41 protein-coding genes (1 of these 41 cut by a window edge) are annotated in these 41,373 nt (G+C 41.0%); 11 read left to right on the forward strand and 30 right to left on the reverse strand.

Features of this window, described 5'->3' with window-relative positions:
• The 4 genes from EG2_RS06215 to EG2_RS06230 form a co-directional block, all read right to left on the reverse strand.
• Positions 1–1,205 carry the 5' portion of an alpha-galactosidase gene (locus EG2_RS06215; protein WP_060813985.1) on the reverse strand. 1,024 nt of this gene lie to the left of the window's left edge, so 1,205 of the gene's 2,229 nt are visible here — the first part of the coding sequence; the start codon lies at positions 1,203–1,205; its stop codon lies beyond the left edge, outside the window.
• Positions 1,202–1,684, reverse strand: a complete 483-nt coding sequence (locus EG2_RS06220; RefSeq protein WP_060813986.1) for a hypothetical protein — start codon at positions 1,682–1,684, stop codon at positions 1,202–1,204. The genes EG2_RS06215 and EG2_RS06220 overlap by 4 nt, the downstream gene beginning before the upstream one ends.
• Before the next feature lie 52 nt (positions 1,685–1,736).
• On the reverse strand, positions 1,737–3,074 hold the full coding sequence (locus tag EG2_RS06225) for a PTS sugar transporter subunit IIC (RefSeq protein ID WP_060813987.1): 1,338 nt from the start codon (positions 3,072–3,074) through the stop codon (positions 1,737–1,739).
• Between the two features lie 97 nt (positions 3,075–3,171).
• Entirely contained in the window at positions 3,172–4,209 is a 1,038-nt protein-coding gene (locus EG2_RS06230; RefSeq protein ID WP_060813988.1) for a LacI family DNA-binding transcriptional regulator, read from the reverse strand.
• A gap of 164 nt (positions 4,210–4,373) precedes the next feature.
• On the opposite strand from EG2_RS06230, the gene EG2_RS06235 reads away from it, so the two are divergent.
• Entirely contained in the window at positions 4,374–5,558 is a 1,185-nt protein-coding gene (locus tag EG2_RS06235; protein ID WP_060813989.1) for an amidohydrolase, read from the forward strand.
• A 104-nt stretch (positions 5,559–5,662) separates the two neighbouring features.
• Here EG2_RS06235 and EG2_RS06240 read toward each other — a convergent pair whose 3' ends face one another.
• From EG2_RS06240 to EG2_RS06255, 4 genes are all read right to left on the reverse strand, one after another.
• Positions 5,663–6,286: a YesL family protein gene (locus EG2_RS06240; protein WP_060813990.1), complete on the reverse strand. Its 624-nt coding sequence runs from the start codon at positions 6,284–6,286 to the stop codon at positions 5,663–5,665.
• Complete coding sequence (locus EG2_RS06245; RefSeq protein WP_021150133.1) at positions 6,283–7,140, reverse strand: carbohydrate ABC transporter permease; 858 nt, start codon at positions 7,138–7,140, stop codon at positions 6,283–6,285. Before EG2_RS06245 ends, EG2_RS06240 begins: the two co-directional genes overlap by 4 nt.
• Positions 7,141–7,180: 40 nt before the next feature.
• Positions 7,181–8,092: a carbohydrate ABC transporter permease gene (locus tag EG2_RS06250; RefSeq protein WP_060813991.1), complete on the reverse strand. Its 912-nt coding sequence runs from the start codon at positions 8,090–8,092 to the stop codon at positions 7,181–7,183.
• Positions 8,093–8,214: 122 nt separating this feature from the next.
• Complete coding sequence (locus tag EG2_RS06255) at positions 8,215–9,540, reverse strand: ABC transporter substrate-binding protein (RefSeq protein WP_060813992.1); 1,326 nt, start codon at positions 9,538–9,540, stop codon at positions 8,215–8,217.
• 294 nt (positions 9,541–9,834) lie between these two features.
• On the opposite strand from EG2_RS06255, the gene EG2_RS06260 reads away from it, so the two are divergent.
• Entirely contained in the window at positions 9,835–10,344 is a 510-nt protein-coding gene (locus EG2_RS06260) for a cysteine hydrolase family protein (RefSeq protein WP_060813993.1), read from the forward strand.
• A gap of 32 nt (positions 10,345–10,376) precedes the next feature.
• Here the strand turns inward: EG2_RS06260 and EG2_RS06265 are convergent, their stop codons facing one another.
• Positions 10,377–10,649, reverse strand: a complete 273-nt coding sequence (locus EG2_RS06265) for a hypothetical protein (RefSeq protein WP_060813994.1) — start codon at positions 10,647–10,649, stop codon at positions 10,377–10,379.
• Between the two features lie 315 nt (positions 10,650–10,964).
• Here EG2_RS06265 and EG2_RS06275 point away from each other — a divergent pair, with 315 nt between their 5' ends.
• The 4 genes from EG2_RS06275 (at position 10,965) to EG2_RS06290 (ending at position 13,812) form a co-directional block, all read left to right on the forward strand.
• Positions 10,965–12,098: an alcohol dehydrogenase catalytic domain-containing protein gene (locus EG2_RS06275; RefSeq protein ID WP_060813996.1), complete on the forward strand. Its 1,134-nt coding sequence runs from the start codon at positions 10,965–10,967 to the stop codon at positions 12,096–12,098.
• 25 nt (positions 12,099–12,123) lie between these two features.
• Complete coding sequence (locus tag EG2_RS06280) at positions 12,124–12,459, forward strand: YrhK family protein (protein ID WP_060813997.1); 336 nt, start codon at positions 12,124–12,126, stop codon at positions 12,457–12,459.
• A 90-nt stretch (positions 12,460–12,549) separates the two neighbouring features.
• Positions 12,550–12,765 (forward strand): DUF378 domain-containing protein, encoded by a 216-nt coding sequence (locus tag EG2_RS06285; protein ID WP_003125912.1) that lies wholly within the window; start codon positions 12,550–12,552, stop codon positions 12,763–12,765.
• Positions 12,766–12,978: 213 nt separating this feature from the next.
• Complete coding sequence (locus EG2_RS06290; protein WP_060813998.1) at positions 12,979–13,812, forward strand: hypothetical protein; 834 nt, start codon at positions 12,979–12,981, stop codon at positions 13,810–13,812.
• Positions 13,813–13,976: 164 nt separating this feature from the next.
• Here EG2_RS06290 and EG2_RS06295 read toward each other — a convergent pair whose 3' ends face one another.
• The 10 genes from EG2_RS06295 to EG2_RS06340 form a co-directional block, all read right to left on the reverse strand.
• Complete coding sequence (locus EG2_RS06295; protein ID WP_060813999.1) at positions 13,977–14,831, reverse strand: formylglycine-generating enzyme family protein; 855 nt, start codon at positions 14,829–14,831, stop codon at positions 13,977–13,979.
• A gap of 16 nt (positions 14,832–14,847) precedes the next feature.
• Positions 14,848–15,624: a sulfite exporter TauE/SafE family protein gene (locus EG2_RS06300; RefSeq protein WP_060814000.1), complete on the reverse strand. Its 777-nt coding sequence runs from the start codon at positions 15,622–15,624 to the stop codon at positions 14,848–14,850.
• The gene (locus tag EG2_RS06305) at positions 15,621–16,730 is read right to left on the reverse strand and encodes a radical SAM/SPASM domain-containing protein (protein WP_060814001.1); all 1,110 of its coding nucleotides are present in this window, start codon (positions 16,728–16,730) and stop codon (positions 15,621–15,623) included. The genes EG2_RS06300 and EG2_RS06305 overlap by 4 nt, the downstream gene beginning before the upstream one ends.
• Before the next feature lie 34 nt (positions 16,731–16,764).
• Positions 16,765–18,252 (reverse strand): sulfatase-like hydrolase/transferase, encoded by a 1,488-nt coding sequence (locus EG2_RS06310; RefSeq protein WP_071870190.1) that lies wholly within the window; start codon positions 18,250–18,252, stop codon positions 16,765–16,767.
• A 13-nt stretch (positions 18,253–18,265) separates the two neighbouring features.
• Positions 18,266–20,185 carry a beta-glucoside-specific PTS transporter subunit IIABC gene (locus tag EG2_RS06315; RefSeq protein ID WP_060814002.1) on the reverse strand — a complete coding sequence of 640 codons (1,920 nt, stop codon included), beginning with the start codon at positions 20,183–20,185 and terminating at the stop codon, positions 18,266–18,268.
• A gap of 103 nt (positions 20,186–20,288) precedes the next feature.
• Positions 20,289–21,113, reverse strand: a complete 825-nt coding sequence (locus EG2_RS06320) for a PRD domain-containing protein (protein WP_034704189.1) — start codon at positions 21,111–21,113, stop codon at positions 20,289–20,291.
• 202 nt (positions 21,114–21,315) lie between these two features.
• Positions 21,316–22,626 carry a DUF438 domain-containing protein gene (locus EG2_RS06325; protein WP_060814003.1) on the reverse strand — a complete coding sequence of 437 codons (1,311 nt, stop codon included), beginning with the start codon at positions 22,624–22,626 and terminating at the stop codon, positions 21,316–21,318.
• Positions 22,623–22,856 (reverse strand): DUF1858 domain-containing protein, encoded by a 234-nt coding sequence (locus EG2_RS06330; RefSeq protein ID WP_060814004.1) that lies wholly within the window; start codon positions 22,854–22,856, stop codon positions 22,623–22,625. Before EG2_RS06330 ends, EG2_RS06325 begins: the two co-directional genes overlap by 4 nt.
• A 197-nt stretch (positions 22,857–23,053) precedes the next feature.
• Positions 23,054–23,782: an ABC transporter permease gene (locus EG2_RS06335; RefSeq protein WP_060814005.1), complete on the reverse strand. Its 729-nt coding sequence runs from the start codon at positions 23,780–23,782 to the stop codon at positions 23,054–23,056.
• Positions 23,779–24,498 carry an ATP-binding cassette domain-containing protein gene (locus tag EG2_RS06340; protein WP_060814006.1) on the reverse strand — a complete coding sequence of 240 codons (720 nt, stop codon included), beginning with the start codon at positions 24,496–24,498 and terminating at the stop codon, positions 23,779–23,781. The genes EG2_RS06335 and EG2_RS06340 overlap by 4 nt, the downstream gene beginning before the upstream one ends.
• 95 nt (positions 24,499–24,593) lie before the next feature.
• On the opposite strand from EG2_RS06340, the gene EG2_RS06345 reads away from it, so the two are divergent.
• The 4 genes from EG2_RS06345 (at position 24,594) to EG2_RS06360 (ending at position 27,558) form a co-directional block, all read left to right on the forward strand.
• Positions 24,594–25,337, forward strand: coding sequence for a polysaccharide deacetylase family protein (locus EG2_RS06345; RefSeq protein ID WP_060814007.1), 744 nt, complete (start codon positions 24,594–24,596; stop codon positions 25,335–25,337).
• Between the two features lie 41 nt (positions 25,338–25,378).
• Complete coding sequence (locus EG2_RS06350) at positions 25,379–26,356, forward strand: ABC transporter substrate-binding protein (RefSeq protein WP_060814008.1); 978 nt, start codon at positions 25,379–25,381, stop codon at positions 26,354–26,356.
• Between the two features lie 194 nt (positions 26,357–26,550).
• Positions 26,551–26,871, forward strand: a complete 321-nt coding sequence (locus tag EG2_RS06355) for an arsenic metallochaperone ArsD family protein (protein ID WP_060814009.1) — start codon at positions 26,551–26,553, stop codon at positions 26,869–26,871.
• A 147-nt stretch (positions 26,872–27,018) separates the two neighbouring features.
• Positions 27,019–27,558 carry a serine acetyltransferase gene (locus EG2_RS06360; RefSeq protein ID WP_060814010.1) on the forward strand — a complete coding sequence of 180 codons (540 nt, stop codon included), beginning with the start codon at positions 27,019–27,021 and terminating at the stop codon, positions 27,556–27,558.
• Between the two features lie 67 nt (positions 27,559–27,625).
• On the opposite strand, the gene EG2_RS06365 is transcribed toward EG2_RS06360, so the two are convergent.
• The gene (locus EG2_RS06365) at positions 27,626–28,240 is read right to left on the reverse strand and encodes a CPBP family intramembrane glutamic endopeptidase (protein ID WP_060814011.1); all 615 of its coding nucleotides are present in this window, start codon (positions 28,238–28,240) and stop codon (positions 27,626–27,628) included.
• Between the two features lie 220 nt (positions 28,241–28,460).
• Complete coding sequence (locus EG2_RS06370; RefSeq protein WP_060814012.1) at positions 28,461–29,123, reverse strand: YczE/YyaS/YitT family protein; 663 nt, start codon at positions 29,121–29,123, stop codon at positions 28,461–28,463.
• 87 nt (positions 29,124–29,210) lie between these two features.
• Between EG2_RS06370 and EG2_RS06375 the strand changes: the two genes are divergently transcribed.
• On the forward strand, positions 29,211–29,870 hold the full coding sequence (locus EG2_RS06375) for a cyclic nucleotide-binding domain-containing protein (RefSeq protein WP_060814013.1): 660 nt from the start codon (positions 29,211–29,213) through the stop codon (positions 29,868–29,870).
• A gap of 52 nt (positions 29,871–29,922) precedes the next feature.
• Here the strand turns inward: EG2_RS06375 and EG2_RS06380 are convergent, their stop codons facing one another.
• From EG2_RS06380 to EG2_RS06420, 9 genes are all read right to left on the reverse strand, one after another.
• The gene (locus EG2_RS06380) at positions 29,923–31,365 is read right to left on the reverse strand and encodes a glycoside hydrolase family 32 protein (RefSeq protein WP_060814014.1); all 1,443 of its coding nucleotides are present in this window, start codon (positions 31,363–31,365) and stop codon (positions 29,923–29,925) included.
• A gap of 29 nt (positions 31,366–31,394) precedes the next feature.
• A complete protein-coding gene (locus EG2_RS06385; protein ID WP_060814015.1) occupies positions 31,395–32,816 on the reverse strand; it encodes a PTS transporter subunit EIIC in 1,422 nt (473 codons plus the stop codon).
• 495 nt (positions 32,817–33,311) lie between these two features.
• Positions 33,312–34,310 (reverse strand): LacI family DNA-binding transcriptional regulator, encoded by a 999-nt coding sequence (locus EG2_RS06390; RefSeq protein WP_060814016.1) that lies wholly within the window; start codon positions 34,308–34,310, stop codon positions 33,312–33,314.
• Between the two features lie 164 nt (positions 34,311–34,474).
• Positions 34,475–35,785, reverse strand: coding sequence for an NCS2 family permease (locus EG2_RS06395; protein WP_060814017.1), 1,311 nt, complete (start codon positions 35,783–35,785; stop codon positions 34,475–34,477).
• Positions 35,786–36,155: 370 nt separating this feature from the next.
• Positions 36,156–36,755, reverse strand: coding sequence for an NUDIX hydrolase N-terminal domain-containing protein (locus tag EG2_RS06400; RefSeq protein WP_060814018.1), 600 nt, complete (start codon positions 36,753–36,755; stop codon positions 36,156–36,158).
• A 115-nt stretch (positions 36,756–36,870) separates the two neighbouring features.
• Positions 36,871–37,917, reverse strand: coding sequence for an FUSC family protein (locus EG2_RS06405; protein WP_060814019.1), 1,047 nt, complete (start codon positions 37,915–37,917; stop codon positions 36,871–36,873).
• A gap of 448 nt (positions 37,918–38,365) precedes the next feature.
• Positions 38,366–39,622 (reverse strand): NAD(P)H-dependent oxidoreductase, encoded by a 1,257-nt coding sequence (locus EG2_RS06410; protein WP_060814020.1) that lies wholly within the window; start codon positions 39,620–39,622, stop codon positions 38,366–38,368.
• A gap of 21 nt (positions 39,623–39,643) precedes the next feature.
• Positions 39,644–40,249 (reverse strand): NADPH-dependent FMN reductase, encoded by a 606-nt coding sequence (locus EG2_RS06415; protein WP_021150173.1) that lies wholly within the window; start codon positions 40,247–40,249, stop codon positions 39,644–39,646.
• Between the two features lie 3 nt (positions 40,250–40,252).
• On the reverse strand, positions 40,253–41,209 hold the full coding sequence (locus EG2_RS06420) for an FAD:protein FMN transferase (protein ID WP_060814021.1): 957 nt from the start codon (positions 41,207–41,209) through the stop codon (positions 40,253–40,255).
• Between the last annotated feature and the right edge of the window lie 164 nt (positions 41,210–41,373).

A 41,373-nucleotide genomic window follows, 5' to 3' on the forward strand; every position in this document is an offset into this window, starting at 1 on the left:
ATTTGTTTTGCAAAATGACCGATGCCATTAGGAAATTTCGCTGGATCTGGTACCCAATCCCCTAAAGAACTGCGATCGTTGTCTCTTTTGCCAAACCAGCCATCATCAAGGACAAAGCATTCCATTCCTAATGCCTGACTTTCTGCTGCTAATGCTACTAATTTCTCTTGGTCAAAATCAAAATAAGTTGCTTCCCAATTATTGAAGACAATCGGTCGTGGCCGTTTTTGCCAATAAGGGGCAATCACGTGCTTTTCAATAAACGCAGCAGACTCTTGCCCTAACCCATTCAACCCTTCATCGGTAAATGTGAAGATACATTCTGGGGCTTCAAAGACCGCACCTTGCTGCAATGTCCAAGAAAACTGTTCGGGATGAATTCCCAACATCAAGCGGACATTGTCCCACTCATCCATCTCGACTTGAGCGAGAAAATTCCCTGAATAAATCAGATTTGCTCCATAGACACGTCCCTGATCATTGGTGGCATTGGCAGCCTTCAGTGCCACGAACGGATTGTGCTGATGCCCAGAGGCCCCTTTTAAAGACCCCACTCGAAAGGTTCCTTGCGTCAATGGTGTGGCTTTGATTTGGCGTTCCTTTAGCCAAGCACCAGAAAGGTGAACAAATTCAAATTGCTGATTTCTTAATTCCAGTACCCCGCTCATCAACGAAGAAAGTTGCTTTTTCTCAGCGCTAAGATTGGTGATCCGCTGATTGCGCGCAATCGTGCCTAAACCAACAAAAATAGTGTAGGTGATTTCCATTTTCAATTGCCGCTGCTTATCGATCAACGTTATTCGCAGGCTTTGGCTTTCTGCTTTTTCGGCAAAACTTGCCGGTTTGACCAGCTCTCGTTCCTTTCCTGCGAAAGTCTCGACTTCTGCAACTTTAAAATCCACATACAAAGGAACGTCTTCTGCAAAAATAGTAAAAGCTCCTTCTCGAAAGTCAGAAGAACCATAGGTTGGCAACTCTTGAAAGCGATCTGCTAACGTAAACAGACCATCATTTTCAAAAAATTTGACCGTGCCGGCAGATTTATTTTCTTTTTTGGTTAAATAGTCCATGTCATTGGCACTCAAATGCCCCAAAGACGGCCCAAAGTACAGATGACCTAATTGTCGATTTGGTAAAACATGCATCACATAACTAATCTTTTCATTGTGTAAATGAAAAATCGTATCACTTATTATCTCAATCATTTTTTTCCTCTAATTTCAACTTTATTCTCGTCTATTTCATTATGTTTCTGGCATGCAGTTTCCAAATACTGCATGCGCTTTTTGACCCCTTTGTTAAAAAAGAACTTATAAAATAGTGCTGCCAGCATGAAACCATACGTATTGCGGGAACGATCAAAAGAATTCTGTTCCGAATACGTAACCTCAATCTTTTCTGCTCCACTAGGAACAAAGCGATACCTTTGACAGATTTTCCCTTGTTCATAGGCTGTTATCAAAGCAATCTCATCTTGCGCGATTTTTTTGACTTTCATCACCGCTGGCACCAGCGTGGCCGCTGATTTTGTGCGAATCATCAAATCAATTTGACTGTTCTCGCCGAAAGGTTCTTCTGCTCCTTTTGAGCGAAAAAATGCCGCTTGATGCGCGATCATCACTTGATAGAATCGTTCCGGCGTTGTACGCATCTGATAAGTATACGTCAATGTATCTGTTCGCATCTTCGATCCTCCATTTTTTCAGTTGCCATGCTGACAGAACGGAATGCTAAGCTTAGCTTTCTTTGATTCTTTCGTCGATGGCAGGGCCAGTTTGTGCGAGCGCTTCTTTGGCTAGCTCTTCTTTTTCTTCTTTCAAATAACCACGGTCCATCACGATTAGGAATGGCACCCAAATCAATGTCATCACAGCAACAGTTACCAATTGTAGAATGGCACCTGCTACAGAGCCAGTTCCCAGCCAGCCAGATAAGAAGACCGGTGTCGTCCAGACTACCGTTGCTCCGATTGGGCGAGGCACAAGACCAGCAGCGATTGCAAAATAAGAAATCGTCGTACTAGCAAGCGGGGCCAAAATCCACGGAACAAAAGCAATCGGGTTCAATACGATCGGCAACCCAAATGTCATTGGCTCTGACACATTGAAAACAGATGGTGCAATGACTGTCTTCATCAGCTTCTTCATCCGAATCGAACGAGCAATAAAAAATGCCATCGTAATCGAGATCCCTAATTGCATTCCTTGGTTTACAAAAACGCCCATGAAGGTTGTATTGATGATATGAGGCAGTTGTTCTGCACCTGCTTTATAGGCTTCGTAGTTCTCAATCGCCAATGCATTCATGATCGGATCAATCACGGCGTTGACAACCAGTGTGCCATGGATCCCAAACCACCAGAAGAATTGGGTGAATAAAACGGCAATTAAGACTGCAGGCAACGTGCCTCCCAAGCCCATTAATGGTTTCTGTAAGATTTCGTAGACAAAGTCAACCGCGTTGCCCCATGACGTGAATGTAAACAAGTAACGGATCAAATTAAATAAAAACAATGGCGCAGCACCTGGAATGATAGCAAGGAAAGACTCAGCGATCATCGGCGGAACCGATTCAGGCATTTTGATCGTTAACCCCGAAGCACTGATCTTGCAATAAATTTGTGTAGCGATAATCGCTGTGATGATCCCTACGAACATCCCTTCCGCACCTAATTTTGAAAGGGGAATCACTGTTCCCAGTTCATCGGAAGAACCGTAGGGCAAAAGCATTAAGAAAGAGGACAATGAGATTGCTCCGGCAAAAAGTTTTGGCTGGCCATATTTTCCTGCCAATTGATAGCCGATCCCGAAAACAACAAAAATCGCTGTGATACTCATGGTTGCGTTCCCGATGGGACCAAAGAAATCATTCAAAAAGGTCATCAGTCTTGCGGGCAGTTTCTCAGATAAGCCAAAGGTAGCGGGTAAATTTTGAATAATGATCATGATTGAAGCAAACATTGTCGCAGGAAAAGCAACCATAAAGCCATCACGCAGACTCAATAAATACTTGTTATTGGCAATGATTTGGGCAAAAGGAACCATCTTCTCTGCTAATTTATCAATAAATTTCATAACTAATCTCCTTTAATTTGTCTGTAAACGTTTACTATAATCAGTATAATTGTTTAGTTAATGTTTACACAACTCTAAAATAAAAAAAGATCATTTCTCATGATCTTTTTTTATCGGCAATCGATTCTCTTAATATCAATTCACTTTTACAAATCACTCGGACTGGCATTGTTCGAACGCCCAATAATTTGTTTTTCGCCAGCTCTACACTCATTTGACCCATTTCTTCCGCTTTCATTTTGACTGAAGAAAGCGCTGGTGTCATAAACTGGGCCATTTGAATATCATCAAAACTAACCACTGATATATCTTCTGGAATCTTCAGTCCATGTTCATTTAATGCTTTATAGACCCCCACTGCCATGGGATCACTAGCAACGATGATGGCTGTCGGCCGTGGGATCATTTCGGCGATTTTTCTGCCAAAAGCTAATCCAGTCTCTGGAGACCATTTTCCTTGAAAAACATGACTGTATTCTTCCAGCTTGTTCATCAGCATCCAATTTTTGTAATTCTCTGCACGAATTTCTTGTTCATCATAAACGACTTCTCCTGTGATCGTTACTCGACTGGAAACACCACCAATAAATGCTATGTTCTCATGTCCTTTTGCTTTTAAGATATCCAAAATTTGATGGGTCTTTCGAGCAAAATCAGTTTGTATGCAATCATAGGCGTCGTTTTCACTATAATTATCTACCAAAATAATATGTTGATTGTACTGGCTGATTTCTTGCAATGCCTCTTGCGTCATTTCCCCAATGATGATGACAGCACCATACTTTGCCAGTTGAGTCAGATCTTTGTCTTGGTCTCGCATCGAGAAGGCACGAACCGTTTTTAAACGCCATTTGGCTGCCTCTTTCTCTATTCCATTACGAATCATCATAAAATAAGGATCATTACGCTCCGATTCACTGTTATGCCGTGTAATGATTGCTATCGTATTTTTATCGCCAACTTCTCGCGAACTCGACAAGTTCTTGTCTTTTGAATAATTCAGCTGGTTGGCGATCTCGATCACCCGTTTGCGGGTATTTTCGTTAATACTAAATGTTTCATCGTTGTTTAAGATTCGCGACACACTTGCGACGGAAACCCCTGCCAATTTTGCAATATCCCTCATACTTGCCATTCTGCCACCTCATTGTTTACTGTTTACTAAACCTCTTTTTAAGAATAGAGAGAAACAGTGATTTTGTCAATCCCTACTTGTTACGCAAGAAAACACGTTAGGTTATCGCGTGCAGAAAAATGGTTGTTTCGTGTATGATAAAAGTAGAAATAGGAGGGATTCAGATGGATATCACAACAACACTAATGCAGCAATTGGAAAAAGACGAAGGGGAAATGATTGCGATTCGGCGACACTTGCATCAACACCCAGAGCTTTCATTTCAAGAAAAAGCAACCGCCGCTTATATCAAAGCCTACTATGAAAAACTAGACTGCCAAATCACAGAATGTGGCGATGGCTATGGCCTGATCGTTGATATCATTGGTGGACAACCTGGGAAACGACTGGCTTTACGGGCCGACTTTGATGCCCTTGCTGTCCAAGAAGACAACCAGCTGCCTTTTCGATCTCAAGTTCCTGGTGTGATGCATGCTTGTGGTCATGATGGGCATACGGCCTATTTAATGGTTTTGGCTAAGAATTTGATTACCTTAAAAGACCAGTTAAAAGGAAGCATCCGGATCATCCACCAACCAGCTGAAGAAGTATCCCCTGGCGGTGCCAAAGGCATGATTGCCGACGGTTGTTTAACAGATATTGATCATGTACTTGGCGTCCATGTGATGTCTTCAATGGAAACAGGCAAGATTGGCTATCACCCTGGCGAAACGCAAACAGGACGGGCAAATTTCACTTTGACCATTCGTGGCAAAGGTGGTCATGCTTCCATGCCGCAACTAGCAAATGATGCCATCGTAGCTGGCAGTTATTTCGTTACTCAACTACAGACGATCGTTTCTCGTCGGATTGATCCTTTTGACACAGCAAGTCTAACGATCGGTTCTTTTGACGGGAGTGGTTCCTTTAATGCAATCAAAGAGACTGTGACCCTAAAGGGAGATGTTCGTGTGATGAAAGAAACCACACGTCAAACGATTCACCAGCAGATCCAACAAATGGCCGAGGGTCTAGCACAAACTTTTGCGGTAGAAACCAGTCTAGAATATGATGACAATTATCCGGTTCTTTATAATGATCCAGCTTTTACAACGCAAGTGATTGATTCCCTCAAAGAAGCTCACTTACCTGAAGTGAAGGAGATCTTTGATTGCGGACCTCAAGATCCGTCTGAAGACTTCGCCTACTATGCACAAGAACGACCTAGTCTTTTCTTTTATATCGGCTGTATGACAGAAGATCATCTCAATCATCCTCACCACAGTCCTAATTTCATGATGAATGAAGACTGTCTCTTGATTGCAGCCAAAGCGGTCGGTACCGCTACAGTCGCTTATTTAATGGATTAGCTCTTAATCAATACAGTTAAAAAGAGTAGTCATAAGTTCCCAAAACGGCGGTCCCCATCATGTAGGGTATCGTATCGTTTTGTCTCAACTTATGTCTACTCTTTTTAATGAGAGATCTGCATTGAAGTAATCGAAGCAGGACAGATAATTAACTGAATCAAACAACAGCCACTCATTCCCGCCAAAAATAGGTACGCTGGACCGAAGAAGCCAAAAAACACCAATAGCGTAACTGTCCAAAAAAGATGGAGCAACACTCGTTTAGGTGAGCGACCGGCTTGATAAAAAGCATAAAAGAAGCTGACTTGCTGTTTCTTTTCGCCCATTAAAAGCGTCTGATAGAAAAAAATCAAGCTACAGATCATGAGGATCATGATCAGCATCGTGGCCATGACTTGAAAAAGCGGTTGTGGAAATCGACTGAGAATGGAATGATCAATCAAAAGAAAAAGACTATAAAAGCTGAATACGATATCTTTCTTTTTATTCAGTTGCCACAACTCAGAAAATTTCGTAAAGAAAATCGTCGTCGTTTTTTCTTGTTCTGCCCTCTCTTGAGTGTCTTTGATCTGCTTAATCGCCGCAATCATACTTCTTGTCGCTGTTGCCACTGTAAAAAGAGGCATTGAGCAAACCAACCACAAAAATTGTAGAAGAATCAATTTAGGCATCCAGTTGATCCAAGTGATCAGACCATTGAATAAACGCTGCGGCTCTATCTTTCTCATCCTTTGGTTCCTCCCGTCAGATCCATTCCCTCAATAAAGTAGCGTTGTGCAAAAAAGAATAATAGGATCGTTGGTAATAAGACCAGTGTTGCGCCCGCCATCAAATAGTTCCATTGTGTCGTTGATTGATTTTGGAAAACTTGCAAACCGATTTGGAGTGTATATTTTTCTTGATTTTGAATATACAGCAATGGTCCTAAGAAGTCATTCCAAGCACCATTGAATGAATTGATAGCAATCGTGATCAGTGCAGGTTTGGTTAAAGGAATCATCAGATGGCTCCAGATATATAGATGATTGGCACCATCCATTTTTGCCGCTTCAATCAGTTCATTATTGATCGATAAGTAAAATTGCCGCATCAGAAAGATATTGAAGGCATTCCCAAAAAATGAGGGAATGATCAGCGGCAGATACGTCCCCACCCAGCCGATTTTAGAAAACAGCACGTATTGTGGAATCATCGTCACAAATCCTGGAATCATCATCGTTGAAAGGACCAGAGAAAAAATCAAGTTTTTCCCTGGAAAATCCAACTTGGCAAATCCATAAGCGATAAATGAGTTTGAAAGCACGTTGCCGAACACAACTAACACCGTGATAAACAAGGTGTTCTTTGCATATTGCCAAAAAGGAAACGCATTGATCGTATCAAGGTAATTCGAGAAATTGATTTCTTCTGGAAAAAACGTTGGTGGATAACGAACGATCTCTTCCATTGGCTTTAATGAGGTGAATACCATCCACAGCAACGGAATGATCAGAACGATGCCAATCACAGTCATCACTAAATAACTCGTTAACTTTTTGATCCGCTGCTGTTGAGAATTGCTCTTTATTTTGTACATCTGCATACAGTCAGCCCTCCTGAGATAGTGTACTTTGTTGAAGCCATCAGTTTTGTCCTCCTGCATAGTGGACCCAACGAGGAGCTAATTTCAGATTGATAAACGTTAAGACTAATACAATTAAGAAAAGGATCATCGACATCGCCATTGCATACCCCATATCAAAAGCTACAAACGCTTTGTTCCACATATGAAGATTATAGAACAAGAGCGAATTGGCAGGTCCGCCAGTGCCATTTTTCGTCATGACGTAGGCCTCTTGGAAGATTTGGAAAGAGCCGATTGTCGATGTAATGACATCATAAAAGATAATTGGCGTAATCAATGGAATCGTAATGTGTTTAAATTTAGCCCACATACCAGCACCATCGATCTCAGCTGATTCATAAAGCGTTCTGGGAATATTCTGCAGTGTCGCCAAGTACAGCAGCATCGCTCCCCCAGAACTCCAAATTTTCATTAGGATCAAAGCCGGTTTGGTCCATTCAGGATCAAACAACCAGGCCGGACCTTTGATGTTGAACCAGCTTAAAAAAGTATTGATCAAACCAGCGGAAGGCGACAGCAGCTGCATCCATAACACATACACTGCCACACCGGATAAAATCGCTGGCAAATAAAAAGTCGTCCGGAAAAAGCTGATTCCTCTGATCTTTTGATTTAATAATGTAGCTAGAAAAACACTGAATAAGGTCGTCAGTGGGACATTGAAGAGAACAAAATAAATCGTATTATAAAGTGATTTCCAAAAAAGTGCATCTTGCGTGAACATTCGTTTGAAGTTTCCAAAACCAATAAAATTCATTTTTGACGTTAGATTGTAATCCGTAAAGCTGCCGATAAACGAGAAGAGCATGGGTCCTAGCATAAACACCATGAAGCCAATCAGAAACGGCGCCACAAACAAATATCCCCAAAGGGCATCTTGTCTTTTGCTTCTCGATCTTTTCTTTTTCATAATTCCCCTCCTTTAGCAAACTATTTTCTGCCATCTTTTTTCAGCAAAATAGCAATGATGCAATGAGAAAAGTAACGATAGAAAAGGGAATGCGGCTAGCCGCAACTCCCTATCTCAATCTATTATTTATTTTGTTCTACAAGATCTTCCACTGCTTTTTGAGCATCTGCTAATCCTTCTGCTGGTTTTTTATTCCCTAGCAGAATTTGATCAATTTGTTCATTGACTAAACTGCTGAAATCTGGTGCATCCAATGGTACCGGAGTGATTACTGTATTAGCAAAATTCTCATCCGCCATTTGATAGATCATTTGACCTTTTTCATCTAAATGATCATTTTTGACAAGATTTTCATTTGCTGTTCGGTTAGCCATAATATCAAAGCTCTTTTCACCAAATTTTTCTTGAACTTCTGGGGTTGAAAGATACTCGATAAACTTGTAGGACGCTTCGGGATTTTTGGCTCCTTGAGGAACTTCTAAGACAAAGCCGCCTCCCCATGACCAGTGGCCAGAACCTTTTTCTTTTTCTGGAATCTGGATGACGCCAAAATCAAAGTCATCCGGCGCATTTTCCATCAAGCTAGAGTAATAATTGATATTCTGTGCCCGCATGGCCACCAAACCAGAAATAAATGGATCTGCTACACCGGAGCCAAACTCAGCTTCTAAACGATTGATCGTATCTTGCCCATAATAATCTTGCCAGTCAAGAATCCAATCTAGAGCCTCCACTTTATTTTCTGTGTCAATTGAAACCTTTTCATCTTTGTCAAACCAGCTAACACCGTTATCGGCATTCAATGCCCAAACATCCGCGCCAAGGTTCCACAAAGGATAGAAGCCGATACGCTCAAAATCATCGCCTTTTTTGACATCTAATTTGTGTGCAACAGTTTCAAGTTCGTCCCATGTTTGGGGTAACTGATCTTCACTGATCCCTGCTTCCTTGAAAATTTGTTTGTTATAAAAAATCACTTGGGTATCGGTATTGAAAGGAATTGCATAAGGGTCTCCTTCATATTCCACCGTATCCCATAATTGAGGATAAAATTCATCAGACATGCCATCTTTAACATACTCGCTCAAGTTCGTTGCTTGCTGTGCTTCTGCACGCTGCGCGACTGAATTGATGTCTTGAACAATAACATCAGGTGGATTCCCTGCAGTGATCGCCGAGAGAGACTTCGTCCAAATATCCCCCCAAGGCTGATAACTATATTTCACTTCAATTTCATCTTGTGACTGATTAAAATCGTCGATAATCTCTTCGATGACTTCTTGGCGAGCCCCCGATCCCCAAAAAGACCAAAAATCTAATGTTATTTTCCCATCACTTGTCTGTTTTCCCGATGCGTCAGTATTTTTGTCTTCCGAATTACTGCCGCAAGCCGCTGTCACCAATGCGGTCGAAAACAGCAACAGCCCTATTGATAGTGCCTTTTTCATCTTTTATCCCTGCTTTCATTTTTATCATTATTTTATAATGTTGTAATTTTAAAGTATCATGACTCTTAGTAATGAGCAAACAATAAGCATTGTTTTTTTATCAAAAAAAATAACGAACTTTATAGCCGGAGATTTTTTGGAGCGTTTTCTTTGAAATCTCATTTATTTTCAGGCATGATAGTTTTAGAAGATTTTTCTTAAGCTATTGTTCTCTTTTTTCATTTTTTTATCACTTAAGAAAGAACAATGAAAATAAAACTACGTTTTATGAAAAAAAGAAAGAAGGAATCGTCAATGTTAGTTGTTATTGATATGCAGAATCAGATTCGTGATGAAAATAGTCAATCATTTATTTCTGACAGCCCTGCTTTGATCAAGCGAATCGCAAAACGGCTTCAACAAGCCCGTGCAGAAGGTGAATATATCCTTTTTACAAGAGATATCCCGATTGATTGTAAAGATACTCCTGATGAAGAACAAGAAGCGTTACAGATCGTTCCTGAACTGCAACCGTTGCCGAATGAAAAAGTAATAAAAAAATATTACTTTAGTATTCCACCAGAAGTTCTCTTGGAAATCAAGGAGCAACTTTTCAATGATAAAAATGAACAAAAACATATCGAAGTGACCGGAGTAGAAACCAACATCTGCGTGTTATCTAATACGATCGAGATTCAGAGTGCTTTTCCAGAAGCCGATTTTCTCATTAATCAACAGTTAGTTTCTGGTAGAAACCATGAGTCTTCCGGATTGAAAATCTTGCAAGACTTCAATGTCGAAGTGGTTGATCGGACAGATAACTAAAAAAGAAACGCCAACCACTGGCGTTTCTTTTTTTAGGTATTATGCAGTAATTCTTGCGGTATCTCGATACGGACATCATTTGCTGTCTGACATGCAGGACAGACAAAGGTGCCTTCAATCGCATCTTTTACTTCACCATAATCATAATGAATAGCGATTTCATCTGAGTGCAACTCGTTTTCTTCTAGAGGCGGAACTGTTTTCAGCTTCCCATCTGCATCTTCTTGCAGATGAACAATCAGTTTGCCATCATAATTTTCCTTGCAATTCACACAAGATGCTTTTCCACGAATCGTAATATCCATGTTTTTCTCCTCTTTTCTATTTTTATGTGAGTCCTCATTGGGGATACGCTTCGATGGATGAGCCCATCGATCCTGTTTTCGATCCACCTTTATAGTGTCACGCTTGTTTAGTTAAATCAACTATTCTGTTTTCAACTGTCTTGCCGATCGCAAAAAATTCGGCTGGTAAACCATGAGCGTTTCTTTTGTCAAAAGCATTTTTTCCCGGCACAATTATTAAGAACACGAATTTTTTGTCATCCCAAAAGAAGAAATGGCAGTCAATCACACGACCAGGAACCTTTCCCGTCACATCTCATAAAAGGAGGAACAAGTATGCGTGCAGTAACATGGCAAGGAAAAGAAAAAATGGAAGTTCGAAATGTGAGTGATCCGACGATCATTGAACCAACAGATGCGATTATTCGAATTACAGCAACAGCGATCTGCGGCTCTGATCTTCATCTGTATCATCACGGTGGTGCAGTACTAGAAGAAGGGTACGTTGTTGGTCATGAACCAATGGGGATCGTTGAAGAAGTCGGCAGTCAAGTTCAAAAATTGAAGAAAGGGGACCGTGTTGTCATCCCTTTTAATATTGGCTGTGGACATTGTCATTTTTGTCAAAATGAAATGGAGAGCCAATGTGATAACTCTTCTGATCAACTTTATGGTGGCCTCTTTGGCTTTGGTAAGCTGAATGGCAATCATTGGGGCGGACAAGCAGAATTCTTACGGGTCCCCTTTGCTGATTTCACTTCGTTTGTCGTTCCAGATACCGCGATCCCGGATGAAAAAGTGCTTTTTCTATCAGACATTTTGCCAACTGCCTACTGGAGTGTCCAAAATGCGGGTGTCAAACAAGGCGATACCGTTATTATTCTTGGCTCAGGACCTGTAGGACTTTTTGCCCAAAAGTTCGCCGTTATGGCTGGTGCGAAACGAGTGATTGCGGTCGATCCAGTTGTCCATCGATTGGAAAAAGCGCAAAGCTACAATCAGGTAGAGACCTTCCAATTGGATGACCTTGCGACAAGCGCTGATGATCTGTATGAATTAACAAAAGGCGGTGCCGATGTCATCATCGATTGCGTCGGTATGGATGGTTTAGAACCCGTCAAAGAAAAAGCCAAAAATTTGGTCAGCTTGCAAAGTGGTACGATTTCACCGATCCAAATGGCGGCGAAAGCGGTCAAAAAATTTGGTACCGTGCAAATCACTGGTGTCTATATGACTCCAGCATCGTCCTACCCTTTACAAGAGTTTTTCATGCGCAATGTGGCAGTGAAACATGGACAAGCACCCGTTATCCACTTAATGCCAAAAATTTATGAAATGATCCAAAAAGAGGAGATCGACCCAACACCGATCATCACTCATACCATGCCTTTAGAAGAAGCCGCTGCGGCTTATGACATATTTGATAAAAAAGAAGATAACAACATCAAAGTGGTATTAAAGCCAAATTAACGCAAAGAAAGGATGATCGCCCTCAGTGCCAAAAATCAAACGAAATGAACATCAGATCGAACTTGGTAAAGACGAAGACGTCATTATTAAAGGACGCCGTTTTCATGTCTATTTCAAAAACCGGTATATGCTGATTTCCCTAACGAATGATATTTTGACTGGTTTATTTTATATTTTCGGAAGTATCGTGTCCTTGACAGATCTGCCTGCGATCTATGGAACTATCGCCTATCTGATAGGAGCAATCTTCTTAACGATCCGACCATTGTTGAAGATCGTCCGTCATGTATTTATTTACAATGAACGGAAACAAAATGGAGAGAAAGAAAAGAATATCGAAGTATCCGATGATGGTGAATAAACAGTGACGATTTTCTTCAAGCAGTATTTTTCCCAAAACAAAACACATGCTATATACTATAAATATGCACAAAGAAAGGAGAATTCTAAAATGAAAGTATTAGACAGTATAGCTTTAGCGCTACTTATCGTTGGCGGCCTAAACTGGTTATTGGTTGGACTATTTGAATTTGACTTGGTTGCAACAATTGCGGGCGGATCAACTACATTATTCGCTAAAATCATTTACGTAATTGTCGGTATCTGCGCGATTTATTGCTTGAAGTTCTTTGTTGGTATTGCTCGTCAAGACAACGTGAACCGATAATCATTGATAAATAAAATGCAAGAAACGAATGATCTGATCCATAGTTGCTCTACTTTCTATGGATCAGATCTTTTTGTTTGCATTGCCTTTTGTCTCTTTTTTTATTTATTGTATAATTACTGTCAACAGCGAATAAAATAATTCAGATAAATTGATTTTGGTTGGGCTAGGAATAGCAGCTCATTCACAATGAACCGACAAAGGAAGTGACCCATGACTGATAAAAAACGTAACTACAAGATTCTCCCTTCTCTGCTTTTTTATTTCATCCTCCTTCTCATCATTGCAGGAATCTTAGGGATCGTTGTACTGACGAACATCAATATTGCCGAAAACTGGTTTGGACTGGATGAGTACACAGTTGTAGAAACTCGAGACCAAGTGATCAGCTATCTTCCGCTACTCTGGTACTTCGTTATAGCACTAATGATAGTCTTGGCATTATTTTTTGGAATCAGGAAAAGAAAAAAGGCTTTGTTCTACTGGATCGGTACATTGGTTATTCTCCCTAGTATCTTGTTTGCATTTGGTGCTTTAACAACCTTGCTACCCTTCGACCGAAATTTTTTTAGAGAAGAAGCCTCTGCTTCCGCGATCATGGCTGAATTAACCGACAAAAAAGCGCTGAAAGATCAAGAGGTTCAGCTCATCAGTTATAGCTATCACATTCGGAACATTCCTTTGAAAAGCGGTGTCTATGCAGTCGCGCGAATCATCAACCCTACTACTAAACTACAAGATGAATACTGGTATTATTCGACAAATTTTTTACAAAAATGGCAGAAAGACAGTGATACGATCGAGTTACCTATTCAAGAGACCATTGCTTATAATGAAATCGATTGGGGCGTTATTCCCAAGGTTATCAAAGAAACGGAAAAACGGGTTGCGAAATTAGACCATTATTATCCCGGAGTTAGTATCGTGATCTTAAATGGTTCTCAAGGCAAATGGACTTGGACGGTCGGTGTCGATGATATTCGGGGACACACTGCACTGAATCTGGTTTATGATCTTTCAGGAAATTATCTTTCTCAATGGGACTAATTGGTCAACACAGGCCCTATTTCCATCATCTATTAAGACAGCAATTAAACAAAAAACTATCTAAGCGATCACTGATTGTTCCTATCAAAGGACGACTTGCTAAAAAAAGCAATGAGACAATCAAGATTTTTTAGATAGTTTTTTATTATTATTCACAGACACGCCTAGCTTTTGGCACAGCGAAAACCTAAATTATTGGCTGCAGACATCCCGGAGTTTCCATTGCGGGCTGCGATCCGATAACGTTTGCAGTAAGATTCATGACACAAGAACGACCCTCCCCTTGTCGCATACATGGCATCATCCACCTGCTGAAATCGTTGCTCAAAAAAATGGCTATCCCATGAACGAAATTGTTCCAATGGTATCCTTGCAGGATTGCTGCACCATTCCCACACATTGCCAATGACTTGATAAAGGCCATAGCCATTGGGCTCATAAAACCGAGCAGGTGCAGTACTCGCAAAGCCGTCTGCCTTCGTATTTGCTTTGGGAAACGCGCCTTGCCAGATGTTGCAGTGATAGTCTTCTCCAGCTAAAAAATCTGTCCCCCATGGATAAAAGTCATTCTCTGTACCACCTTTCGCGGCAATCTCCCATTCAGCTTCTGATGGCAGCCGCTTATCTGCCCAGCGGCAAAATGCCAACGCATCATTTCGCGAGACTTGAACGACTGGATGATCCATCCGTTGCTCAATCGATGAATCCGGGCCTTCAGGATGGCGCCAGTCTGCCCCCGCAACCGCATACCACCAACTCATATTGGGGATCAGTTGGCTCCTCTGTTTCGTCTTTTCAGAAAGAAAATAACGAAAGACAAACGACCAGCCAAACCTTTCTGCTTCCGTCACATAGCCTGTTGCCGCAATAAATGCTTCAAACATCTGATTGGTAACAGTCGTTTCATCGATTTCAAAAGAGGTCATCTCAACTTGGATCTTGGGACCTTCTTGGTCCTCTTCAAAGCCAGCTTTTGTATCCGTGCCAATTCGATACGTTCCAGCAGGAATCTTGATCATCCCATCTGCCTTCTTTCTATAATAATTGATAGCCGTTATAAAGATTGATGATTAACACCAAGAGGATGACTGTCTGGAAGACCAGCGTCACTTTTTGTGGTGAGAGGACAGTGCTGACTTTTGCCCCTAACAAACCGCCAACAATCGCGGCTGGAATCACGAACCACAAAATCTTTAAGTCATAGAGGCCAAATCCAGTGGTCCCAGCAATCGTCACGATTTTCGCCAATTGAGAGAAAAAGATCGTACAAATCGAATAGACTGTCGCTTCTTTGATTGGCAAAGCAAACATCAGCATCAGCAAGGAAACATTGATCGGTCCGCCGCCGATTCCTAGAAGACTGGCTAGAAAACCAAGGACTAGACCACAGAAGCAATACCAGAAGTTTTTTTTCAGTTGGAATCCGGGCCAGTCATATTTGGTATAAAAGAAAGCAAACAACAACGTCACGACAGTCAAAAAGATCTGCACCATTTGTACCTGATCTTCATTTTGGAAAAACAGCAACAGCTGATCAAAAGCGACATTGCCCAAAATACCGCCTAAGATGGCTCCTCCTGAAACCCAAAGGACGATTTGCCAATTGATCTTATGTCCGCTAGCCAACTGTCTTGCGGTAGAAACCAGCGACATGGTAAAGACGGCTACGGCAGAATAAAACGAGATGGCCGCAACAGAATGGGCGCCGATAAAATCAAAAATGGGTTTGATCAGAACGCCGCCCCCCATGCCTGAAACGGCACCAACCGTATTCGCCAACACGATCACTATAAAATAAATGAACCCAATCACACACTTACCCCCTGTAACAAACCTAAAATCCGATTGATCTGCGGAACAAATTCCTGCAAGAGTTGCTGATAACCACAATAGTCCCCATCCACATAGATGGCATCTTTCATTCGTTTGCAGCCGCCTCGACACATTTTTTGAAACGGGCAACTCAGACATTTCTTTGGCATTTCGGGCCGTTCACACACAAACGTTTTTGCAATGTCCTGTTCAAATAACTGACGCAAGGTCTGTTCTTGAATATACCCCATTCGATAGTCATCTAACACATAGAAATCACAAGGATAAACACTGCCATCTGCTTCAATAACATATTGCACTTGACAGTTTCCTAAGATCCCGCAAGCGGTGACTTGTTGCTTGACCAAGAGATTCAAAAGATCATCAAAAAGCTTGATACTCACATAATGCCCCTCCGCTAATTCTTGCAGCCATAACTGCAAAAGCTGGTGGTAAAATCCTTCAAAACGTTTTGGTGTGAGGGCATAACTATTTCTTTCTTTCGCATCTAAATCATCTAAACAAGGAATAAACTGGACAAAATCGATTTTTTGTTCTTTTAGAAAGCGAAAGACTTTCTTAGCCTCTTTAGCCAATGGATTGGTCAGGACACAAAGCACATTGTAGTCAATCTCAAAGTGGTCAAACAGCTGCTTTGTTTGCAGCACCCGCTGAAAAGTTCCTCTTCCTTTCGGATCGACCCGGTGCAGATCATGGTAGAGCGGATGGCCATCGATCGAGAGACCGACCAAAAAATCATGTTCTTTCAAAAAAGCACACCATTTTTCATTGATCATGGTCCCGTTCGTTTGAATCGCATAATGGACCTGTACCTGCTTTTGCTGTTGATCCACTAGTTGGGTCACTTTTCGAAAATAATTGAGGCCCGCCATCGTTGGCTCTCCACCTTGAAACGCTAATGTCAATTGATCACCGTCTTCTAAGTCTGCATAAATATTTTCGATCATTTTCTCTGTCACTTCTTCTTTCATTTTGCCAAACGAGCGGATTTCCCGCAAGGAACTGACATTGGCATAAAAGCAGTAGCTGCAGCGAAGATTGCAGAGGGAAGATGCGGGTTTGATCAATACTGAAATATGTTTCATGGTAGAAGCCTCGATTCTTTTACGAAATAATGGATCAACGTTTGTCCCGTTTCATTGGCACATAATCCGTTGTCTCCATATAAAATTGGGTGACACGATTTTTCATAGTTTGTAGAAGATCCTGATAGTCTTCAGTCAATGCTAAATTATTGATTTCCATCGGATCTTGTTCTAGATCGTACAGTTCATCCGTTTCATACAAACGCATGACGTATTTGTATTTGCCCATTTTGCACATAACTGCTTTGGTATGTTCGGGACCTTCGCTGTATTGTGTTGCCAAACGCGGCCAGTAAGGAGATTGAGGTCCGTGACCGAGTTCCATTGCTTGGGTTTCACCATGGATTCTTCCACCTTCACAGAAAACCGCGTCCTTATGCTCTTCATCTCCTGTCAACACATGTACCAATGAGCGGCCAAACTGAGTATAGGAGAGTTCGATTTCTGCCAATTCTGCAATGGTTGCAGGCAGATCAACTAGCTCGGCTTGTGCTTTAGTGATCCGTGGAACACTTTGAATGGATTTAGCTGGTTTGATTAATAAGGGCACATTCGAAATTGGGTCTTCAAAACAGTTCTGGACTTTTTCGGTGATCGTATAATCTCCCGTGTAATCCCCATGGTCGCTAAAGACAATCAAATGCGTATCATCATAAAACCCAGTTTCCTGCAGCTTCTCTTGGATCAGTCCTAACTGGTGATCAAAGCGAGAGACCATCGCTAAGTAAGTTGCCCGCAATTCATCAAAGCGTTCTTCTGTCCAATCATTAAGATTCTGTTTTTCATTGATTCCGTATAGCATTGACGCCTTATTAGGGATTTCCTGAATATTTGGTCGACGTTTCGGAAGTTTCTTACGGTCGATGCTTGAATACCAAGGATCTTCACAAGCATATGGCGGATGTGGAAAAGAAATCGTACAATAGACAAAAAATGGCTTATCTGATTTCTCTTTTCCTCGTCGTTCAATGAATTCCAGCGCTTTTTGAACACAATTCCAGTCGGTTTTGCCATAGCCCTCTCCATCAGGCAATTTTCCCATATAAAATGAATAATAATTATCACCAGAAAGCATCTCATCATAAAGTTTTTGGCTGGCTTCATTCATATCTGCAGAATGATTGACTTCACTGTTTTTCGCATCTCGTGTATTGGTATCCACAACACCATCATAATATTCGTCACAATAATCGGTCTTGGGACGATCACCTGGAACGACATCGTTTCTGCCGATCCAAATAACTTCATAGCCTTGGTTCTTCATTTCTTTCAAAATATTGGGCTCATCTTCACGTTGCAGGTAATGCATGGTCCGATGCCCATTGACATGGGGATAAAACCCTGTCAAAAAACTATTTCTCGAGGGAACACAAACTGGATTCTGACAATAGGCATTCTCAAATGAGACACCTTCTTCTGCCAACTGATCCAAATGAGGCGTGATGGAAGCAGGATTGCCCATATGTGCCATTGAATCACTTCTCATCTGATCTGCTACAAACAAAACGATATTTTTTTTCAAGAATCATTCACTCCTATCCGACAACCGTGATTACGGTATCCATGTTATTAACATCTGATTTATCTGTTTCAACGATATCTAAAAAATTATTGGTATTTGATACGATGACCGGGGTAACAATAGAATAGCCGGCTTGGACGAGTGCATCTTGATCGAAAGTCAAAAGCAATTGTCCTCTAGTAATAGTGTCCCCTTGGGCAACTTTCGGCTGGAAGTATTTTCCTTTTAAATTCACCGTATCCATGCCGATATGGATCAAAACCTCAATGCCCTCATTTGTGGTGATACCGATTGCATGATTTGTTGGAAAAAGAGTTGAAACGACACCATCAGCAGGTGCAAATACTTTTCCTTCAGTCGGGAGAATCGCTAAGCCTTTCCCTAACAATCCACTTGCAAAAGCTTCGTCTTCCACTGCTGATAACGGAAGGATCTCGCCTTTTAACGGAGCGCTTAAATCATAAAGCACCGTTTGCCCCACTTCATTATTGATCAATGGAGCTGGCGCTTCTGTTTCCAGCTGCTCCTCTACGTCTTCTGTTTTGGAATTATAAGCATAGAAGAAAGTAATCGCAAAACCTAATACAAAAGCTACTAGACTAGCTAAAGCAAACCCGATAAAACTATTGTCGATCCCATTCTCGGGATGGATAAAACGAGGTAAAGCAAAAACGCCCGTTCCACCATTGATATAAACTTTGGTGTTAAAAATCCCCATGATCCCACCAGCCACGGCCACCGCAAATGAGGTAGTATAAAAAGCTTTTTTCCTCGGTAAAGTTACGCCATAGAGTGCCGGTTCTGTGATGCCAAAAAGTGCTGAAAGAAAAGCAGGAAATGCGATTTCTTTTAATTTTCTGTTTTTTGTTTTTAGAAAAATCGCTAAAGTTACCCCAGCCATTGCAACAGGAGTTGCCAATCCTGCCATCATAACTACATCATAGCCTAATGTGGCATAATTGTTCAACGCAATTGGAACAAAGCCCCAGTGCAGACCGAACATGATGAAGACTTGCCAAAAACCGCCGATCACAATGCCTGCGATGATTGGACTAAATTGATATGCGGCAGATAATCCTTGCCCGATCAGCAATCCTGCCCATGTAGTGATTGGTCCTACAATCAAGAAAACTAAAGGAACTGTGATCACTAAAGTTAAGAAAGAGACAAAAAAGCTACGGACAGCTCGCGGGATCAGTTTAGAAAAAAGTGCTTCAAGTTTGGCAGCCAAGTATGCAGCAGCAATGATCGGAATCACACTTGAAGTATAATTCATCAGAATAACCGGAATTCCCAAAAACGTAAGGTAAACAGGTGATTCAATCGGCGTCCCTGCAAAAACTGTAAATAGGGCCTCACTACCACCATTGGCCGCAACGATGCTTGGATAAACCAATGCTGCTCCAATCGCCATGCCGATAAACGGTTTTCCACCAAATTTTTTTGACGCGGTATAACCCAAGAATAATGGGAAGAAGTAGAACAAACCATCTCCGGTAGCATTTAAAATCAGATAAGTACCTGACGCTTTGTCTAATACATTAAATGTTGTCAACAATGCTAAAAATCCTTTGATCATCCCGGCTGCCATCAAGACATTGATCACCGGTGTGAAAATTCCTGAAACAATGTCAATAAAACGATTCAGGATACCTTTTGGTTCGTCTGCTGCTGCTTCTCCTTGTCCCAATCCAGCTAACTCGGTAAACTCGTTATAGACTTCTGCAACATGGTTACCGATCACCACTTGATATTGCCCCCCACTTTGAACAACAGTTACCACACCGGATAGATTTTTGATCACTTGTGTTTGGGCTTTACTTTCATCTTTTAATTTAAATCGCAATCGCGTCATGCAATGGGTCAATCCATTGATATTCTCTTTACCACCAATATTTTTTAAGATCTGTTCGTTCAATTCTTGGTATTGCATCGTTGCCCTTCCTCTCTCTGACCGGTAATAAAAAGACAAGACCAAACAAAACTACGCGCAGTAGTTTCGTCAAGTCTTGCCTGCATCACCAGTAACACCTTGATTATTTATTTTCAATTAATTTTTGCACATGTAGCGTCAGATAAAGCTGTTCATCATCATAGAGCGTCGTATTTAAATAGTCTTCAATCAAACGTGTCGTTTCATAAGCTTTTGGGTATTTGTCTACAACATGAACAAGCAGCGGGTTTCCTATGTCTTCATGGGTGCTGCTATTTTCTAATCGTTTAAAAAAGAAGCGTAAATGTGTGACAAAACGTTCAAAAGCTAAACTATCTTCATCGATCGCGATTCGATTATGAATACGAATCAGTGACAGAATGTCTTTGATTTTTTTCGTCAAAGCCTGGATATCTTCCATTTGCTCAGAGTTATCATTGATCTGTGCATTGATAAAGTGCATTGCAATATTACTGACTTCTGCTTCATCCAATTCAAAAGCTGTTTTTTGTTCAATCAAATCGATGGCATATTCGCCAATCGAAAATTCATTTGGGTAAAATTTCCTGATTTCCCAAGACAAACGGTTATTGATACTGATTCCTTCTTTTTTTAATTTGATAAGATTGAATAAATGATCCGTCAAAGAAATATAGATGGAATCACTGAGCCGATAGGCCAATCTTTCTTTCCCATACGAAATGATATCATCTGCTAAAGAAGCATACTGAATCGGGATATTTTCCAACAGCTGAATCAGACGATCCGAGGATTGCTTATGCAATACAAATACTTTCTCTATTTTCGTCTCGTCTGCTGCTTGTCCCGGTTTCATTTTAAAGCCCAGCCCAGTGCCGATCCAAATAAAATCTTTGCCATCTTTTCCGACCAAAACCGCATTATTATTTAGAATCTTTTTGATCTTCAAGACGTTTCTCACCTCCTTAAAATGAAAAAAGGCTATACCTCAATACATGTGTAGGATCCATACACACGTACGAAGGTATAGCCTGCATTATCAGTAACTACCCATTTGATTGTTTATACTATACTATTTATTTGATTTTCGTGCAAGCGTTTTTATCATTTTTTTCTGCTTGAATGTGTTTTGTTGAGTAAATACCCCATTCCTACTCCTCATCCAATAAGCGACTTTGCCCTTCGATCTTTTGGATCTCTGTGATATCTTGCGTGACTTCCAGACAGCCTAGATATTTCCCAGTTGGATTTTTCAACGCAAAATAGCGAATATAGATTTTTCGTCCCCGCATGTCAATCCAGAAATCAGCTGTTTCTCTTTTGTCTGACCGAAAATCGTCTAAGATTTTTTGAACGATGTGCATACTTTTAGGTGGGTGGCAATTCACTACTTCTCGACCAATCACTGAATTTGTCCGGGGGAAGACTCGACTCTTCCCTTCAGAATAAAAACGTACCCGATCTTCATTGTCCACAAACGTCAAATCGACTGGCAATGTTTGGAACATAGCAATCAATTGTTCCAGATGCAAGGAACCGGTGGGAAATTCAATGGTTTGGTTCGTGGGAGCAGTCGTTGTCACTGGCGGTTCAGCGAATTCTTCAAACCCAAGTCCCGCGGCAATACCAGCTGTAGTTTCTTGGGCTTGTTTGATGGCCAATTGACGAGCTGGCTCCCGTTCCAATTCTTTCTCCAGTGACTCTTGGCTTGGTTTCCAAGGCAATGGTTCAGGAATATAAGCAAACCCAATGTCAAAGCTATCTTCCGCGATCCGTTGCCAATCCGCTAAACTGAAGACATCCAATGTCATAGGAACCATGATTTCTTCTTCTTTAAAAATCATTTCTTCAATTTCAGATTTTACTGCCTGCCATTTTTCAGCTAGAGGATTATATGCTGCTTTGTCAGTTGCCAAATACTGGTTCAAATCTTTGATCATTTCGCGAATATCATCGTCGACTCCCCACATGACTTTCGGCGGAGCAGAGATGCCATATTTCTCCATATATGAAAAGATCAGCGTTTCTTTTCTTGCATAATGTTTGTCGATCTGTAACAGATCCTGCAGTGCTGCTTGCAGACGTCCTTTTTGTGACCAGTCCCCCCCTTTGATTTTCTTGAGCAAGCCGTCGATTTCGTCCGTCAATAACGATTGCAGGACTTGGTTTTCTAGCTTGAGGGTATGGACTGGATGACCAGGTTGTCCATATTCTTCATTTGAATGATGGATCTCGTTGATCGATCCCTTAAATACAGCCGCATGGATATTGCATAGACGTTGGATCTCTGAAGGGTCTAAACCGCTTTGAATCAATGCTTTTTCTGCCGAGGTGATCTCAGTGACATCTACGCCGTCAAATTCTTCATTGAATAAGCGTTTGGCTTCTTCAAAAGAACCGCCTTGATGAAGCAAGCTCAAAATTTCGACGATTCGTTCTTGCCGTTGTTCCTTCGTTCTCATTTGTCGACTCCTTTCACAAGAAAACCTTGGTTTTCAAAAGATTGAATAATTTTTTCCAACGGTATCTTTTTCATTTGTGCGCCTTTTGGAATCGTCATATAGCGACCGGCAGTTTGGAGCATGCCGGGTTTATTGATGGCAGTAAAGCCAAGTTTGCTCATAATGTCTTTGATTTCCGGATATTCCGACACTAAATCAAAGAGATTTTTTGAGAAATCTGCTTCTTTCATTCTTATCCTTCCTTCTACTGAGAATAATTCTCAATCAACTGCATTTATTATATACGAAATTGCTCACAATTACACGATCATTTCCAAATTTGTCTCCCCTCACTTGGCACAAAAAGAAAAGAACCACTTCTCGACCTCTGCGAGCGAATGATTCTTTAATAGCAAGATGAAACTCTTGATTTAGTGATGGAAAATAATCAGCTGCGATAGCGACACACCCATTTTTCTAATCCATCCACCACACCAAAGAAGAAAAAGCCCATCAATGCAATCACAACAATGCCTGAAAGCATTTGTTCATAATCCATTTTAGACCAAGCACTCAAAATCAAGTACCCGACGCCATAAGTCGTATTATAGTTTTCCGCAAAAAACAAGGAGGCAAGCGAGATACCAATACTGACCCGCATGCTGGCAAACAATGCCGGCATGATTGCTGGCAAGATCAAGAAACGGATTTGATGCAGCGGGTTTTGCGTGTAGTTTTGCATCACTTGAAAGTATGTGCTAGGGATCCCTCTCACACCATCGCGAATCGACACCACTACTTGGATGACGATCACTGAAAAAATCAGGATCACCTTTGAAACATTCCCTAAACCAAAAAAGATCATGAAAACTGGCAGAAAAGCGACCTTTGGAATCGGATATAAAAAATATAAGAGAGGATCAATGATTGCTGCTATTTTTGTTCTTCCGAGAAAAATCCCTAAAGGTACACCGATCAGCAACGCAAAAAATAGTGAGATCAGGACACGAATCATACTGGCCCCTGCATGTAACCCTAATTCTGCACGCAATTGCCAAAATCGTTGGAAAGTTTGATAAGGGTCCGGCAGCGAACGGTTATCCGCTAACAAGCTGATTCCCCACCATAATAATAAAAACGACATTGCTCCCCACAAAAAAGAACGTCCGGCTTTCATCTGTCAGCTCCTCTCATCTTTTTTTTCAGCGCTAATGAAAAAGCATAAAAATCCAGGGAATCTCGCCGATCGGTTTGGTGAAAAACTGGGTTTTTGATTTGTTGTATTTGCTGATCTTGAACAAATAAAATGGTCTCCCCAAGATAAGCCGCTTCTTCGGTATCATGGGTCACAACCACTAAGCCATTTTGCAGCCGTTGCTGCTGAGATAAAATCATCGTTTGCGTCCGTTCTTTGGTTTCCTGATCCAAAGACGAAGTCGGCTCATCCAGTAATAAAAATGCTGGAGACGTAATCAACCCTCTCGCCATGGCTATGCGTTGCTTCTGACCGCCACTTAGTTGACTGGGAAATCGCTCTTTCACAGAGACTAATTCGAGTTCTTGCAAGCATGCGGTTACCCTTTTTTCTCTTTGCTCCTTTGGAACTCTTTGAATAAGAAGAGGCATCTCTACCGCTTGATAAACGGTTTGCCAAGGAAGTAGTCGCAAGTCTTGAAAAACCAATTCGATCTCAGAAGGATGGCTATCGCCATAATCGATACGACCTGATTGCGGCAGCTGCCACCCTTTCAACAATGAGAGCAGGGTGCTTTTACCAACCCCTGATTTCCCCAAGACGACGTATGTATGGCCCTTATCTATGGTTAAATCTAGATTGTTAAAGATTAAGCGATCTTGAAATGAAAATGCGACTGATTCTAAATGAATCGCCATAAATTGGCTCCTTCTTTCTAAAAAATAGTTGTTCCCTCTTTCACATTCTATGCTATACTGATTGTTGCGAAAAAAAATAGAAAGGGATGCATTTGATGTTCCGTACACTTGTGTTTCATGAAATACGGCCAGACAATGAGTTAAGTGAGCAACCACGACCAATCGAAGTTGCCGATGGCTATCAAGATGCTCTTCCACTGCCGTTATTCAATAGCTGTTCTCATTTTAAACAACAAATCGACTTTTTGAAAGCAGAAAAATATCATACCCTTACTTTGGAGGAAGTCAAAGACTACTATCTTCAAAAGAAAGCCTTACCAGAAAAAGCGGTTTTGTTGACGTTTGATGATTGCTACCAGTCCATGAAGGAATATGCCTACCCGTTATTGAAAGATGCCGGCTTCAAAGCGACCGCTTTTGTTGTCAGCGGTTGGTTGTTTGCTGAACCGAGCCCTTATCAGCCAGCTGTTTCCAAAACACTCAGTCGCTCGGAATTGACCGAAATGAGTGATGTTTTTGAATACGCCAATCATACGACTCACTTCCATGAACGAAAAGGAATGATGGGCCGCTCAATGTGGGAACCTGCTGAAAAATTTGCGGCTGATTTAGATCGTTGTAATCAAACTGTAGCTATACAAGATGTTTTTGCTTATCCCTTTGGTTTCTATGATCAACAGACGATCAAAACACTAGAAGCGAAAGATTTTGTCTTGTCATTCACGACGATTCCAGGGTTCAACACTCTAGAAACCCCACGTATGGAACTACGTAGAGACATCATTCCCTTCTCACTGGACAAGACATCTTTTGAAGAATTATTCAAAAAGACCTATTAAGAACATCCCTTCAGGGAGTAAATAAGAAAGAGGAACGAAAAATGAAAAAAACCCTTTTATTCACTTGCTTATCATTATTGGCTTTAGGAGTTGCTGCTTGCGGAAATAATTCAGAATCCACTTCAGAAACTAAGACAACTGACACCTCTGCGACAACTGCTGAAGTGACCGATCAAACGTTGAATGTGGGGATTTTACCAGCAGAATCTGCGATTCCAATTATTCTGGCCAAAGAAGAAGGTTATTTTAAAGATTTAGGTTTAAATGTAGAGATCAAGTCCTTTACTTCTCCTAACGATCGCAATGTCGCTGTCCAAGCAAAAGAATTGGACGCAACTATCAGTGATGTGATGACAGAAGCGACATTTAAGCAAAATGGCATTGACATGACAATCACTTCGGACATTCTAGAAGACTTTAAAGTCTTGGCTTCGCCAAATTCAGGCATCACTGAAATGAAAGGATTGGCTGATAAAAAGATTACCCTTGTACCGAACTTCATTTTAGAATACATCATGGACCAATTTGCTGCAGAAAATGATTTTACTTATCAAATCGTTGATATTTCTTCTTTTGCGGCTCGTTCTGAGGCACTATTAAGTGATCAAGTTGATGGTGCTGTCTACACAGAACCGCAAGCGAGTATGTTAGCCGCTCAAGGTGCAATTGTTTTGGGCAGTTCCAAAGAAGCTGGCATCAAAGGTGGTACCTTGCAATTTATGACTGATGTGGTAAAAGATCGACCACAAGATGTTGCCGCATTTTATCAAGCTTACGATCAAGCCATCGATTATATGAACAGCCACAAAGCTTCTGAATATGCTGATATCTTAGCCGACTATCAGTTCCCAGATGCTATGAGTACTTACTTAGATAGCCAAAAAGAAGACTATCCTTATGCTGCCAAAGTCCCACAGGACCAACTAGACAAAATCGTGGCTTGGACTAAAGACAAAGGACAAATTGATCATGCTTACACTTATGAGGAATTGACTGATTTCAGTTTCTTAGCGAACTAATTTCTGATCACTTATTACACAAAACCAATACTCGAATCCATCAAAGCCAGTGCTGTGATAGATTCGAGTGTTTTTTTATTCAGCCATTATTTGACGGATGCTCGGTCACCGAGTATCATTCACTAAAGGGTTGTGAGCGATGAAAACTACTTTATCCGTTCGTTTCACTACATAAGAAAGGGAGAAAATATACCATGCCCAAAATTGATCTTTATTTACTGCAAAAGCCAGAAGAGACACAACTTTATGACTATTTATCTCAATCGGAGTCTTGGCTCCACGCCTATAAACAACTTCATGGTGAATCCTTAGTGATTCATTCTTCTGTTTTGACTGAAAGCATTCTGCCTTTCATTACTCACCCACTTGTATTGGAACTTCTAGAGAAAGAAGATCTCGCGTGCTTGCCTTTAGTTTTTGTAGAAAACAACCTTTATTGTAAAGGGCGTCTTCCTACGCTCCCCGAATGGGAAGAATTGACACACGTTGGTATTTCGATTCAGGAATTAGATTAATCACCGAGCGCCACGAAGACAGCGGTCTATCATGATCTTATATGATGGGGAAAAATATCCGCTAAACTGTCGTTGGTAAGCCTTCTCCTGATGAAAAGATTCGGTCTTTATAGCTATAAAAAATCAAAAATGAATGAGAGTGAAATCATGGAAACAATGACTTTTGAAGAATTAATCCAAATCAACTGTTTTTCTGAAGACAAAGAAGAACGAAAGAAAGCAGCTGAATTATTAGAATATCGTTATGGCTGCGAGATTCGTTGTGGTGAGATGGACAAAAGTGTCCGCTTTGCTCACCATGCTCGCGGCTGTACGATCATTGCTGCGAAACTTTGCGCCAATGTTGTGATTTTCCAGAATGTAACGATTGGTTCAAATCAGCGGTTTAACCGGAAAAAGAATGCCTGGGAAAATCTGGGCACCCCTATTTTAGCAGAAAATGTGATCGTTGCAGATGGTGCCAAAATTCTTGGCCCAGTCATCATCGGTGAAAATACTGTGATTGGAGCAGGCGCCATTATTACCAAAGACATTCCTGCCAATAGTGTAGCCTTTAGCGTCAATCAGTACAAACCAAAAAATCCCGACTTCGATCTTATTATCAATGATCAAAATATCTCTGGAGAAGAGATCATGCGGATCAACGCAGAACGCGTATCCGCATTTAATCAGCAAAATCAGCGCTAAACCAGCGTTAATCTAGCAATCAATGCCGCTTGATAACGGCATTGATTGCTTTTTTTTTGCTAGCAGATCATCCGATTATCGCTAGCAAGACAACCAAGGAATTATAAGCGATATGAGCAAACACAGACTCCCATGGATTTTTGTTGCGTAAATAGACGATTGTCAGCCAAAATCCAATAATAAAGTAAGGGTATAACAAAAAAATATTACCATTAGCATTAACAATATAGGCCCTCGAAAACAACAAAAGACTGCACAATGTCGTAACAATTCTCAGCCATCTTTTCCTACCAGTATAAATAAGCGTATAGCGATAGAACATTTCTTCGAACAATGGGCCTACTACTAATGCCCCCAATAGAAAAGGAACCGTACTCTGAGACGATGGATAATAAAAAGTCAGTGATTGTTCACCTGGAAAGACAATCAGGTTGAAGATAACCGTTGTTAAAAGAATCGCTACAAATGTCAGCAAGCTTATTTTTATCAATGAGAGAACCTTCAGTTCTTTTAAACGATTCAACAAATCCCTATAAAAAAGGATAACAAAGAAACAAAGCAACACTAGCTTGGCGCCCAACTCATGATAGCCCATTAAAAATTTCGCATAGGAAGAAGGAATTCCATGTATGGCTATTCCTTTCCAGATAACAAAAGCCAAAAGAAAAAGTAGTTTCTTCAAGGCTTCACCCCTTTTTGAGTAGTTTCACTAGAATTGCATGGTGCTTCGCTTCACAATTAACCTCTATCAGGATTCTTCTCGTTCCGTTCTTTCTCTTGATTCTCTTTGGGTAGCTTTTAGATCATTCTCGTCATTTTTTTACTCACACTATAATTATACACCATCAAAAGAAATCAAAAAAACATTCATCCGAAAGAATGAATGTTAATCAGCCATTTTTTTACTGAACAATGTCATTGACTGATTGTTTTTTTAGGAAGAACAGAAATGACCGTTCTCGCGACCAAGAGATAGCACCAGATAACAAGAATAAGCTAATGGCCGTTCCTTCCCTCACAACCAAAGGAAATGAAAAAGCTGTAGAAAGGCCGATTGAGATCATGACACACAGCACATCAACACTATACCGATATTGTTTGAAGGAAAAGCGACTTCTAACAGCCATCAGCTGACAAAAATTTTCAATGGGAAATTTCAAGTGATTGAGTCGCAATACTTGTCCCGTAGCGAGTCCTGAAATCAATGTCCCAACGATAAAACATGTGACTTGTGCCAAATAGTTTGGCAATGTCAGTTTTGGCAGTAAGCCATATAAAATACCATTGACTAAATTGCCAAAGAAAAGCAATGCTGCCATCATAATCAAATAGTTGATCCATTTCCGGTAACGGCTTTTTTGACTGTGATCCAGAAACCAACAAGTGACTAAGAAGAGCAGATTGATGGCTGTCGTAATGGTTCCGACCTTGATACCTGTGATTGTGGATAGTGAGACATTCAATGAATTAAAACTGCTTACACCAATAGCTGCTTTGATCGTCAAACTGATCCCTAATGCGCTGATACCATAGAAAAACAGTGACCAAAAGAGGGTTCGTTTCATATGAGATCTCCTTTCATTTGCTCCTCCTCCATTATGTGGTATGCTAAGAAAAACAACTAGGAGATTTCTCCTAGAAAGAGAGAAAAAATGAAACGAACCCTTTATCCTGTTGCCAAAAAATTTCATCAATTGGACTTGCCTTTTTCCACTGGAACATTAGAGCAATCGTCTATTTATGAGTTTTCTCACAACGAGCTCATTCAAGAAGAAGCCGGGACACTGACTCACTTGTACGTGATCCTTGAAGGAAAAGCAAAGATTATCAAGTCTCAAGCCAATGGCAAACGATCGATCTTACAATTTTTGCATTCCGGTGATTTCATCGGAGATCTGACCTTAGTGTCTGCTGAAAAAACGACCAAAGAAGTTTTAGCGATCGGTCCGACTATTTGCTTGGCGCTTCCTATCGATCATGCCAAGCAAGTATTGATGCAAGACATTGATTTTGTCAAAATGATCAGTCGATATATTGGCGATAAATTAATTAGACGGATGGAACATTTCTCCATCAATCAGACTTACCAATTGAATTATCGCTTGGCGCTGTTGCTCTTGGAAGTAGCTGTAGCGGGAATTTATCAAGAAAAACTCACAGAAACAGCAGAATACCTTGGTGTCAGTTATCGGCACTTGACCTACACGTTAAAAACATTCAAAGAAAACGATTGTGTCTATCGTGAATCTGGGGGTTATCGCATCAATGAAGCAAACCTTAAGCAATTGATTCGATCGATGCAAAGCTATTAGACACGCTCTTTTCCTTCTATCACGCTTCTTAGCTGATTGCGCATGCTATTTGCTAATTTGAGAATGGCCACAGTTGAATAGCCAAACTGCCAGTCCCTGAGAAGACGATTTGGTCTTTCCCTTTTTGCGGATAAAGTCTGGAAGTAAAGGTATACTCCCCATTGTTTATGAACACTTCAATCGATGAAGTGTCCATAAACAGTTGGATCTGTCGTAATTCTGATAGTTGAATGCTTCTTTTTTTGCGCCCATAGCCGGAAGGCCCATGAGAAAGAGTAAAAATTTGACCATCATAAGAGAGAATCGTGTCTTGGCGCAAGAGAAGCTGCAGTTTTTTTGTCTGTTGGGTTAGCTCTACCTGCAGTTCGTAGACTTCTCCAGCTAATTCTGGAGCAGTAAAGCTATCTTTTAACTCGACGTTCCAAAAGACAGACTTTCCGCGTAATTTTTGATATTCTGGCAATGGTTGTTGGATCAATCGTTGCCCATTGAAGCTCAATTCTCGCGGCAATGTCGCCGCATGCTGCCATCCTCGGGTAACAGTGGGATTCGAGTATTCAGGACTTGTGTCCCCTAGTCCCATCCAGCCCCATAACAATCTACGCCCTTTTTGATCCAAGAACGTTTGCGGAGCATAAAAATCAAACCCTCGATCCAATTCCACGAAATCCGATGTTGGCTTAAATTTCAAATTTTTCCAATCTACTTCCCCTAATAAGTAGCCAGACTGGTATAAATTATTGAAAGCATAAGCTTGCGGATCTACTCCCTGTGGTGAAAAAAGTAAAATATCTTGTCCGTCAAGTTGAAAGAAATCGGGGCATTCCCACATATAACCAAGGGAATAATCATCCCCTAAAAATATCCCTTGATACGTCCATTGAGAAAGATCCTCTGACTGATAAATCAAAATCTTTCCTTCGCTTTCCCGAGTTCGAGCCCCTAAGATCATATAGTAACGGCCCTCTTTTTCAAATACTTTTGGATCACGGATATGATCGGTAAACCCTGCAGGATATGCTTCATGCGGGATCACTACTTCTTGTTTTTCAATCGAATAACCATCACTAATCACATGGACCGTATTTTGTTCTCTGCCACTAAAAGTATAATCATGGTCCCCTTCATTTTTCACATTTCCTGTATAAAAGAAATGGATCTGATCATCCTTTACAATCGCACTGCCAGAAAATACACCATTTCGATCATACGAATGTTCTGGCGAAAGAAAAATTGCTTCTTCTTTGAAATCTACCAAATTGGTTGACGTTTTATGTCCCCAATGGGGTGCTTCTTTTCCTGCAGGATTTTGAGGAACATATTGATGGTAGAAATGATAAACCCCATTAAACTGACAAAGCCCGTTGGGATCATTCATCCACCCAGTTTCCGGCATTAAATGAAAGTACAGTCGCCAGTTATCCTGAGTGATCTTTGTTTTTAGTTCCGATTGTTGTTCCAGCTCTTGCCAGGCTTCTTTTGCACACAAATCCATCCACCACTTTCTTCTCTACAATTTTTCCATTAATTCTCGGTTGCGCTTAACGTTTGAAGGTCATCCTCAATCGTTGTTTCTTCATTCAATTCATCGGAAATCTTTCTCCGCTGCAGTTGAACGCAGGCAAAGCCCACACTAAACGCAATGAGGATCACTGCAATGTATTTCAACATGGCGCCGAAATCTCCTGTATACAACAACAAACCAGGAATAAATGTGATGCCCATTCCTGTTGCTGCCAATTGGAAAACATACGTCATCAAGCCACCGATGGCCCCTCCAACCATGCCAGAAGCAAAAATACGCAAGGACCGAAGATTGATCCCAAACAATAATGGTTCCGTGATCCCAAACAAGGTTGGTACAGCTGCACTAATGGCATTCGAGCGTTTGACTTTGTTTCGGTAAAGGAAAGTAGCTGCGATTGCTGCCCCAAATTGTCCTGCCATACTCGCTGTTCCTAGAACTTGCAAGACGTTCTCTCCTGAAGTATTTAATAAACCAAGTTCGATGATGCTCAATGAATGATGCAAACCGGTGATAACAATCAATTGCTGAACCGCTGCATATAAGATATAGCCAATACCAAAAGGCGCTTGTACGAGGTAAACAATGCCGTTGATCACTGCTTTTTCTGCAACTTGCAAAATAGGACCTAATGCAAATAAAACTAATGTCAGCGTCACTACGATAGTCAGAAATGGGGTGACGACTAAATCCATCATTTGTGGAACAAATTTTCTAAATCCTTTTTCTAATTTGGAAACAAGCCAACCAACAATAATTGCGGGGAAAATCGAACCTTGGTACCCTGAAATAGAAAGACCGAATAAATGAAGCGGCTGTGCATCGCCACTGGCAACTGCCCAAGCATTGGGTAACTGAGGTGCTACCATCATCAAACCAACAACGATCCCGATGATCGGATTACCGCCAAATTTTTTGGTGGCACTATAAGCAATCAATACAGGTAAGAAAGCAAAGGCGGTATCTGTCAGCATTTCAAAGAGCGCATACCAGTCCGCACTAAAAGGAACCCCTAATTCAACTAGCAGACCACGGATCCCCATCAAAAGTCCAGTTGTAACTAATGCCGGAATCAATGGCACCAACACATCAGAAAGAGTACGAACAACTTTCTGAACAGGCGTCAGATTGGAATAAACATCTTCTTTAAAGGCTGTCTGCTGCTCACCATCTTTACCCATTGTTTGAGCAAAAGCCTCATAAACTTCATTTACTTTTCCAGTCCCAAAAATAAACTGATGCTGTCCTGTATTAAAGAAATAACCTTTGCTTTCAGAAATATTTTCTGCCTTCTTTTTGTCTAGCAACGCATCATTTTTCAAAATAATGCGTAGTCGAGTGGCACAATGCTCATAATTTTTAACGTTTTCCTTACCACCCACTGCTTGGAGCAACTGATCAATGATTTTCTGATCTTTCATTTTAATTTTCCTCCATTTCAACTCACTTTATTTTGTGGAACCGGTTCTACAAAAAAAAGAATAACAGAAACCGTTTGCAAAATCAACCCGTTTTATCAAAAAAAAGACTGTGACATAGTCCTCATCCAACAAGTTAAACCGAATCATGTGCTATTGCGATAGATTCCTCGGACTTTTGCGACGAGGAGCCACTGCACCGTAGGAGCAATAATAGAGACTGTATCATAAGTCCTCATCCAACAAGTTAAACCGAATCATATGCTATTGCGATAGATTCCTCGGACTTTTGCGACGAGGAGCCACTGCACCGTAGGAGCAATAATAGAGACTGTATCATAAGTCCTCATCCAACAAGTTAAACCGAATCATATGCTATTGCGATAGATTCCTCGGACTTTTGCGACGAGGAGCCACTGCACCGTAGGAGCAATAATAGTTAAGGTTCGGATCGTGTTACTTGTCGGAGACTTATGGCACAGTCCCTTTCACGAATCATTATGGTATTTGTTTTATGGGAATCGTTGATTGTTTGATCACCAGTTGATTCGGTAACTTGATCAATTCTGGCACTTGAACTTGTTGGATCAACTTCTGGATCGTTTCCACCGCATCGACACCTAACTGGTGGTAAGGATAGTGAGTGGTCGTGATCGTCGGAAAGACATAATCCGTCGAATCATATCCACCGAAGCCGCTAAGGGAGAAATCCTCCGGCACTCGCAAGCCTAACTCATGCGCGGCTTTCAATACGGCAACAGCAATGTTGTCTGTGGCACAGGCTAAATAGGTCGCTTGATTCTCTTTTAGAAATAAGCAAGCTTTTTGATAGGTTTCACTTCTGGAAAAAGACGTTTCGATGAAAGATAATTTGGTCCCTTCCATTTGAGCGACCACATCCGTAAAGCCTTTTTTTCTCAAGATCCCTACTGCTTCGTCTTTTTCAGTCACTCCGATAAACAAAAAAGACCGATGGCCGAGTTTAATTGCATACTCTGCCAGTTTCTCTCCCGCACGATAATCATCATGGACAATCGAATGGACTCCTTGTAAGTGTTGACCCAACATCAGTACAGGAACGGTCAATTGCTCCAAGACTTGTGCTAGCTCACTCGTAATCTCTCTAGCCAGCATAATGATACCAGCAACCTTTTGCTTGACCAGCATCTCAATATTTTCTAATTCACGTTGTTCATTTTGATTGGAATTCGTGATTAACAATTGATAACCATTCTTTCGAGCTGTTTCATCGATCCCTTCCAACACACTGTTGGTGGAAGGAGAATCCAGCCTAGGAATGATCACTCCCAACAGTTTTGTGTCTTGTGCTTTTAAACTGCGGGCAAACGTATTGGGCCGATAGCCGGTCTCTTCAATAATTGCATCAATTTTTTTACGTGTTTGCTCGCTAACATATCCATTATTCAAATAGCGGGAAACGGTGCTTTTAGCAACGCCTGCTTTTTCAGCGATATCTTTAATCGTTACCGTTACCATAGTCACCCTACTTTGCTTTTTCTTTTATTATACCAAGAACTGAAACAAAAATAAGCACTGATTCTCTTTCGGATACCATTCACTTTATCAAAAGACAGGAAGCCACAAAAAAAGATGCTTGCTACTCATGAAAGAGCCAGCAAGCATCCGTTTATTTCTCGTGATCAAACGTTCAAGATCCACATAAAACCAATAAAAACAAAGAATAACACATACATGATCGGTGAGACTTCTTTACCACGTTTGGCCGCAATCATTGTGATTGGATAGAAAATGAAACCTAGCGCGATCCCGTCAGAAATACTATAAGTCAAAGGCATGCCTAATAAAATCAGAAAAGAAGGAATCGCGATTTCCATTTCATGCCATTTGATTTCTTTTAGTGATTGCGCCATCAGTACTCCGACAACAATCAATGCTGGTGCTGTAACCTGAGAGGTTACTACTGATAAAAGCGGAGAGAAGAATAGACCAAATAAAAAGAAAATACCTGTGGTCACAGCTGTTAGTCCAGAACGACCGCCGACAGCGATCCCTGCTGAAGATTCAACATATGCGCCTACTGGAGAAGTTCCTAGTAATGATCCTGCCAACATTGCTGTCGAATCTGACGCTAATGCTTTCCCCACTCGAGGCATCTTATTGTCTTTCATGAAACCTGCTTGATTGGCTAAACCAACTAACGTACCGGCAGTATCAAAGAAAGTGACTAGTAAGAATGTTAGGACAACGACCCACATTTGCAATGTGTTGATGTCACCGACATGCTTCAATGCGACTAAAAAAGTCGACGACATACTAGGTGCTGCCGAAACGATCGAACTTGGTGCGTGGATCAAACCTGTCACTAAACCGAGAATGGTCGTCGCTGCCATCCCAATGAAAATCCCGCCAGGTACTCGACGAACCATCAACACAGCCGTAATGACCAAGCCAAAGATCGTTAACCATGTCGTACCTACACTCAATGATCCTAAGGCAACTAATGTTGAATCGTCGGAAACAATGATCCCACCTTCACTAAGACCAAGGAAAGCAATGAACAAGCCTATCCCACCAGAAATAGCATATTTCAAGTCCGAAGGAATCGCATCAATGATCATTTCACGAAGTTTAAAAATCGTGATTGCAATAAAAATCAGCGAAGCGACAAAAACACCGGCTAGTGCCGTTTGCCAAGGCACACCCATCCCGATACAGACTGAATAAGAAAAGAACGCGTTGATTCCTAACGCAGGAGCTGTCGCAATCGGGTATTTTGCCAAGACTCCCATCAAAATACATCCGAGGGCACTTGCTAATGCTGTGGCTGTAAAGACCGCTCCCTCATCCATACCGGAAGCACCAAGAACCGTTGGATTGACAAAAAGAATATAGGCCATTGAAATAAATGTCGTGAATCCTGCCAAGAGTTCCCGCTTGATGGTCGTGTTGAGCTCATCAAGCCCAAAATAAGAGTGAAGCACATTTTTCATTTTTTGAATCCTCCATTATTCAGATAGGGCGCAATTATTTTCCCTCTGAATCCTTAATAAAACAACGAAATCAATGATATACCAACTTTTCCTCCAAGTAAATAAACTTTTCTAAAAATTTCAGAACTATTTTCATTGTCATTTAAGATGCTAAAAACCGTTAATTTCCCATACACAGTGCCTCATACTCGTTATGCTTCGATTGTACCACTTGAACAGTAAAAACAAAAAAAGTCTGTACTATCAAAAACAAAAATAGGCAGCCAAAGAACGATCATCTTTTCCGCAGAAAAGACCAATCCTACCTGACAGAAAGATTCTATCAGGATTTCTTTTGCTGACCTATTGGATAAACTGTTTTTGTGAAAGATTAATCTACAAAATTTTGCTCTTCTTCCATCAAAATCTTTAACTGTTCTGCTGTCGTTCGTTTCATTGACAACGGCGGCAACTCTTCCAACGTAAAAAAGCCACTGGCAGAGGTTTCACTGTTCGTCACAAAAGAGCCCTCTTTGATCGAACAGGCAAAAACTAATTTATAATATTGAAACAATTGTGGAATATCTTTGCGCAGATTAGTATCAAATACTGCACAAAGTTTGTCAACTTCAACAACTAATCCTGTCTCTTCCAACACTTCTTTTATAACGTTTTCTTTGGGTGAGAAACCGACTTCTGCATAGCCACCAGGTAAAGACCACTCTTTTGTATGAATGTCTTCCACTAATAAGACTTTGTTATCCTGACGAATCAATGCTCGAACATCTACTTTTGGCGTTGGATACCCTTCATTGGTATCTAGCACAAGTTTAAGCGTATCGGTTGTTCCTTCCGTCGATCGGCTCATCAGTTCCACTAGAATTTCTTTCATTTCGACATAACGCTCTTGATCATAAATATCCTTGCCATAATAGATCCCGGCATCAGCGATTGCTAGCAATCGCTGATACTTCTCAAAAATCTCCTGCATCTGATCCCCTCGCTTTGTGCTCTGTCATTCTCTCTTTATGATAAAGCAAATCCTGGCAGATAGAAAGCCAGACAGCACTAATTTCTAAAGTCAGCTGGCATTGGTCAACAAGCAATCATTCTTTGCGATAGATCATGCTTTGCTGGATTTGCTTTAACGCAAAATCCATGAGAAAAATCAATCCCATAGCCAATAAGCTACCGATCAATGTTCCCGAGAAACGCCAAGGAATCAGATGGAGTGGTACAAAACTACTGCCGATTGTCATCAAAAGCAGCACTTGCGGATTGGTAAAAAAGTTGGCGATCGTGTAATTGACAGGCATGAAATATTCTGTCAATACATTCAATACAATCAAAATAGCAGCTTTTGCTTCTAGTGGTAAATCCAGTGCCATGAGTAAAAAACCTAATAAAAGCCCAACTATTCCTCCTAGCACACGACCGATTGTCCTTTTTTTGATGTTTTCCATATGTTCGCCAGCGAGTACCGCGGCTGCAGAAATCAAGATCCAATAACCATTGCTTGCTCTCAACAGATACCCACTATAAGTAGCAATAAATAAAATCATCGAAAAATGCATCGCTTTTAGGATCATTTCCGGTTGGTGGTAAAGAGCGACATAATACTTGTCTTTGAGAGAAAGCTGCTGAAAGCGATCTTTGGGTAAATGAAGAGGCAGCCTTTCTGCAGCGGAGATCAGCAACCCAGCCACCAGAGAACCTACGATTCCATAAAGAAGATAGGAGCTTTGATGAAGAATCGCCAGTAAAGCAGCTGTCACATTCTGTGTTTGATGGTGAAAATTGAATCCCGTTGCGTAGAGCATCAGTACAAAGAAATAATCTGGTTTTGGCAAGCGGTAGATTTTGGAAAGTAAAAAAGCTGTGAAGGATAAGCAGCCGATGATAAACGGTGCACTCCAAGGAATCAATGAAGTAATCGCCCCTAAAATAAAGGCACTCAACAATGCAAAACCGTGGATCAGGATTGCTTTTATATTGTAACTGAATGAACGGTGCTGAAAAGCCAAATAAGAAAAAGCTCCCATGGCTCCAACAGAACAAATCATGGGGTCTTTGGAAAGAATCCCAGTAATCAAAGGAACGCCCATTGCTATGCCAGAGCCCAATGGACGTAATAGTTTGGTAGTTAAATTCATGACATTCCTCCTCTAGCCCCTATTGGGAGCGACATCTTTTATAAGTGGTTGTTTGGGAAAAAATTAGTATGTAAATGATCAGAAGAAAGCAAGATCTTCAATGAAAAAACACGGCATAACTGGTGAAGCAAGCTATAGAAGATGGAAGATTTTTAACAATGGAAAAAACAAGCAGCGACTTTCTAACAGAGAGGCAACGGCCTCTCTATCAATTATAGGAATGAAAATCGAAATATGCAAACTTTTCAAGAAAGTTTCGTGAATCACTTGATCTCAGTTAATCTATCAGAAAAGACGGTGCTCTCTCATTGCCGTCAATTATAAGGTTCAAGTGATATAAAAAAGATCAAAACTATTCTGGAGCAAACAAGAAGTTGCACTCAGTTAGTTTTGATCGAATCATTTTATTCCTTTATCTCCTTTAGGATAGGAAAAATTTAGTCCTCCTTTATTTTACAGATGCACTAGAAACAGCATCGACTCCGACAGCCTCTGGCGCACCAGTTGTCGTAGCTGGCTCTGCTTTATCTTCATGGACAGAAGCACTGGTAACAGCATCTGAGTTCTCGTGAACAGAAGCGCTAGAGACAGCATCTTCGTTTCCCACCAATTTTTGACCGGTTTGTTGCAGATACCATTCAATGATCGGTTTGAAATCTAGAATATACTCGTTGATACCTGCATATTCACCATTTTCATCATGCATGGCTTGGTAATTGTGGACAATGTATTTTTCTGGAACCTGTTTTGGCACATGAACCCGAACAGCATCTGTAGCACCGCTGCGCAATTGTTGGATCACCCATTCCACATTTTTATATGATTTTTCAGGGTGACAGTTTGCTAATGGATTGCCCACCTGACCGGGAACACGAGCTGCCAACATTTCATGGGCTTCTTGACGCAAGTTATAATACAAGAATTGATTATTGCTATCCGCAAAGGTCAACTCCATCGGCATTGAATCTAAAAAGTAATTGATTTGATCGACGGTCAATAATCCACGGTTCAACTGAACATAGGTATTTCCAGAAACGGCTCCTACTGCTTCTGCAGCTTTCTCAAGCCATTGATCATCAGACATATCAACACCTTCCACCGTTGTAGCGATCTTCCCAGTCGCATGTAAATCTTCTGGTGGCAATTGTTTAGGTCCAGCTAATGCAGAGACTACGTTAATGAATTTGACGAAGCTTGCTAACGTGCTGCCTAAAAAATCAATTGTTCGTTGATCGATCAGATTTCCATCTTCATCAAAAGCTTCTTTTGACTTTCCTAGTAAAAACTCATTCCCCGGCATCACAAGTGCATTGACTCCTGGGGCATCCAAGATTTGACGCAAATGCAACTGTGATCTGGAAGTCCCTTGATCATAATACGAAGCACCCACGACCATTACTGGCTTATTTTCAAGGGGATGAATCTTAAATGAAAGCCATTCCAAGACACTTTTCAGGCCTGCTGGTACTGTATGATTGTGTTCTGGTGTAGCAATAATTACGCCATCGGCTAAAATGATTTTTCGATTTAGTTGCTGGATCTCTGGACTGTTCGTTTGATCATCATCTTGATTGAATAATGGCAAATCTTTGATTTCGACCAGTTCCAAAGTAAAAAGTTCGGTGAATTGTTTTTTGATGAATGATAATAATTTTCGATTGGTTGAAACTTCTGCTGTTGATCCGACGATACCGATTAATTTCATCTTTTCTATCTCCTATCGCAATTAAATGGTTTCCCAAGAAAAATTTTCTGCTTCACGTTTATTGGCTTGATGGGCATGTTGTAACTGACTTGTAATTGTCACAAACAAGAGAAAATCACTGAATAGTTCCCGCAATTTTGTTACTTGCTCTTCATCTTTCAGGCGTCCTTGTTCATCAAAAGCTTGCAATGAATGTCCCAAAAGAAATTCTGAACTTGGCATGATCCGTGCTTTTAATTCCGGTGAATCTAAAATCTGCCGCAAATGAGCCTGTGCTCTGGAAGACCCTAGTGTGCCATACGACGCCCCTGTGATCATAACGGGCTTATCAACAAAAGGAAAAATACCATAAGAAAGCCAATTCAAGGCATTGATCAGCGAAGCTGGAACGGCGTGGTCATATTCTGGGGTACTGATGATCACGCCATCAGCAGCTTCAATTTTTTCTGCAATCCTTCTGACTGCTTCCGGCAACTCATGGTCTTCCGGCTTATTGAATAAGGGAAGACCGGCGATTTCGACAAGTTCGATCTCCGCTTCACTAGCAAAAAAGTTTTTCATGAAGTTTAACAGATCGCGATTCGTTGATCGTGATGAGTTGGTTCCTACTAAGCCTATAAATTTCATTTTTTATTCTTCCTTTCCAAAATAATTTTCTTTGATCCCTGACGTGTGGCAGACCCGATTCTCCCTTGTGACAAGGATTCCTTCGATTCCGGTCTGAGCTTTCAATTGATCCACCACTTGAACAATCGGTTTACCAAATAAACGAGTTGTCCAGATTTCTCCTTCCAACGATGACTTAGAAACAATGGTCAGACTCGCTAAGTCACTTTTGGTTGGAAAGCCTGTTTTAGGATCAATAATGTGATGATAAACGGATGCTCCTTGCTGTAAATAACGTTCATAGATACCAGAAGTCACAAGCGAGGCATTCTTGACTTTGATGATCTCCAATGATTGCTGCCTTGTTCCTTGGGGGTCTCTGATACCGATACGCCAAAAACCATCCTGATGTTTAGGAGACACTCCATAGGTCACGATATTGCCACCTAAATTGATCAAAGCATAAACAGCATGGTTCTGATGGCAGTACATTCGTAATTTATCAGCAATGTAGCCCTTAGCTAATGAACCGAGGTCTAGCAGCATTCCCTGTTTTTCCAAGAAGACACTTTGCTCTTGCTCATTCAGACGAATTTGTTGCGGGTCTGTCAATGGCAATAGTGCAGTTACTTCTGAGGGTGTGAGGACTTTTGCATCCGTAAATCCGATCCGCCATCTTTGGACAAGAGGACCAATCGCAATATTCAAGTGACTGTCTGCTGCGCAACTATGATATTTGCCGATTTTGATCAGCTCATAAAGTTCTGGATCGACGACCACAGGATGTTGACCAGCTGCGTGATTCACCGCCATCAATTCTGAGTGGGGATCGTTTGCGCTAAATCGTGTTTCATATTCATGCAGCAGGCGTTCTAATTCTGATAGCAACCACATTGGATCGTTATGGGCAACTTGTAATGTGATGGTTGTACCCATTCTATGAATGACCCTTGTTTCTTCTCGAAAAAAGCCTTCACCCATTTGTATCCCTTCTTTGATTCCAAAAATCAAACGACTCGCTAGCGAACCATCATTTTTGTTAGTATTTTCACAATCAGAGAATACTCCTTTAAAACATTTTTGTCAATATCATTATATATTTTTTTATATATTAAACCGCGCTAATATTATATAAAAAAAAGAGG

Source organism: Enterococcus gallinarum NBRC 100675, from assembly GCF_001544275.1.
Classification (GTDB): Bacteria; Bacillota; Bacilli; order Lactobacillales; family Enterococcaceae; genus Enterococcus_D; species Enterococcus_D gallinarum.

Bases quoted from the DNA above. Each gene is read 5' to 3' on its own strand.
- EG2_RS06220 (WP_060813986.1), bottom strand. From the start codon at position 1,684: ATGCGAACAGATACATTGACGTATACTTATCAGATGCGTACAACGCCG.
- EG2_RS06225 (WP_060813987.1), bottom strand. From the start codon at position 3,074: ATGAAATTTATTGATAAATTAGCAGAGAAGATGGTTCCTTTTGCCCAA.
- EG2_RS06230 (WP_060813988.1), bottom strand. From the start codon at position 4,209: ATGGCAAGTATGAGGGATATTGCAAAATTGGCAGGGGTTTCCGTCGCA.
- EG2_RS06235 (WP_060813989.1), top strand. From the start codon at position 4,374: ATGGATATCACAACAACACTAATGCAGCAATTGGAAAAAGACGAAGGG.
- EG2_RS06240 (WP_060813990.1), bottom strand. From the start codon at position 6,286: ATGAGAAAGATAGAGCCGCAGCGTTTATTCAATGGTCTGATCACTTGG.
- EG2_RS06245 (WP_021150133.1), bottom strand. From the start codon at position 7,140: ATGCAGATGTACAAAATAAAGAGCAATTCTCAACAGCAGCGGATCAAA.
- EG2_RS06250 (WP_060813991.1), bottom strand. From the start codon at position 8,092: ATGAAAAAGAAAAGATCGAGAAGCAAAAGACAAGATGCCCTTTGGGGA.
- EG2_RS06255 (WP_060813992.1), bottom strand. From the start codon at position 9,540: ATGAAAAAGGCACTATCAATAGGGCTGTTGCTGTTTTCGACCGCATTG.
- EG2_RS06260 (WP_060813993.1), top strand. From the start codon at position 9,835: ATGTTAGTTGTTATTGATATGCAGAATCAGATTCGTGATGAAAATAGT.
- EG2_RS06265 (WP_060813994.1), bottom strand. From the start codon at position 10,649: ATGGATATTACGATTCGTGGAAAAGCATCTTGTGTGAATTGCAAGGAA.
- EG2_RS06275 (WP_060813996.1), top strand. From the start codon at position 10,965: ATGCGTGCAGTAACATGGCAAGGAAAAGAAAAAATGGAAGTTCGAAAT.
- EG2_RS06285 (WP_003125912.1), top strand. From the start codon at position 12,550: ATGAAAGTATTAGACAGTATAGCTTTAGCGCTACTTATCGTTGGCGGC.
- EG2_RS06290 (WP_060813998.1), top strand. From the start codon at position 12,979: ATGACTGATAAAAAACGTAACTACAAGATTCTCCCTTCTCTGCTTTTT.
- EG2_RS06295 (WP_060813999.1), bottom strand. From the start codon at position 14,831: ATGATCAAGATTCCTGCTGGAACGTATCGAATTGGCACGGATACAAAA.
- EG2_RS06305 (WP_060814001.1), bottom strand. From the start codon at position 16,730: ATGAAACATATTTCAGTATTGATCAAACCCGCATCTTCCCTCTGCAAT.
- EG2_RS06315 (WP_060814002.1), bottom strand. From the start codon at position 20,185: ATGCAATACCAAGAATTGAACGAACAGATCTTAAAAAATATTGGTGGT.
- EG2_RS06325 (WP_060814003.1), bottom strand. From the start codon at position 22,626: ATGAGAACGAAGGAACAACGGCAAGAACGAATCGTCGAAATTTTGAGC.
- EG2_RS06330 (WP_060814004.1), bottom strand. From the start codon at position 22,856: ATGAAAGAAGCAGATTTCTCAAAAAATCTCTTTGATTTAGTGTCGGAA.
- EG2_RS06335 (WP_060814005.1), bottom strand. From the start codon at position 23,782: ATGAAAGCCGGACGTTCTTTTTTGTGGGGAGCAATGTCGTTTTTATTA.
- EG2_RS06340 (WP_060814006.1), bottom strand. From the start codon at position 24,498: ATGGCGATTCATTTAGAATCAGTCGCATTTTCATTTCAAGATCGCTTA.
- EG2_RS06345 (WP_060814007.1), top strand. From the start codon at position 24,594: ATGTTCCGTACACTTGTGTTTCATGAAATACGGCCAGACAATGAGTTA.
- EG2_RS06350 (WP_060814008.1), top strand. From the start codon at position 25,379: ATGAAAAAAACCCTTTTATTCACTTGCTTATCATTATTGGCTTTAGGA.
- EG2_RS06355 (WP_060814009.1), top strand. From the start codon at position 26,551: ATGCCCAAAATTGATCTTTATTTACTGCAAAAGCCAGAAGAGACACAA.
- EG2_RS06360 (WP_060814010.1), top strand. From the start codon at position 27,019: ATGGAAACAATGACTTTTGAAGAATTAATCCAAATCAACTGTTTTTCT.
- EG2_RS06370 (WP_060814012.1), bottom strand. From the start codon at position 29,123: ATGAAACGAACCCTCTTTTGGTCACTGTTTTTCTATGGTATCAGCGCA.
- EG2_RS06375 (WP_060814013.1), top strand. From the start codon at position 29,211: ATGAAACGAACCCTTTATCCTGTTGCCAAAAAATTTCATCAATTGGAC.
- EG2_RS06380 (WP_060814014.1), bottom strand. From the start codon at position 31,365: ATGGATTTGTGTGCAAAAGAAGCCTGGCAAGAGCTGGAACAACAATCG.
- EG2_RS06385 (WP_060814015.1), bottom strand. From the start codon at position 32,816: ATGAAAGATCAGAAAATCATTGATCAGTTGCTCCAAGCAGTGGGTGGT.
- EG2_RS06390 (WP_060814016.1), bottom strand. From the start codon at position 34,310: ATGGTAACGGTAACGATTAAAGATATCGCTGAAAAAGCAGGCGTTGCT.
- EG2_RS06395 (WP_060814017.1), bottom strand. From the start codon at position 35,785: ATGAAAAATGTGCTTCACTCTTATTTTGGGCTTGATGAGCTCAACACG.
- EG2_RS06400 (WP_060814018.1), bottom strand. From the start codon at position 36,755: ATGCAGGAGATTTTTGAGAAGTATCAGCGATTGCTAGCAATCGCTGAT.
- EG2_RS06405 (WP_060814019.1), bottom strand. From the start codon at position 37,917: ATGAATTTAACTACCAAACTATTACGTCCATTGGGCTCTGGCATAGCA.
- EG2_RS06410 (WP_060814020.1), bottom strand. From the start codon at position 39,622: ATGAAATTAATCGGTATCGTCGGATCAACAGCAGAAGTTTCAACCAAT.
- EG2_RS06415 (WP_021150173.1), bottom strand. From the start codon at position 40,249: ATGAAATTTATAGGCTTAGTAGGAACCAACTCATCACGATCAACGAAT.
- EG2_RS06420 (WP_060814021.1), bottom strand. From the start codon at position 41,209: ATGGGTGAAGGCTTTTTTCGAGAAGAAACAAGGGTCATTCATAGAATG.